We start from the raw sequence: 57671 nt of genomic DNA, 5'->3' as shown, positions 1-57671 counted from the left end.
GGAGGGGCGGTCGCCGACGGGCTCGCTAAGGACTTTGCCGTCGTGTACTGCCGTCCCAGCTGGGTCTCCGGGAGCGCCTGCTGCAGGGTCCATGGTGAAGAACCCGCCGTTCACGGCTGCCAGCGCCCCGGCGGCAGCCGAGAGCTGGCTTGTCGTTTCGCGGTCTTCGAGGTTGGGCCCGAAGGAGGACGTGAGGTCCCCGTGGAATTCCTTCGGGTCAATGGTGAGGACCTGCAGGTTCCAGGGGCCGCGGTCGTTCTTACTGGAACCGGCGTCGCCGTCCCAACCGGTGTAGATCACCGAAGCTTTGTAGCCGGCGGCCTTGATCTGATCGATCGTGGCAGAGCCGTCAGCCTTGGAGCCGAACTGGCCCACGCGCACCCGATAGCCGAGGTCCCCGCCGGCGTCGGCCAGCTGGGGTGACTGGACGTGCTCCACCCGGGCGGTGAGGCCGGCGTCGTTGAGCTTGTCGGCGACTTTCTGGGCCTGCGCTTGGGTAGACAGCGCGGAGGCCGGGGCGTCGGGGTCCGGCGAGGTTGACGGGACCGCGGCTTCGGCAGTCCAGAAGAAGTCCTGGTTAGGGGTGCCGCGGGTGATCGTGGTCCGGGTCAGGCCCGGGGCCAGGGTAGTCACCTTCCGTGTCTCGGGGAGGTCCTGCGCTCCGAGATCCAGATGGGAGGACTGTGGCGCGGCAGCCTGCTGGTCGGGTGCGGGAGCTGTGGGCGCCGCGGTGGAAACGCCAGCGGGGGTGAGGAAGGCGAAGGGCAGGGACACGGCCAGCGCGGTGATAACCGAGCGGCGGGGACGAAAATAGGAGGTCATGGTTACCGACGCTAAGGCCCGACGAAGTAAGAGTGGGCTCCCACACGCCGCGGTTAGACCTGCTGCCAGCAACTGTTCACCAGCCGTTCGCGAGACCATGTCCAGAAGTTCCTGACTGGGTGCGTAACCCCAACGAATCGTCGGTACAGTGCCGACAGCATCCCGCGGACACCTTCAAGTAACCTTCGAGGTGTCCGCCCCCGGGGAGCGGACTGTGATTAGCCGACCCAGCTGCCGCGTCCGGTGACAAGGTCTTCGCCGGTAAGGCAGGGGTTGCCGTTGTTGCCGGTGAGGATGTCCCGGAACGTCACCGAGGAGCCGTACACGTAGGAAGCGTTGACCAGTGCGCCTGTGTCGGCAGCGCGGGCTGCCCACATCGGAGAGGACGCGCTGGTGCCGCCGACCGTGAACCAGCCCGTCTGTCCGTTGTACGAAGTCGAGTCATAGACGGAGACCCCGGAAGCGGGGTCAGCGTCCAGGGACACATCAGGTGTGGCCCGCTTGCCCGCGCAGTTCAGCTGGGCGTACTGGCTGAAGGCGGCCTGGGCCGCGGTAGCGGTTTCGAAGGCGCTGCAACCGCCGCCTGAGCTGCTCCAGCCGGTTTCGCTGGACAGTGCGCCGGTGCTGTCAAAGTTCAGCCTGGTTCCGCCGACTGAAATCACGTTCGGCGATGAGGACGGGTAAGTTGCCGGTGCGCCCTGGTCCCCAGCGGAAGCAAAGAAGCTCACACCCGAGCGGTTGAAGTGGGTGTCGTAGGATGCTTCTCCGCTGAACTCGGCGCCTCCCCAGCTGTTGGAGACGTACTGGGCGTGTGCGGAGGCGTAGTCCTCGGCGGCCATCAGGTCGGTGAAGCTGCTGCTGTTGGCTTCAACGAGCAGGATCTTCGCGCCCGGTGCGACCGCGTGCGCCCATTCGACGTCCAGCGCGATCTCCAGCGCCCAGCCGGAGTCGGACTTCGGGTACTTGGTTCCGCCCTTCTGGTTGACCTTCGTGAAGCAGCCGTTGGTGCTCGTGCAGGCAGGCAGTCCGAACTGGGTGCTGAAAGCCGACAAGTCGTTGGCGATGGTCGGGTCGTTGTAGGCATCGACGATGGCGATGGTCTTGCCGGCCCCGGCGAGAGTAGAGGTCGGGAAGCTGTAGGCCTGCTTGATTGTTGCGGGCGACAGGCCGGTAGGTGTCGTGTTCGTCACCTGGGGCAGGACCCGCAGCGGGTGGTTGGCGAAGTGTGCGTGCTCAGTCCCCTGGCCCGGGTTGGCGGGGCCCGGAGACGCAGAGGCGGGCAGGGCGGCAGTGAGGAGAAGGCCGGCGGCTGCGACAGCAGTGGCGGCACGGTGAAGCCAGGACATGAGGGACCCCCGGGGTGGGTAGAAGAGACCAAAGGTTTGGCCGCCGCCACGCGCGCCCGAAAGCCCGACAGCGTTGGGCTGAAAGGCTGGGAAATACGAAAGAAGAGACCACGCACAGTCTAGGGCAGGAGCAGTCGGGCATTCTACCGCCCAAGGTGCGTCATTGCCCTCTCCCGCGCCGGCGAGGGCTGGTGAAGCGCCGCACACATGGATGGCACGAGAACCGGACAACACTCCAGATCCTGAATGGCAAACCAGACGTCAGTGGATGAACTGGGGCGGGGAACTGTGCCACCGGCGGAGACCTCGGCTTTCGGCACGCCGATAATGACGTGTCAGTAAGGCTGTAACGGGTGGTTACCGCGGTGATGTGGGCAAATCATCCGGGACAACGTACGCACGGGGTGCTATGACAGAGGGCTTCAAAGTCGAACGGGGGCCGGCCAGGCCTGTCACGAGCGGGTGTCGAGGTAATGCAGTATCGCGCGCGCCGTTTCCTCCGGCGCGCTTACGTGGGGGCAGTGGCCTGTTGCCCGAAGCTGCACCAGGGTGCTGTGTTCGAGGTTCTTGTGCAGGTAGGCGCCCACTTCGGGCGGGGCGAGCCGGTCGTCGGAGCACTGCAGAATGAGGCAGTTGGTGTGCAGCTTTCCCAGTTCAGGGCGGGTGTCGGAGAAGAAGGTTACTTCGGCGAAGTGCCGGGCGATGGCTGGATCTGTCCGGCAGAAGCTGGCCTGCAGGTCTTCCGCTAGGTCCGGCTCTTGCGGGTTGCCCATGATGATGGGTGCCAGGGCCGCGGCCCAGGCGAAATAGTCGCTGTCCAGAGATGCCAGCAGGCCCACGATGTCGTCCCGCGTAAAGCCGCCTACGTAGCCGTCGTAGGGGTCGTTCGTGTGGCGGGGTGAAGGAGCCAGCAGGATCAGGTGGGAAAAGCGGGTGGGTTGCTGGGCTGCGGCGAGCACGGCGATCATTGTGCTGACGCTGTGTCCGACCAGGATGACGTCCTCAAGTTCAAGGGCGGCGCAGATCTCCAGCAGGTCGGTCGCGTATCCATTCAGGGATTCGTATTTTTCCCAGTCGTAGGCGCTGATGTCGGAGTGTCCTGCACCAACATGATCAAAGAGCACCAGCCGGTAGTCATGAACGAAGTAGGGGAGCAGCTTCCGCCATATGTCCTGGTCACAGCCGAAGCCGTGGGCAAACATCAAGACAGGCCCGTCTTCCCGGCCCAAGAGGGTGACATTGTTCCGGGCGATAACCGCAGCAACTGCTTCGATCACATTCTCACTAACGGTCGCGTAGGGTGGCGTTCTTTTCCAGACTATCCACGGGAAATGAAGAAAACCTAGGGTTCCAGCCACTATGACCGGCAAGGTGACGTTGATCCAGCGAACGTCGTGCTTTCCTCAGCGTTTTCATCCTGTCGGTCGCCGGCGCCGCCCACTGCCTGGGGTTGGGACGCATCCACTGCGGGACCTGTCCGGGCAGGTCCGCTCACGTCGCTGACCGGGTTGGGGTTTCGCTCCCAGCTTCCCTCTGTATCGTTTTGCCGGATGGACGTACGACCACAACCCACCGCAGCCACGGATAATGTGGAAAGCTGGCGATTCACCACGAAACGAGCGAAAGCCGAGACCGTGGCCATCGTTGCCGTCTTCGTTCTCTACGCGGCCTTCCTCCTAAGGCTGCTTCTGTTCTCTCGCGCACCGGGTTCGGAGAGATCAATCAATCTCATCCCGTTCGCGACTATCGCGCATTTTGTGACCAGCCACTCTTCCGGGACCGGAAGAGTGGCCTTCGCCAACGTCGTCGGAAACGTCCTGATCTTCATCCCGCTTGGGCTGTATGTGTCGTGGCTCCGACGTAAAGCGGCCGTCTGGTTGACCCTGCTCACGGTCGCCTCGGTCAGCATCGCTGCAGAGATCGTCCAGGGCGTGTTTGCCGTTGGAGCATCAGATATCGACGACGTAATACTGAACTGCGGCGGAGGAATCATCGGGATCTTCACGTTCAGGCTGCTTTCCTCGATCTTCCGTAAGCAATCCTTGGTGCGGACCTCGATGGCCGTGTTGTCCCTGGTTTCGCTGCCTGTCTGGTGCTACTTCCTCTTCCTCGTCCGGCTACACATCTGAGCACAACCCGTGCATTGACGGACTAGCCATCGGCGATCAGCCGCGGCGCGTCACCGGCACCATTGATTAGCGCTGCGCAGTGGAGCGGGGACCGGCGGGGGGATCCACGGGACCTCAGTTCTTGGTGCAGGTAGTCGGTTGTGATTTCGCATTCCCCTGGCACCAGCCGCTCACCGCTTCACCGGCAAACCCCACGCTTGAGAGGTAGAGCTCCAGCTTCAAGCGATTCCGCACCTCCTTCGTTTCTGCTCGAAAGGTTTATCGCGTGGGTCCTAGGGGCGAAACGGTAACTCTGGGGTGTCAGTTGAATGCGGCCGCCAAGTGACCGGCGCCGGCTGGGGGTGTGCCCTGAGTCTCCAGAGACTAACCTCTACAGGACCCTCTCGACGCCGGTCACAACCAGGCCCGCCCCAGACCGGGAAGACTCTCGTGCGGCTGCAATCCCATATTAGGGCCGTCAGGACAGCGGCTGAGGGCAAGGTGCCCCCTGATTGGGGATTTGGGGGCTACGGAACGGTCTCCGTCCAGACCTCGATGAGGAATGAGGTTGGAAGACGACGATGGGCGAGTCTTGAGCTACCAAATCTTTTACGGCCCCGACTTGTCTGCACTCCGTCGCGATGTCAGTTTTCGAGGAACGATTCAGCTTGCTGAGCCTAACCGGGTTCCAAGGAATTCATCAATGTGTTCGAGGGCGGCGCGTGCCATTGACGTCGCGTGTCCGGTAAATCCGTGAGGGGACCCGGGGTAGATGCGCAGATCCACCGGGACGCCAGCGGCCGACAACCGTGTTGCCATGGCGAGGTTGTCTTCCAGAAGGATGTCATCGCTGCCTATCACGAGCAGGATCGGCGGTAGGCCGGTGAGTTCGGCGAAGAGGGGGGAGAGGTCGGGATGGGTGCGATCAGGAGTGTTCCCCGCGTAGGCGTCGAGAAAGTATTCGTCGGCGATTAGGCGTCCCGCGGGCGTCTTCGCGGCTAGGTCATAGGTGCCGAACTGCAAGACGCCGCCGCTGAATGCGGTGAGCCCGCGATCACGCAACCGCACGAGTGTGGAGACCGCCAGCGTGGCTCCGGCGGAGAAGCCACCGATAGCCAGTTTCGCTGTCCCGAAAAGATCGTCGGCGCGGTCCATCAGCCACAGGGCGGCTGTCTCGCAATCGTCGGGTGCGGAAGGCCATGGGTGCTCGGGAGCGAGGCGGTAGTCCACGCTGACGACTGCAATACCCAGCGCGTCTGCGAGTCGCCGGTTTCGAACATCGCTTCCGGCGGCCGAGCCCATGTAGAAGCCGCCACCGTGGATCTCCAGAAAGACGCCCGTTGGCGGCTCGAATACCGGCAAGTGGATCCGGACCGGAACGCTGCGGCCACCGGCACTGGCCAGTTCGACCATTGGTTGTGGATGGCACTGAGCGGGTGCAGGCGTGCCGGCTCTGAACGAGTGGAGCTCTTCCAGGCTGCCCGGACCTCGGCCGGCCTGCCGCTGGGCATAGAACACGGCGGAATCATCGACAAGAGACCATAGTTCAGGATCGATCAGCGAGGGCAAGTCGAAGAACACAAGTCAACTGTACAAAGTGCTGGTCCGGTCGAAGCTAAGGAACTCTATAGGCGCCCGCATAAGCCGGTGGACGAACGGACGCCGGTGCCTCCGATGGAGGTCCCTTTCCTGGCAATTGCCCTGCTTATGCCAGGCAATGCCCAAGCCGCGGGAACACCCATAGTTCGCCTTCCAAGGGCTGTAGTGGCCGGGGTGCTTACTGCATCCGCGCCGTGGAAACTTCCGGTGACAGACTATTTGCTGGCGCCGGCCGTGAGGCCTTCCCGCAGCGTGCGTTGCCCGAAGATGAAGACGACCAGTGCCGGCAGCATGGATAGGATCACGCCGGCGAGGACCACGGATATGCTGCCCGTGCCGAGGTTGCCTTGGAGCGTGACCAGGCCGAGAGGAAGGGTGAAGTTCTGTTCGCTGATGGTGAGGATCAGTGGCCGGAAGAACTCGTTCCAGTGGAAGTTGAAGGCAAGGATCCCGACGATGGCCATGCCGGGGACCGCCAGGGGGACGTAGACCGAACGGAAGATCCGCCACGGTCCGGCACCGTCCAGGGCGGCGGCTTCGGCGAAGTCGTTTGGCAGGCCAAGGAAGTACTGGCGCATCAGGAAGGTGCCGAACGCTGTGGGAACGGCCGGCAGGATCAGGGCCAGCAGCGTGTCGGACAGGCCCATGCCCCGGATCAGCATGAACACCGGGACGATGGTGACCTGCACCGGGACCATCATGGTGGCCAGCACCAGCGAGAAGATGGCGTTCTTGCCGCGGAAGTCCAGGCGGGCGAAGGCGTACCCGGCCAGGGTGGCCGACGCCATCTGGCCAAGCGCGATCAGCCCGGTCACCAGGGCGCTGTTCAGGACCAGGAGGCCGACGTTGATCTGCTTGAACACCTCCTGGTAGGCGGTGAAGTCAGGGTTGATGGGCAGGAACGACGGCGGCAGGTTGAATGATTCCGACGGCGTCCTGAGTGAAGTGGACAAGGTCCACAGGACGGGACCGAGGGTCAGCGCCGCGGCCAAGGCCAAGGCCGCGTACCTGCCGATGGTGCCCGCTGCGGGCAGGCGGCGCACGGGCCGGCCCTTAGGGGAGGCCGGCGTTTCGGTCGTGGAACCGGAATGCTTGTCGGTCCCGGTCTGAAGGATCTGGCTGGACATGTGGGACCTCACTGGTAGAAGACGAAGCGGCGGCTAAGCCGGAACTGCAGGGCGGTGACGGCAAGGATCAGAACGGTGAGGATCAGGCCGATGGCTGAGGCTTTGCCGAACTCCAGTTGCTGGAAGGCTGATTCGAAGATCACCATGACGGCGGTCCGGGTGGAATCGCCCGGGCCCCCGTTCGTCAGGACGTAGGGCTGGTCGAAGACCTGGAGGGCGCTGATGATGGCCATGACAGAGGCGACGAGCACGGTGGGGCTGATCAGTGGAAGCGTCACATTGCTGAACTGCTTCCAGCCGGTGGCGCCATCGAGGTTGGCTGCTTCGTGCAGTTCCTTCGGAATGTTGGTGAGCGCACCGAGGAAGAGCAGGAAGGAGAACCCGAAGTTTTGCCAGACGTAGACCAGTACCACGACGGCGGCGGACGCCACGGGACTTGTCAGCCAGGGCACAGCGGGAATCCCGACCAGCGATAGGAGCCAGTTCACGACGCCGAACTGTTCGTTGAACATGTACCTCATGAAGATGGACACCGACGCGGCGGATAAGACCAGGGGAAAGAAAAAGGTGGAGCGGAGGAACACTCTCAGCCAGGGCGCCATTCTGGCCTGCAGCATGGACGCCATGGTAAGGGCGATGCCCAGCTGCAGGATTACTGCGACCACTACGAACATGATTGTGTTCAGGAAGGACACGCGGACGGTGGGGTCCTGTGCCAGCGCTGCGAAGTTTGCGAATCCGACGAACTGCGGTGCGGAAATGATGTCCCAGCGGAAGAAGGCCAGGACCAGCGAGGCGATGATCGGCAGGAAGGTGAAAAGGGCCATCCCGAGCACTGTGGGGGCCAGGAAAATCCCGACTAACCATCGCTCTATGAACGAGCGGCGCGCGGCCGGCGGTTTCACGATCTGTCGGGGAAAGGTGGACGTGGCGCTCATGAGTTCCTCCTCAGGGCCAGTTCGAGGTCGCGCTGCAGATTGCCCATCGCCGTCCGTACGTCGGCGGAGCTGCCGCTGACAGCGGTTGAGACGTTTTTCATCAGGGCAGTTTCGACGGCGGCCTGTTGTGGTGGGGCGGGGATCGGACCGGAGGTGGGGAACCTGTCCAGGGTGTCGTAGAAAACTTTCCAGTGTCGTGGGCCGGTGGCGGCGTAGAAGGACTCATTTACCATCGAACGGCGGGTGGGGGTGGTGTTCGGTTTGGGAATGGCCAGCTGCATCGCTTCACGGGTGGAGCAGAACTTAACCCATTCCCACGCAGCGTCTTTGTCTTTCGCCGTGCGCATGATTGCGTAGCCGGCAGCGCCGAACTGATGCCGCTGCGTCCGCCAGCGCGGGAAGAACTGCACATCGAATTGGTCGGCGGTCATCCCGGCCTCGTGCAGGCCCTGCGCCCAGTAGCCACCTGCCGGGGTGGTGCCGATGCGATTGTTGCCGAACAGCCCGACCAAGGCGTTGCCGCCCCCGGATTCGGGGCGCACGCCCAGTCCTTCGGCTACCAGTTCGCGCAGATAGTCGAAGGTTTCGACAACACGGCCGTCCTCGGCGTTGGGAGTCAGCCATTGATATCCGCCGCCGCGGGTGGCCCGGGCAGGGTCGTTAGGGTAAAAGCGGTCCCACAGCCAGTCCCCGCCGGGAGCCTTCGTTTCGGACAGGAAGCTGGTGTCGTTGGCGTAAAGCCAAGGCACGACACCGCCAAAAAGACGGTTCGTCCAGTAGTACGGGGTGAAGTCAGTCGGGCGGGCTTTGCGCAGCGCCTTCAGGGTGGCGCTGAAGTCGTCCTTCGTCCAATCGTCTTTGGGTCGATCAAGCCCGGCTTGGGCAAAGGTGGTGGTGTTCAGATACATATTCGCCGCGTTCCAGTCCAATGGGAGCTGGTACAAGCTCCCCTGATACATGAAGGCTTCCAACAGGCTCGGATGAACGTCGCCAAAGTAGTCGCTCACCTCGTCCCCGTCCCGGCGGATGTAAGCATCCAGAGGCTCTGCGAGCTTGTCGGCGAATAACTGGGCGCCCTCGGTGGCGACATACACGACATCCGGCGGCGTTCCCGCGGCGACCATGGTCAGGATTTTGGAGAAGAAATCCTTCCAGTCCGCACCTTGGATAGCCTGCAGCTGCACGGGGATATCGGGGTGCGCGGCGGTGAAGGCCTGAATGAGGCCTTGGCGCCCAGCGGCATCGGCTGCCGTCCCCAGGATGGCGATGTTCAACGCCTTGCTGCCACGGCCCGGAATATCAGTTCCGGTCAATCGCGGCCAGGCCCCCACGGTGGCTCCCGCGACGGCGATTCCCGCCAGGCCCAGCATGGAACGGCGGGTGAGTTGGGAAAGTGTGCTGCTGGACCGCAGCGAATGCGAAGGGGGACGATGCCCCGGTGTCTCTTCAGACGTCATTGTCGGCTCCTCCTAACAGGGTAAACGGGGGTCGGCTGTTTTTGTTGCCCGCGGAATAGCTTTTGCTTATGCGTGATCGCACGCGAAAGCTTTCGGCGCAGACATGGGTGCTTCGACTGCGGATTGCAGTTCGGCCAGGGTGGGAGGGTTTGCTCCGGTCCGTTGAACTGTGATGGCCGCTGCTGTGGCTGCGGTGCGTCCCAGCTGCTCCAGGACGGCAGGAGCGAAGCCTTCAGTCCCCCGGGTGAGAAGACCCAGGATGAGTGCGGCCATGTAGGAGTCACCGGCGCCAATGGTGTCCGCGACCGTGGCCCTGACCGCTGGAATGGTGATGCTTCCCGCGGGAGAGGTGAATCGGGAGCCCTCGGCGCCCTCGGTTATCACAGCCAATCCCGCACCCAATCGGAGGACGTGGTCCGCGGTTTCCTCCAGTGTTTTTCCAGGGTAGAGCCAGCGGGCGTCCTCGTCGCTGAGTTTGACGACATCAGTCAGGGAGGTGAGTTCTTCAAAGATCGCTTTTGCTTCGGCCTGACTGCCAAGCAGGGATGGCCTGATGTTCGGATCGTAGGTGATGATGCAATGCTTGTGGGCTTGTTCGAGCAGGGCTTTGACAGCGCCGGCGCCAGGGTTCAGGAACGTGGCTATGGAACCGGTGTGGAGGATTCTTGGAAAGTAGGCAGGCCTTGTCGGCGGCAGCTCCCAGTGGATGTCGAAGTCGTAGGAGGCGGACCCGTCGCGCCCAAGCGTTGCCGTTGCCGTTGCCGTGCGGGTGAGGGATTTAGATCCCGGCAGGAGAGTCACTCCCGCCCTGTGGAGGTGGTTCTCTATTGATGTTCCCCGTGCATCGGGTGCGATGGCGGTGAGCAGGCCCGTGGGGACACCCAGGAGCCCGAGGCCGAAGGCGACGTTGGCGGGCGACCCGCCGGGGTGCTCCACCCTGCTGTTGGGGGTGGTGACCACATCGATCAGCGCTTCACCGACAACGACGGCGTCCAGGGGCTGTTGGGCGTCTTGTGGTGCTGCTTTGGGGTATTCCATGGTTGTCTCTCGGGCAGTGTTGGTAGGGGAGCGGCATGTCATGCCGCCGGGGGGGGCTGCGGCGGCGGAATGACTCGTCGGAACGTCTCGGGCCGGCCTAAGTCGCCGCATTGATCTCGCTGATTTCGTTGATGATGAGGTTGCCGAACGTGGCCGTTCCTTCGTTGGCGTAGAGCCGGATGTTGTTGTCTCCTTCAAGGGGGAACACCCGGTGTGAGTGCACCACCCGTCCGTCTCCCACGAACATTTCGACGCTGGTCCGGTCTACCAGGAGGCGGAGTGCGAGGCGCCCAGCCGAGGGGTCGATGGGCGTCTGGCTTTCCCCGCCGGTCGGGTTGATGGTGGGTCTCCGGTTGACATAGGCGAAGGGGCCGCGGAGGAATGCCCCGACGGCGACGTGACGGCCTCCGCCGGCTGCACGGCAGATTTCAAACCCGATGTTGGCCGGAGGGGAAGCCGGGTCCCACCTCAGCTCACACTTCAGGTCATAGGCCAGTGAAGTGATATCAAGGTCCCGGGTGCCCGTGACAGTGACGTCACCAAGGCGATGGCTTTTCTTGACGTGGTTGTCCAGGCCAGCGGTGGGGGTTGAGACGAGGTGGTAGCTTCCGCTTCCCTTCTTGAGACGGATGTCGCGCACGATCATGTCGTCGCCGTTGTACTTGTCGGTTGCCAGGGTCGGAGTGTTGTGTGGGTAGTCCCAGAAGTTCGCCCAGCCCAGTGCCCTGCGCAGGGTGGCATCCTCTGCTCCGGAGGAGTCGTGATGGGGATAGGTGACTGTTCCGTAGAAGTCATAGCCGTAGTCCAGCCACTCGGGTTCGGCATGGTCGGGAGCGAAGGTGGTGCCGTCGAAGTTCCCTGTCCAGTATGCGTAGGTGGCCGGAAGGCCCCGGCCTTTACCGTTGGCACTGGTGCCGAGGATCCAGTGGGACGATCCGTCGTCGGCGGTCATGAGGAAAAGGTCCGGGCATTCAAGCAGCCCTAGATCGGTTCGGACGAATTCGCCGACCCGCTGCCAGGACCGGAGGTTGTGGGATGTGTAGAAGCCGAGTTTTTGCCCTTCGGCGTTGACCATGAACCACTGCCCCCGGTCTGCGTCCCAGATCACTTTCGGGTCGCGGAAGTCCTTCACCCCGGGGTTTGGCAGTACCGGGGCGGTGCCACCGGCTTGGAAGGAGCGCCCGCGATCAGTCGAGTACCAGAGGTATTGTGCCTGGCGGCCTTGGGGTGCCTGTGTAACGAGGGCGATAACAGCGTTCTCGCCGTATCCTGCGGTGTTTCGTTCGTCGATGACAAGGCATCCTGACCAGCAGTCGCCGTTGTCATTGCTGAACTTTGGGATGGCGACGCCGCAATCGCGGAAGGAGACATGATCGGTGGTGGTTGCGCGGCGCCATGACGTGCCTCCACCACCCTGAAGGTAATCGGCGTTGTAGAGGTAGTAGTAGTGGTATTCGCCGTCGATGTAGATGGGCCGCTGGGGATCGTTTTTCCAGTTGTCGGGGACGCTGAAGTGATAAGTCGGGCGCATACGGGTTGGTCCTTCAAAGGGCGGCTTGGCTGGAGTGGCGCTTGGGGTGGCTGGTGGTGCTGCTCCTGCCGGCTCGGCCAGGGAAGTTGAGAGTGCGAGGGATCCGGTGAGGGCAACAGCTCCGCTTCCCGTGAGGAGGGCGCGCCGGGAGACAGGGGTTTCATTTTGCATGGGTTCACTTTCGGTAGATAGCTTCGGTGCTTCTACTGCATGGATGTTGATGCTTTTGGGCAGCACAGGGGGGTGCCGTTTTTGGGTTTGGACGTGATGTGGGTCGTGCCAGGACCGGCGGCCCGGGCTGGGCGCTCTTGAAACCGGAATTTCAGTCTGCAGGCTGAGGTTCCGGCAACGGTTCCGTCGCTAGTGCGTGGCCGCCGGCGCCGGCGCTTGGCCGGTAGAGGTGGCAGCGGACCCAGTGGCGGTTCAGGGGGTCGCCCACGTGGTGCCGAACAGGTTCCTCCGCCGAGCAGCGCTGGTCCGGGTCGTTTTCGAAAGCGCAGGTGGTGGAAGCCATGACGGCTTGCCTGAGTTTGGCGCGGTGTACGGGGTCATAGGATCCGGCCCGGGCTGGATCCGGGACGGCTGAGACCAGCAATTGCGTGTAAGGATGGGCCGGGTTGGCCAGCAGGTCCAAGGACTCACCCTCTTCCACGATTTCGCCGGCGAACATCACGGCCGTCCGGTCTGCGAGATATCGGGCGGAGGCGAGGTCGTGGGTGATATAGAGCATTGAGATGCCCTGCTTATCGCGCAGTTTCCGCATCAGGTTCAGCACGCCGATGCGGACCGAAACGTCCAGCATGGACGTCGGTTCGTCGGCGAGGATGACTTGTGGTTCGACGGCGAGTGCGCGTGCGATCGCTACCCGTTGACGTTGCCCGCCGGAGAGTTCGTGGGGGTGGGAGTCGAGCATGTCGGCCTGAAGCCCTACGGTGGTCATGAGCTCTTCGAGGCGGCCCCTGGTCTGCTCTTCGGAACCGTGGCCGCTGCCGCCCTTGCCGTGGATTGCGAGGGACCGCCGGAGGAAGTGCTCGATCCGGTGTGCGGGGTTGAGGGAGCCAAACGGGTCCTGGAAGACCATCTGCAGCTGGGAACGGAACGTGCGTGAGGCCTGGAAACGGTCGCGTTTGAGGACATCGACACCGTCGAGCAGGATAGCGCCTTCGCTGGGTTTCTCGAGCCGGGCGACACAGCGGGCCAGTGTGCTCTTGCCTGACCCGGATTCCCCGACCAGTGCGACGATCTCCCCACGGCCGATGGTCAGGTCGACGCGGTGCAGCGCCCGGACTGCCTGGCTGGAGAACAGGCCGCCGATGTGGAATGACTTACCCAACCCGCGCACCTCCAGGGCCGGGGTCTGGGCCGAAACATCTGGCCGTGTCGGGGAGTGGACGGCGTGGCTCATTGTGCTGCTCCTTCAAAAACGGCCGCTTCGGCGTCGGCATCAAACGGTGCCACGTAGTGGCCCGGCGTAACTTCGGCGAGGTCCGGGATGTTCTGGAACTTCACGCCTTCAGGCAAGCCTTCAAGCGCGATTCGCGGGCCTGTAAGCGGCGGGAACGCTCCCATGAGGGCCTGGGTGTAGGGGTGCATGGGCGTGGTGTAGATGTCGTGTGCTTTGGCGGTTTCCACAATCCGCCCGCCGTACATGACAGCCATGCGGTGGGAGAGTTCCACCATCAGCGACATGTCGTGAGTGATGAACAGGACAGAGAAGCCCAGTTCGCGCTGGAGGTCCTTGATCTGGGCCATGATCTCCTGCTGGACCACCACGTCCAGTGCGGTGGTGGGCTCGTCCAGAATCAGCAGTGACGGCTTCAGCGCTACGGCCATGGCGATGACGGCGCGCTGCCGCATTCCGCCGCTGAGTTGATGCGGATAGGACTTGAGGCGGCCCGGATCGATCCTTACCAACTCCAGCAGCCGGGCTGCACGTCGAAGGGATTCTTTACGCGAGTAGCCGGCATGGGTAGTGAAGATGTCTGCCATCTGCTCCCCGATGGTCAGCACCGGGTTCAGCGAGTTCATGGCGGACTGGAACACCATGGCAACGTCCTGCCAGCGGAAACGCCGCAGCTCGTCCTGGCTCATAGCCAGCACGTCCTTGCCTCCGAAGGAGATGCTCCCGGCGGCGATGTTCGCCGGGTTCTTGAGCAGCCGCATGATCGAATTGGCGATGGTTGATTTTCCGCAACCGGATTCACCGGCCAGCCCGAACACCTCACCGGCGCCGATGCTGAAGGAAACGTCGTCCACGGCCGTGGTCGAGCGGGTGTCGCCGATGTACTTGACGGTGAGGTTCTTGACGTCGAGGACCGGTTCGTGGGAGCCGAAAGACGTTTGGGAGACGGTCACTGTGCGGCGCTCCTTCCGGTGATGGCGGGTTTGCGGATCTTCCGCAGCCGCGGGTTGGTTACTTCGTCGACCGCGTAGTTGATGAGGGCCAGGGCGAACGCCACCAGCGCGATGGAGAGACCGGAGGGGATGAAGACCCACCAGCTTCCGGTGAGCAGGGCGCCTTCGTTTCCTGCCCAGAAGAGGTTGTTGCCCCAGGAGACGGTGCTGGCGTCGCCCAGTCCCAGGAATTCGAGGCCGGCCTGGGCTCCGATGCCGTAAATGACGCAGGCAAGCAGTGTTCCCATCACGATCGAGGCCATGTTCGGCAGAATTTCGCGGAACATAATGCGGCCGGCTCGCTCACCGGAGACAACGGCCGCAGCCACGAAGTCCTTTGAGCGGATGGACATTGCCTGTGACCGGATAACACGCGCTGATCCGGCCCATCCCGTGACGGTGAGTACCAGGATGACGGTACCGAGGCCCGGCGGGAGGAAGGCGGCCAGGATGACAAGAAGCGGCAGGCCGGGAAGGAGGAGGAAAACGTTGGTCAGCAGCGACAGTGCTTCATCGATGAATTTACCGAAATATGCGGATGCCAGGCCGACGAGGATCCCGATAAAGGTGGACGCGAATCCGACGCTAAGGCCTACGAACAGGGAACTTCGGGCGCCATAGACGGTCAGGGCGAGCACGTCCTGTCCTTTGGCGGTGGTTCCGAGCCAGTGCTCGCCGTCCGGTTCGAGTGAGGCCATCCCGGTGATCCGGGAGGGATCACCCGGGAACAGTACGGGCGCGGCCAGCGCCAGGACGATGAAGACGAACATGATGGCCATGCCTGTCATGGCCTTCTTGTTGGTGAGAAGTCCGTGGATAAAGCCTCGGTTGGTTTTGCGGGCAGCTTTTTGTTGGGTTGGCTGCTGGAGGATAACGCTGGTCATGATGGTTTCCTTGGTGACTGGGTACGCAAGGCTCAGTTGCTACGTACGCGAGGGTCGAGGCGGACGTAGAGGATGTCCACCAGGAAGTTCGCCAGCAGCACGGCGGCGGTGATGGTCAGGAAAAGGCCTTGCATCAGCGGGTAGTCAAGGCCCTGGACGGCGTTAAGGAGCTGGTACCCGACGCCGGGGTAGGCAAATACGACCTCGGTGAGAAGGGCGCCGCCCACCACGAATCCGAGTCCCATGCCGAAGCTGGTCACCGAGGGGAGCATCGCGTTCCGGGCGGCGTAGCGGAGCATGATCCGGCCGGGGCGCAGGCCTTTCGCTTCGGCCATGGTGATGTAGTCCTCGGAGTTGGTGGCGATCATGGTGTTCCGCATGCCAAGCATCCAGCCTCCGATGGAGACCAGCACGATGGTCAGCGCCGGGAGCACGAGGTGGGCGGCGACGTCTCCGAGGAACTCGGTGGTGAACGCCGGTTCCAGGCCGTCCGTGAACGCGTGGCGGATCGGGAACCAGCCCAGCACCACGCCGAAGAGATACAGCGCGCCCATCGCGAGCCAGAAGTATGGAAACGAACCGATAAAGACCAGCACGGGAGGCAGGGCCGAGTCGATGGCTCCGCCGCGGCGCCAGGCTGCCAGGATGCCCAGCAGGTTGCCCACGACGGCGGCAATCACCAGTGCTGTCCCGCCGAGCAGGAGGGTCCAACCTATCTGGGCCGAGATAACTTCGGTGACCGGTGTGGGGAAACGCGAGATGGAGACACCCATCTGGCCAGTCAGTATGTTGTGCATGTAGTCGACGTACTGCTCCCAGATGGGCCGTGTATCCACGCCGAGCATCTTGCGCAGGGCTTCGATCTGTTCGGGCTGCATCTTGCCCTGGGTACGGGCGAACATTCGGGAGACAGGGTCCCCGGGCATGAAGCGCGGGAGCAGGAAATTGAGGGTAATGGATGCCCAAAAGGCGATCAGGTAGAAGCCCAGGCGGCGCAGGATGAAGCGCACGGTTGCTCCGTTCGGGAAGGCGGGGTCCGGGGCGACAGTGGTCCCCGCTGGCAAAGATGAAAAGGTTCTCGGCCGGTGGGAACCGGAACATGGCAACGGTGGCCACCGGCCGAGAAGTAACGCCGCTTACTTGCGCGGTTCCAGGGTCGTCAGGACGAGGACCGTGGTAGGCGAACGATCAGAGAGCGTTGCGTATGGGTTGTCCTGATTGGGCCATCCCGTGAAGTGGACGTCCGTGTAGTCTCCCCATTCCGGGCCGGAGAACAGCGGAACCGTCGGGGCCACCGAATCATATTCCGCCTGAAGCTGGTTCGCGGTCTGCTTCTGCGCGGCTTCGTCACCTGCGGCACTAAATTGCTGCAGGAGACCATCGGCCTTTGGATCGCCGAAACGGTGGTAGTTTTCGGAGGCCTTGGCGCCCACCGGCTTGACGGTGGAAGTGCCCATGATGGAGTTGAAGTACTTGAATGGGCTGGGGTCGTTCGCGCTCCAGACGATGCCGGTGTCGAACGTTCCCTGCTCGTAGCTTGAGACGACGGAGGCCCAGTCCGGAGAGTCCACCTTGGCGGTTACCCCGATGGCCTGGAGGTTCTGGGAGATCACGTTGGCCACGGAGAGCCAGTCGGAGGAGCTGGCGCCCACGGAGATCTTGAACTCGAACGGCTTGCCGTCCTTGAGGGTTCGCTTGCCGTCCGGGCCTTTGGGGTAACCGGCAGCATCGAGCATCTTATTCGCTTCGTCGACGTTCAGCTTGGTCCAAGTGCAGTTGTTCGCCACGTCGGCGTTCTTCCAGCCCGCGTAGTTGCCGGAGAGGCCTGTGCAGTCTGCCGGCTGGGCGTAGCCGCTCATGCCGATCTTAGTGACTTGGTCCCGGTCAACTGCCATGCTCAGGGCCTTGCGCACTGACTCGTCGTCGAACGGGGCTTTGCTGGTGTTCAGCTGCCAGTTAATCATGGCGCCCGTGGGCGGGAACCAGAAGTGGCGGTGGTCCTTGTCCTTTGAGATGAAGGTCTTCTCGATGTTCGGGATGAACTGGGTGGACCAGTCCACATCGCCGTTGACGCTGGCCAGGTTGGCGGCATCGTTTCCGGACATTGCCAGCATCTTGATGCCGGCGATCTTCTGCTTGTCAGGCTGCCAGTAGTTGGGGTTCTTCTTTAGCACGAAGGACTGGGACTGGAAGCTGTCCACCTGGGTATAGGGGCCGGTTCCGACGGGGTTGGCGTTGGCATCCTTCGCCGGATCGGCTATGGATGACCAAATGTGCTTGGGGAGGATTGGGACCTGCCCGATTTCGTAAAGTGCAGGGGACCAGGGCTTGTTGAACGTGAATGTGACCTGGTTGGTGCCCACCGGAGTGACGGAATCAAGGTACTCGAAGCCGCCTTTGAGCTTCTTCTGCAGCTGGAAGGTATATACGACGTCATCGGCGGTGAAAGGCTGCCCGTCGGACCACTTCACGCCATCACGCAAGGTGAAGGTGACGGACTTGCCGTCTTTGGCGGCGTCCCAGGAGGTGCCCAGCCAGGGGACGGTGTTGCCTTTGGCCGGGTTAAAGACCAGCAGGGGTTCGTAGATGGCCTGCTGGACCATGGGGTTTACAGTCGGCGCGAAGGGGTTGAAGTTACGGTCGAAGGTGCTCATGTCCTCACGGGGGATGGTGAGGAGCGCGCTGGCGTTGGCAGCGGCGTCGGTGCTGCCGGACTTGTTGCCGGTGGCAGCGCAGCCGGTCAGCAGCATGGCGCCTACCGCCAGTCCGGCCGCGGCAACGCGGGCGGACTTGGAGAACCTTGTTTGTGTCATGATGGGGTTATCTCTTCCTGTCTTCATCAGCAAGGTGAAGGGTGGGTGGGGGATTTGCTCTTCGACGTTGATTTCGCGGTCAGACCGAAGAGCGTTCTAACAGCGGACAGTCGACTAACTGCTGGTTGGCAGTGATCGGCTGTCCGGCTGTAAGTGCGGCGAGCGTCTGGACTCCCAGAGCGCCCATCTTTTCGAACGGCAACGCAACAGTGGTCAGCTTGGGCCTGAGGTAGGCCGCGATGAGTTCCTGGTTGTCGAAGCCGATCACGGCGATGTCACCGGGGATGGCCAGGCCACGTTCCTTGATGGCGTCGTAAGCGCCCATGGCCATGCGGTCGTTGAGGCAAAAAAGGGCGGTTGGCCTGTCCTTGGGCGGGTACCGGTCGAGGATTTGGCAGGCAGCGTCGTAGCCGCCGTCCGCCGTCGCATACCCGGCCACCACGAGCTCCGGATCGAGCTCAAGGCCCGCGGCGGCCAGAGCATCCCGGACGCCCTGCAGTCGCCCGACGGCTGCCGGGATGCGCGGGTCCAGGTTGATCACACCGATCCTGGTATGGCCGGCGCGGAGGAGGCGTTCGACGGCGACCCGTCCGCCGGTCCTTTCGTCAGGGACGATCGAAGGCAGCTTTCCGTCCAGGTCAAAACAGTTGACGAGTACAGTAGGCACTTCGTGCGCGCTTCGGGGCACGTGTACACCACGGTGGTGCGTTGCGGCGTACAGCAAGCCTTCCACCCGCTGTTCCAGCAGCTTCTCAACGGCAGCGTCTTCCATCCCTTGGTTGGGGCCAGGCGTGTCCCCCTGGTCTGACGGGGCGATAAGGAGGAACCGGCGGTCAATCCAGGCTTGGTCCTGCGCGCCTTTGATGATGTCCACAGCGAAGGGTGCGGTGACGATCTCGGTGACAATTCCGTACCAGTCGCTGCGCTGGGATGCCAGCGCCCTCGCTCCGGCGTTTGGACGGTAGCCCAATACTTGAACCGCCTCCGCGATGCGTGCCCGCGTCTCTTCGGAGATGCTGGCGTTTTCGCGGTTGCTCAGCACGAACGAGACAGCAGTCCGGGACACCCCGGCGTGCTTTGCGACGTCACTCATGGTGACACCACGCTGCCGGGCAGCAATGGGCTTGCTTGAGGAGGCGTTTTTCGCCATTGAATGCTCCAGTAGTCTTCGTTGAGCTGGGTGATGCCGTTTTAGCTAGGGAAAGTCAGGCGCAAAGCGAGCCGAGTAACTCGCGTTACCTACAACCTGTGATCTAAGTTACCCGCGTTACTTCCGGGTGTCAACAGGTTTTTCTGCGGTATGGCTAGGGCCCGGCTCCGTCCGGGATGCTGCCGCACAGCGCCCCGGCCGGAGCCCGGCTAAGCGTGACAGCTCAGGGCCGGGTCTTGAAGGATTCGACCTTTCCCGGATCCCTCTCGACCACCGGGCCGAGAATCTCATCGATCCTCAAGAGCAGTTCCGGGTCGAGTTTGACTCCCGATGCCTGCACATTGTCGACGAGCTGCTCGGGCCGCGATGCTCCGACGATGGCTGCTGAGACGTTGGGGTTCTGCAGTACCCATGCGATGGCGAAGGCTGCCATCGACAGCCCGGTCTCCTCGGCCAGGGGCTTCAGCTGCTGGACACGGGTGAGGATGTCCCCGCTGAGAAAACGGTGGTCGTTCTTGAGGTCCCCATTGTCGGCGCCGAACCGGGAACCTTGTGGGGCCGCGGCGCCGGGAGCGTACTTTCCGGTAAGGACGCCCTGGGCCAGTGGCGACCAGCAGATCTGGCCAATGCCCAGCTCCTCGCTGAGGGGCACGATTTCCTGTTCGATGACGCGCCAGAGCAAGGAATACTGCGGCTGGTTGGAGATGAGCTGGACGCCAAGTTCGTTGGCAAGGGTGACGCCGGAGCGTATCTCGTCCGTCGTCCACTCTGACACCCCGATATAGTGCGCCTTGCCCGCCCTGACGATGTCGGCGAAAGCCTGCATGGTCTCTTCCAGCGGCGTCTCGTAGTCGTACCTGTGGGCTTGGTAGAGGTCGACGTAGTCGGTTCGGAGCCTGCGCAGCGATGAGTTGATGGACTCCATGAGATGTTTGCGGGACAGGCCGCGGTCATTACGCCCATCCCCCGTGGGGAAGTAGGCCTTGGTGAAGATCTCGACGCTTTCACGGCGTGTTCCGTTGAGCGCCTCGCCCAACGCTTCTTCGGCGCGGGTTCCGGCGTAGGCATCGGCGGTGTCGAAGGTGGTGATGCCTAGATCCAGCGCCTGCTTGACGCACTGGGTTGCGGCGGCCTGGTCGATCTGCTCACCGTGGGTGAACCAGTTTCCGTAGGCGATTTCGCTGATGTACAGGCCGGAGGATCCCAGCTTGCGGTGTTCCATCAGGCTTTTTCCTTTCCTAAGTCGGTGAGTTGGAGCGCAGCCCCGGCCGTGCCCCCAGTGGAGTACAGAGTGAGGTCTGTTTGGGCACGGTCCGGGAAGATCAGTTCGGTCATGGTGACGAGCCCATCGTTTGCGAAAATTTCCACCGAGCAGCAGTCAACGAAGATCTGCAGGGTGTAGCTGCCGTCCTGTCCGGCAGCAATCGGCGCGCGGCTTATTGACGGGAAGGCGTCATGGAAGCCGGTGTCGCCGGAGCGGGTACGGTCCACGATGAGTTCTCCGCTGCCGGGCCGGATGCCGATCCTTGTCCCGGCCCTGCCGTCTGCTGACCCCCTGACCACAAGGCCAAATTCCTCGGAACAGCCTGGTGTAAAGGCGACGTCAACGCGCTGCACAGCTGCGCCGCCCTCAATCGGGGCGTGGCCGTCTAAGGTTACCCGCTGAACGGGGCGGGGTTTCGAAGCATCACTCACTTCCGGTGCGGGTCGTTGAACGAGCCTGGGTTGACCGTTCACGGAAACGAGGGAAACATCCCGCACCAGGCTCATGGGGCTGCGCCAGGGAGAGGTGGGAATGTGGTTGGCATACTGCCAGTTGTTCATCCAGCCAATCATCAACCGCCGGCCGTCCGGAACATTGCTGAACGAGACGGCGGCGTAGTAGTCCCTGCCCCAGTCGAGCCACTGGTAGTCAGGCACGCGGTCTGGATCCTGCATACCCTCGGTGAGGCTTGTCTCGGAGCTGAACGTGACGCCGTCGAACTCTCCCACAAAATATTGGCCTGCCGACCCGCCGTTCGGGCCTCCGGGGTTCATGTTCACGGTCAGGACCCATTTCATGGCCGCCGAGTCACCGTTCAGCGGCAGCTCAAAGAGGTCCGGGCACTCCCAGATCCCGCCGGTGCCGTTGGCGGGGCCGAAGGTGCTGAGGTATTCCCAGTTTTTGAGGTCTTCTGAGCGGTAGAGCAGGACAGCGAAGTCATGTGCTTCCACCGCCACCATGACCCAGTAGCTGCCGCCCGGCCCGTTGTAGCGGAAGACCTTGGGGTCCCGGAATTCCGGTGAGTTCCGGGTCAGGACCGGGTTGTTGGCGTACTTGATCCAGGTATAGCCGCCGTCAGTGCTCCACGCGATGGACTGGGCCTGCGTGCCTTCGTGAAGCGAACCCGGCTTGTACGCGCTTGTGTAAATGGCCACCAAGGGGTCCTGCCCGTCTGCGCCGAACCCGCTGGTGTTGCCGGTGTCCACCACGATGCTGCCGGAGTAGATTTCTTCGGTTTCATCGCAGGGAATCGCTACGGGTTGTTCCTTCCAGCTGACCAGGTCCGTGGAGGTCGCATGCCCCCAGGACATGTTGCTGTGCACGTTTCCGAAGGGGTTGTTCTGGTAATACAGATGGTAGATGCCCTCATGGAAGACCAGTCCGTTGGGATCGTTGAGCCACGTGTCCTTGGCGGCGTAGTGCATGGTCGGCCTGTAGGCCTCGAGGGTGGGGGCGACGCTGTTCATTGTTCTCTTTTCATGGCCGTGCGTGAAGTCCGGGAACCTGTGGAGGTGGCGCGTGCTTTGCACGCGTTCACTGCATTGGGTGAACGCCAGGGCCAAACTGAAGAAAGAATCTGGTTTGTGTCATGATGAGTTGTCTCTTCCTGTCTTCATCAGCAAGGTGAAGGGTGGGTTGGGGATATGCTCTTCGACGTTGATTTCGCGGTCAGACCGAAGAGCGTTGTAGCAGCGGACAGCCGGTCAATGCCGGATGGCAGTGAGCGGCTGTCCTGCTGTTACAACGGAGGGACTCCCGGCGCGCTTGTTCTTCCAGCACGGCGACGAGGGACTGCCGGACGCCCCACACTGCGGCCATCAGCTGCCTGGTGAGGCGAGGCTGGATTGACTAGGTCCCGGTTTAGGGCGGCGGTTTCCGCCATTGGATACTCCAGAGGTCTTCATTGAACTGGTGTTGCCACTGCTGGGATATTGGAGTGGAACAGTCTCGGTAACTCGCGTTACTTCGACATGTGATCCAAGTTACTCGCGTTACTTGCCTGCTGTCAACGGCGCTCGTCATGTGGATCGGAGAAAGCCGCAGGACTCTTCCCAACCCTCGCTACTCCAACGGTCGCCGAGGCTCTGCCTGACGCCGGCCTTGCGTTTAGCGCCCACCGCTGGTTCCGTACCCGGCTGCTGCCAGGCCACCCGCCGACCCACGCCCCTGGTCATCTTGCGGATTTCGTCGGACTTCAGGCCGCTTGCCGCTGCAAGGTGGTAGTCATCCAGCAGCCGGGACTTTCAGGCCGTCGCAGACGGCCTGGGCAACTCGCTCGTGCAGTTCGTTGGCCAGGCCACGCATCCGGCTGGACCGGAGGGCGATCATCTTTCGCTGCAGGGCCAGCAGGGCCAGGACTTCCCGGGTCCGGGCCGCGGCAGGTTCCGGTGTTGGAGCGCCTCGGTACCGGTAAGCGCGCGGGGCCTCGCTGCCTGTCCTGCTGCGTCCTGAAAGCGGATGCATCCGCCCGCGTGCCCGGCTGCCGTCCACCTCGGCTTCTGGGATCCATAACTGTTCCGTATCCGTCCGCCGGTCCTGCAACCGTTCGCGGGCCTTCTGAAGGCGCGTGCCCGCGGCCCGGTGGATCTGCACAAACGCGCGGGCCGCCGTCGTACTGTGCGCGGCGCTGTTGTCCGCTATGCACGTTAAGCCGCATCAAAGCCGGCCGGGCAATACCGAAAGTGCGTGGTGTTACAGGGCATGTTGTGGCTGGCCGGTCATAAGGGCTGCTTATCTGTCCATGCACTTTAGGTCTTTTCCAAGCCCGTCCTTCCCTAGGCTCGAATAAGGGAGCTCAAGGCGGAAGCCCGGCGGATCCTGGACCTGACGGTCGGAGAACCGGACTTCGATACCCCGCAGCACATCAAGGACGCTGCCATCGACGCCATCGGCCGCGGCGAAACCAAGTGCACGTCCGTCACCGGGACGCCCGAGTTCCGGAAGGCAGCCCCGAAGCCATGGAAGAAGCCTGGCAAACCTACTACGAAGGCTGCGAATCACTCACCACCGATGACATCGTCAACGCCCTTGATTACGCCATCGAGACCCCGCGGCATCGTAAATGTTGGCATGCTAGAACTTATGTCCACCTTCCAAGTGCCCGGCGGCCTCACCTTCGACTGCCGCGAACCCACCACCTAACCAGCCGCCCACGCACTTCAACCACCAACCGACAGGGCCCCACCCCATGCAGCATGTGCATACCGTAAGTTTCCCGGACCCCCAGCTCCTCGCTGACCTCTCGCCTCTCCCCGAAGGACTACAGGGCGTGGTCTGGGACATGAAGGACGCGCCAGGGGAGGAGCTGGGTGGCATTGACGGTGTCATCCTTCCCTACATCGATGCCGGGGCAGTGCTGGGTTCCCTGGGCAAGGTCGCCGACCTTAAGTTCGTGCAGACGCAGTCAACGGGGTTCGACGGCGTCTGCGAGGCTGCCGGGCCGGGCGCCGCGGTAGCAAACGCCTCGGGCGTCCACGCCGCAGCCACCGCCGAACTGGCCGTGGGCCTGATCCTGGCCAAGCTGCGTGGCATCGACCAGGCGGTCAAGGACCAGCAGACCGAAAGTTGGAAGCCGCAGCGCCGCCAGTCCCTGGCGGACCGTAGAGTCCTGCTGCTGGGCATCGGCGGGATCGGCAAGGAACTCGCCCGCCGCCTGGAACCCTTCGAGGTCACCATTACGCGGGTGGGAAGCACGGCCCGCACAGACGCGGACGGACAGGTCCACGGCCCGGAAGAACTGGTGGCCCTGGCCGCCAGCCACGACATCCTGGTCTCCGTCCTGCCCCTGAATGACGACACCCACCACCTGGTGGGCGCCAAGGTCCTGGCTGCCCTACCCGACGGCGCCCTGGTGGTCAACGTGGGCCGCGGCGCCGTCGTTGACACCGAAGCGCTCACCCGGGAAGTGGTCTCCGGGCGCCTGCAGTGCGCCATTGACGTGGTCGATCCCGAGCCGCTGCCGGCCGGCCACCCGCTGTGGGCCGCGGGGAACGCCCTGATCACCCCGCACGTGGGTGGCAACGCCTCCGCTTTCGAGCCCCGCATCCTCAAACTCCTCAAACGCCAGCTGGAAGCCCTGGCCACCGGCCAAACCCCCGCCAACCTCGTCCAGAAGGGACCTTTCGCATGAGCGCGTTGTTCGACCTGACGGGCCGTGTTGCCCTGGTAACGGGTTCCAGCAGGGGCATCGGTTCGGCCCTTGCGCGGGCGCTGGCCGACGCCGGAGCAACAGTGGTGCTCAACGGCGTCAACGAGGAGCGGCTGAAGGATGCCGCCGCGGCCATGGCGGCGGATTTTCCGCCGGGCCGCATCCACAACGTTGCCTTCGACGTGACCAATGGTGACGCCGCCGCCCGGAGCGTTGCGTGGATCGAGGAGAACGTGGGTCCGCTGGAGATTCTGGTGAACAACGCCGGGATCCAGCACCGGGTCCCGATGCTGGACCTGGACGTGGCGGACTGGGAACGCGTCCTCTCCACGGACCTGACCAGTGCCTTCCTGGTGGGCCGGGAGGCCGCCCGCCACATGATAGGCCGCGGCCGGGGCAAGATCATCAACATCTGCTCCGTGCAGACAGACCTTGCCCGTCCCACCATCGCCCCCTACATCGCGGCCAAGGGCGGGCTGCGGAACCTCACCCGCGCCATGACGGCCGAGTGGGCAGGTTCCGGGCTGCAGATCAACGCCGTGGCCCCTGGCTACATCCACACCGAGATGACCCAGAACCTGGTGGACGATGAGGAGTTCAACTCCTGGATCCTCGGCCGGACACCGGCACACCGCTGGGGCACCGTGGAGGACCTCGCCGGTCCTGTGGTGTGGCTGGCCTCTGACGGCTCCAACTTCGTGAACGGACAAACCATCTTCATCGATGGCGGAATGACGGTGGTGGTCTGATGCCTGCAATCACAGAAGAACTCCCGGCAACCGGGCCTGCCCTGGTGGCCCATGCCGCCGGTGACCTGCGCATCGACGAGGTCCCGCTGCCCCTGCCGGGGCCCGACGAAGCGGTGGTGGAGGTCCGGTACGGCGGTATCTGCGGATCGGACCTGCACTACTGGCTGCACGGTGCCGCGGGGGAGTCCATCCTGAAGGCCCCGCTGGTGCTGGGCCACGAGATCTCCGGCGTCGTGGTGCGCGCCGCCGCCAACGGCCAGGGACCGCAGCCCGGAACCGCGGTCGCCGTCCACCCGGCCACGCCCGGGCCGGGCGTGGCCAGGTACCCCGCGGACCGGCCCAACCTGTCCCCGGGGTGCACCTACCTGGGCAGCGCCGCCCGCTACCCGCACACGGACGGCGCCTTCAGCCGGTACGTCACCCTGCCCGTGCGGATGCTGCGGCCCCTCCCAGTGGGCATGAGCCTGCGCACCGCCGCCCTGATCGAGCCGGCGTCCGTGGCCTGGCACGCCGTCTCCCGCGCCGGGGACGTCCGTGGAAAGAGCGCGCTCGTCATCGGCTCCGGACCCATCGGCGCCTTCGCCGTCGCCGTCCTCAAGTGTGCCGGCGCCGCCCGGATCACCGCCGTCGACCTCCATCCCAAGCCCCTGGAGATCGCCATGGCCGTCGGCGCGGACCACGTGATCAACGCCGCTGACACTGAAGCCATCGCCGCCGTGGAGGCCGACGTCGTGATCGAATCCTCCGGCAACCACCACGGCCTGGCCTCAGCCATCCAGGGGGCGGTCCGCGGCGGGACCGTGGTCCTGGTGGGGTTGCTGCCCACCGGCATGCAGCCGGTCCCCATCTCACTGGCCATCACCCGCGAACTGGACCTCAAAGGATCCTTCCGCTTCAACGACGAAATCGATCAGGTAATCGCTGCCCTCGCCGATGGCTCCCTGCACATCGAGCCCGTCATCACGCACCAGTTCCCGCTGGCCGACGCCCTGCACGCCTTCGAAGTAGCGAAGGACTCCACAGCCTCCGGCAAGGTCCTCCTCAGCTTCGGCGGTGGGGAGGTCCAATGACCAAGGTACAGGGACGTGGTGCGCTGCATAAGGCGGCTGGCCAGTTGCCATTGCGCTGCGCCGGTTGCAGAAAAGGCGCGCTCCACTCGCTGAGCCGCCCTTCCACAAGCGTCCTTGACCTTCCCGCCGGCCCGCTTCCCGCCGCCTCTGAGTAGATGAAACGCAAGTCCGGCTACACGGGAGCCGGGGTGAGAGCCTCCATGTCGGCGGCCGGAAGCGTGATCGCCGCCGTGGTCCCGTGTCCCGGGCTACTGGCGAGAACCACGTGGCCACGGTGGTTTTCCATGATGGACTTGGTGATGGCCAGACCCAGGCCGGCGCCGGGGATGGTGGAAGAGTGTGCATTGGCAGCACGGAAGAAACGCGTGAAGGCCTGGTTGAGTTCTTCTTCGGTCATGCCGACCCCTGTGTCAGTGACTTCGCACCGGAGCTCGTGGCCGGTGGCGTGGACCTTGACGGTGACTTTGCCGCCGTGGGGCGTGTATTTGATGGCGTTGGAGATCAGGTTGTCGATGGCCTGACCGAGGCGGTCGGGGTCAAAGTGGCCGGTGGCGGGGCCGTCGACGAGAAGTTCGAGGGTTATGCCTCCGGCTTTGGACCGTGGTAGGGCGGCCTGGACGCTCTGGCTGGCGACGTCGCCGAGGTCAGCGTGCCGCGGGTTGATGGCGATGGCGTCGGATGCGATTGTCAGGAGGTCGCCGACCAGGTGCAGGAGCCGTTCGGCGTTCCGCTTCGCGACGGTCAGGTATATCTCAAGGTCGGGGTCAAGGTCGTCCTCGTCCAGGGCCAGATCCATGTAACCAAGGATCGAGGTCAGCGGTGTCCGCAGTTCGTGGGAGACGCTGGAAACGAACTGATCCTTCGCGGAAAGCGCCTCGACCAACGCTGTGACATCGGTGAACGCAAGGACCGCTCCCCGGTGTACGCCCCGGGAGTCGCGGATCAACCGGCACGTCGCGGAATAGGCCCTCTGGTTGGCTCCGTTGTCGGCCCAGATCAGTTCGTCTGTGAAGGACTCTCCTCGTGCTGCCCGGAACCCGGGGCGTCGCTCCGGAGGAAGTGGCTGCTTCCGGTCAGGGCCGTAGACGACAAAGCTCGGTGGTTCATCGGATAGCTGCCGGCCGGTCAGGGTCCCTTCGAAATGGCGGCTGAAGTGTTGGTTCGTGAGGATGGGCCGCCCTTGGTCGTCGAGGGCGCAGACTCCGACGCTCACTGTGTCCATGACGCTACTGAGTAACCGCTCCCGGTCCTCGCTTGCCGCCAGCAGCTCCCGGACCTCCGCGCCGCGCGCCTCCAGTTGGCGGCGTTGCAGGTAGAGCGCAGTGGTGATCGCGTAAGCCGTGAGCGCGATCGCCCCGAGAATGATGGGCAGGAGCAGGATCCGGATAAAGTCCGGGCCCTCGAAGCCGGTGCCGAGCAATACCGGGGGCAGGACTGTACTGAGGATGGTGGCGAGGACGGCGATCAGAACGCTGCTGCGGCGCCGGTCGGTGGCCAGCCATACGACGGGAAAGACCAGGAGGAAGCCCAGAACGGTGAGGTACTGGTCGGCGGCCTCACGCGAGACCCCGACGGCGATGCAGTCCAGGACAGGGATGACGAGTACGGCCCGTCCTGGCAGGCGTCCCCACGGCACCACCGCGCAGGCGGCAAGGAGCAGCACATGTGCCCCAAGACTCCAAAGAAACGGCCCGGAAGTATCCATCTGTGGATTCAGGATCAACGTGAGGACCGTGACCAGCAGTATGGTCGTCGACAACGGAAGCTGGAACAGCACCGCCCGGCCCCTGGGACCCAACTTCCGGTAGTAGTCATACAACGGCTCAAAAAGCATGGTCTCCCCTACCTGCTCTGAACATTGTAAAGGAGACCTACCCCGCGAGGCCGCAAATCAACACCGGTAGGCGACAATGGCGACCAGCACTGCCCGCGTCCACCCCTTCCCCGTTCCGGCCGCAGCCCGGACTCCCGGGTCAGCTCCCTGAGCCGTCCCTCCCGTCAGACCGGTCAGACCGTGGCGTTGTACACGTCGAGGCCGAACCGGTTCAGTCCGGGCGTCCCGGCGTAGCCCAGGTACGGCAGGCCAAACGTATCCTCGATGCTGGCGAGCAGGCTGTAGTGGTTGTACGGCGTGGTGGACCAGGTGCCTCCCTTCGTGAAAGGGGAGAGGACAAGTGCGCCTACACGGCCGCCGCCCATCCCGGTAATGCCGGGCAGCGCGGCGTTGGGGCCGGGGCCCTCGCCGCAGCAGGCGCTGGCGTCGGACTGCGGCCCGTCGGACTCGTCGAACGTGATCACCAGGACGCCGTCCTGTTTGAAGGCGGGGGAGGAGGTGATTGCCGGGACCCACTTTTTGAGCCACTCATCGGCGCCCGCCAGGCCGCCCGGCTGCCCGTCCACGCAGGGTGAATCGTGCCCGTCATGGCACAGGTTCGGGGTGATCATCGACAGGTTTGGGGTGGTGGAAGCGGAGGCGAGGTCTGTTGTTAAGGCGGTCAGGTCGACGTCGTTCGTGGCACAGTCCGGGGATCCGGTAATTCCCGCGAAGTACACGAAAGGGTTATGCCGGGCAGCGTACTGGTCTCCCACCCTTGCCTTCTGGGTGTCATCGACGGTGCCCAGTGCCGGGTGCCGGCATGCAGTGCCCATGTCCTCCATATAGCCTTTCCACGTTTTGCCGGCATCCTTCAGCTGCCCGGCAACGGTGGGGACTGTGGCCGGGAAGACGCAGCCGTCACCGACTGCCTGTCCGGGGCTCGCGGTGCCGGTGCCCACAAAAGGTGTGTAGGTCTGGCAGTCGGCCTGCATTTGGGGGTTTGGTCCCTGGCCCGAGATCTGCGCTACGTAGTTTGGCTGGGAGTTGTGCGCTGTGCCGTAGTACTGGTTGAGCAGGACGCCCTGGCTGCGGAGGGTCTGGGACAGATACGGCGCGGCCGACGCCGGGCCCCAGGTTTCGTCGTATCCCTTGTTTTCGAGGTTGATGACAAAGACGTGGTTGGCTCCTGGCAGGTAGCCCTGGGCTGCGGTGGCGGCAGCCGCGGAAGTAGCGGCGGCAGGGTTGGAGGTGAGGGCAGCGCCGCCGATGACGGCGGCGGCAAAGAGGGCGATGACTGCACCGGCGGCGCGGAGTTTCATTTTCACGGGAGCTTCCATCCGTCGGCGAGTGCTTTGTCTTTCAACCCGGACCATTCCTCGGCCGGTGGCGGCCCGACCGGCGTGCACGCGGGGCCGGCCACGAAGGGCGGGACCAGGTAGGTGGGAGCAGCCAGGTTTGGGGGTGTTCCGAAGTCCAGGACCTCCGCGATATTGCGGGCGGCCTGGTCCCGGGGAGTCAGGGGCGGCAGGTTCCAGCGCCACTCGATGGCCTTCAAAACAGAGGTGTGGTCGTAGACGTCGTGGGCAACGTACCGGCGGCGTGCGCGGGGTGAGACCACAAGGGAGGGAACACGGAAACCGCGCAGTGCTGTTTGGGAGCTGGTGTCCGGGGCTGTCGCCGGAGGCACGTGGTCGTAGAAGCCGCCCCATTCGTCGTAGTTGACCACCAGCATGGTGCTGGCCCAGCCCGGCCCGGACGTGACCGCGTTGTAGACCTCGGCGAGGAAGGTTTCGCCGGAGCGGATGTCCGCGTGCGGGTGGTCGTCGCCGGAGGTTCCTGAGCCCTCGTCCGTGAAGCGCGGGTCAACGAAGGAAACGGAAGACAGAGTGCCTGCCGAGCAGTCTGTGAGGAACTCCGCGTAAGGGCGGGAGATGCCCTGGTACTTGGTGCCCCACAGTGCAGTGAAGGGGATGTCTCCGTAGTAGTACTTACCGGAGACCCCCGCCGAAGCCAGGCTGTCCCAGATGGTGGGAAGGGTGGAGGTGGTGGAGGAGTTGTGGATCCGGTCGGTGGCGGCGGCGTGCTGGTAGAAGCGGTTGGGGTAGGTTTCGGCCATGGTGGCGGCGAAGTAGCGGTCGCAGACGGTCCAGTCCGGGCCGGCCTGCCGCCAGAAGTCAAGATCCGGTTCGTTGTAGTAGCCCACGGCGAACTCGTCGTTCTCGCCCGCCCGCAGCCAACCGTCGTTTTTGCCGTTGTTGAACTGGATCCGGCCGCCTTCGTAGGAGTGGTCCGGGTCCGGGTGGCCGCAGCCCTGGTAGTCGGTCAAATGGTAGGTGGAGTGGGGGATACCGTAGCGGTCCGTGTAGCTGAGGCCGGACTGCGTGCCGTCAGCACCGGGCATCCAGCCCAGGAAGTGGTCGAAGGAGCGGTTTTCCATCATCACCACGATGATGTGCTCGATGCCCGAGTCAGCGGGCGCCGGAAGCGTGGACGGTGCGGCGGCGGCTGGCTGGAAGGCGCTGCCGGCGGCCAGGGTGGTGGCGGCAGCGGTTCCCGCAGCGCCAAGGAAGCGGCGTCTGGAGAGGTTCACGTCTGGTTCCTTGCAGGTGAGGAGGACAGCGACGCGGGCACGCCCCCACCATGGGCCGGTCACTGGACCTGAAGTTACTGGTCGGTAAGATTTTGCGCTCACCAGTAGATCACAGCCTCGTTGCGGTCGTGGCTGAAAACAGAGGCTGTTCACGGAGAGTTCACTGGACGTTCCCGCTCACGCCGGAACTACATGCCCAGGTCCTTTTCGGCGGTGACCCAGTTGGTGGCGATGGCCTTTTGGGCTGCTGCGAGGGTTATTTTGTGAGCGCAGACTGCCTTGTTCAAATGGGTCTCGATGGCGTCTTTGGGGTTGGTGGTGCCGGTTGCTCCGGCGCGGTTGGGTTCAGGCCAGAGGTTAGAGACAGCGTTGGTGCCCCCGAGTTGGAGCGAGATCAGGTGGTCGTATTCGGTGGTGGACGCGCGGGTCTGGCCATACTGGGCCAGGCTCAGGGCTTTGGTTTTGTCAGTGTCCGAGGCGGGGGCCCGGACCGTGACCGTGTAGCCGGACTTGCAGATGGTAGCGCCCAGATTGTCCTGGGTGACCGCCGGGTCCACCGCGCCGGGGGTGCAGGCCGGGTCCGGCAGGTACAGCCCTGCGGCGGCGTCGATAGTGCGTGCCTTGCACTGTCCTGCGGCCAGGTTCAGGTCGATGGCCACATTGCTGGGGGAGTGGACGGTCTTCACTGCCGGGGCGTTGCCGGGCAGCGGACCTGCGGGGATGGCAGAGACTGTCGGGGCGGTCCCGTCGTCGGCGTCCTGGCCCTCTGTGCTGTCCTCGTCATCACCCTGCGGGGCCGGGGAGGCGTTGGTGCCGGGTGCCGCTGCCTGGTGCTTCTGGGTGATGGCAAAGAGGAAGCCGACAATCACCAGGCCGGCGATGAGCAGGGCGGCGAGAAGGGCCAGGCGGGAGCGGGAGAACGTCATGACTCACTTGTGTACGGCGGGTCAGAAGAACATGCCCGGGCAGCCAGCAGGGAAAAGGGGCGCCGCAGCGTCCCCTTCCCTGTTCTACCCCGCGAGTAGCGTCCGCCTCGGTGCGCCGCGCCGGTCAGCCCACGTGAATGCCGGGCCGGGCCGCCCTATCCGGTTCCGTCTCCCGAAGGATTTCCCGCACCAGGGGAGGGGTGTCGCCCTGGCCAAGGAACAGATAGCGCATCAGGTGGTTGACCGGGCTGCCCTCGGACCATTCGAAGTAGCACTGGGGTTTTACCCCGGTCGAGTCCCGCAGGGCCAGCAGGACCGCGGCGATGGCGTTCGGCACTGCGGGCGATTTCACCCGGAGGACCCGGTAACCCTCGACCTCGATGCCATCGACGCGCAGCGTGTGGCTGAAGTCTGAGGGGTCAGAGATCTCGACTTCAAGGAAGACGACGTCCGCCGGGCCCGGCACGGGGTTTAGTCCGCGCTGCTCAAATTCCTTCTCGGCGTATTCGGCCTTGTCACCGTGCTGCCGTTTGTTGGCGATGATGTGCAGTTGCCCGTCGAAGGCGATGGAGTCGGTGATGAACTGGCGGGCGGCGGCATCGAATTCGATGGCGTCCACCCGCAGCTCCGTGGTCCGGGTAACCCTGGACACCAGGGAGACGGCGATAATGCCACCGATGAAGAAGGCCGAGATGAGGATGCCGTCGGGTTTTTCGATGACGTTGGCGCCCAGGGCGTAGAGCAGGATCAGCGTCAGGATGCTGAAGCCCACGGCCCCTGCCCGACTGCGTCGCCGGATGGCAGAAACGGTCACGGCGACCGCTCCGGAAACCATCATGGCCAGGATTCCGGTGGCATACGCCCCGGCCTGGGCGTTCACGTCCGCGTTGAAGGCAACCGTGATGCCGATGCTCAGCACCGTGTAGACCAGCACCACCGGACGAACGGCACGGCCCCATTCCGGGGCCATGCCGTAGGCGGGCAGGTAGCGGGGCACGATGTTGATCAGCCCGGCCATCGCCGAGGCCCCGGCGAACCAGAGGATCAGCGCGCTGGAGATGTCATAGACGGTGCCAAATCGGGCGCCAAAGAGTTCGTGGGCCAGGAACGCGAGGGCCCGCCCGTTGGCCTGCCCGCCGTCCTGGAATTCCTTGGCAGGAATCATGACGGTGGTCAGGAAGCTGGTCGACATGAGGTAGACGCTCATGATCAGCGCGGCGGTGGTGAGCAACTTGCGGGTGTTGCTGACCCGGGATGCCATGACTTCATCGGGCGTGGATCCGGTTGCCTTGATCAGCGGCATCATTGACACCCCGGTTTCGAACCCTGACAGACCCAGCACGAGCAGGGGGAAGGCAAGGATGGCCGGGCTGACCAGGCCGATCGGCCCGCCGCCGCTGGAGAGCAGCCGGTCCGTCCAGCCGCTCACCAGGGAAGGGTCCGCGGCCAGGTGAACGAAGCCGGCCACCACGACGGCGGCGTTGAGCAGGAGGTAGACCGCCACCAGCGGGATCGCCACCCCCACAGCCTCGTTGAAGCCGAGCAGGAACACCCCGCCCAGGATCAGCAGCAGGACGACCGTGATAATGACGCCCCAGCCTTTGAGTGCTTCGGGAATCAGCGGGTTCTCCAGCAGGTGCACTGTCGCATCCGCTCCAGAGAGGGTGATCGTGATGATCCATGAGGTCGCCACGAACCCGAGGAGCAGGAGGACGAAGAACTTTCCGCGCCAGAACGGCAGAAGCTTCTCCAGCATGGCCACCGACCCCTGGCCGTGCGGGCTTTCCTTGGCGACTCTGCGGTACATGGGCAGCATGCCCAGCAGCGTCAGGGCAACTATCAGCAGGGTGGCCAGGGGTGACAGCGCGCCGGCGGCCAGGGCCGCGATGCCGGGCAGGTAGGAAAGCGTGGAGAAGTAGTCGACGCCGGTCAGGCACATGACCTTCCACCAGGCGTTGGGCTTGTGGTCCTCTTCCGCCTCAGGGCCGGTAGGGGCCACTTGATTGGCGAGCAGCCAGCGGACCAGGGGGTTCCGGTCCGGGCCTGGCTCCTGTTTGAGGTCAACGTGAGCCGGGATGGCGTGGTCAGCAGGGGTGTTCATCGGGTCTTTCTGTTGGGGCGGAGCCACAGACCCGGGGCGGGGCCTGTGGAACCGGGGCAAGTCCGGTCCGGGAGTGCAGGGCCTGTACTGGTCTTACCCAGCATCGGAGCCCGGCAAGCAGGTCGGCGCCGATTTGGAGCCGGAAAGCGGTACTACGGGATGTGTCGGAAGCTCATTTTGGCCATTGTGTGCCGAGCAGTCCGTGCCGGTCCCCGGTCCCCGGACATGACAGCACCCCTCCCTGCAGGGCAGAAAGGGGTGCTGTGGTGGGGCCCGGCCTGGGCCGTCAGTAGGTAATACCGGTTCCGGCAGGTCCCCAATGGATGACGCCGTGCTGGTAGTTCTGGGCCACGTTGCCACCCGGCCCCGTGGAGTACTCGCCGCTGGTGGGGAAACCCAGCGTTCCAGTGGGTCCGCCGGCGTTGCGGTACAGACTGCCGATACCGCCAAAGACGTAGTGCCCCCCGGAGTCCGGCAGCCAAGTGATGAAACCGCCCTGGTAGGTCTGGTAGACACCGCCGTTGGCGGGGATCTCTCCGGATGACGGGTAGCCGAGGACACCGTTTTCGAACCCGGTGGACTGCCAGATGCTGCGGATGCCTCCGACGGAGACCTGCGTCCCGGTAGCCGGTGAGTACAGCAGTGCGCCGCGTTGGAAGTTCTGGTACGAGCCGCCATCGCGGATCGGGGTGATGGCGCTGGTGGCCGCCCCGAGGTAACCACTGTTCTCCAGGTACTTGGCGACCATCACGCCGGAGACAACCTGGGTCCCGGCGGCGCTGTGGGTAATGACGCCGTTCTGGTAGGTCTGGGCGGTGCCGCCGTCGACGTTGTAGATCTCCGAGACCGGGTAGCCGAGGATCCCGGACTCATACCCGGTCGCGCGCCAGGCGTCGCGGATCGGTCCCGTCGAGATGTGGGCGCCGGTGGCCGGAGACCATAGGACCGCCCCGCCCTGGTAGTTCTGGAAGACGCCGCCGTCCTTGATCCCTGCTACCTCGTCCGTGGTCGGGTAGCCCAGGATGCCGTTCTCGAACCCGTAGCCGGCCCACAGGGTCCGGATCGCGCCCCTGGAAATACGGGCACCGGTAGCCGGGGAGTAGAGCAGGGCGCCGTACTGGTAGTTGCGGTACGACCCGCCGTCCTTGAGGCCATAGACCTCAGGGGACACCGGCAGGCCCAGGGCGCCGTTGATGGCCGTGGCCTTCTGAGCCAGCGGCGTCTGGGTTGCAGGTGCAGGTGGGGAGGGGGCCTGGGTCGTGGAGTAGGCCGCCATATTGGACACCATCAGGTGCCAGCCGGCGTATGGTCCGGTCGAGGGGACGACGTAGCCCAAACCTGCGTCGGTGCCGCGCGGATCCAGCATTGCCGCCTTGTGTCCCGGAGAGTTCATCCACCAGTCCACCAGCTGGGCCGGGCTGAAGTTGAAGCCAACGTTCTCCCGGTACCAGGTCGCGCCGGCCGGGATTTCGTTCCCACCCGCGTCAGGGCGGTGGATGTTGGCAAAGCTCCAATTCGGGTCCATCGTGGCGACCCCCAGCTGGTTGGCCCAGTCCTGGGAGACGTCGGCGATCTTCTGGTTCCAGACGAACGGCCGGACACCAGCCTTGACCCGCTCGGCGTTGATCAGGTCGAAGGTCTGCCTGGTGAAGGAGTCAGCGTAGGAAGTGGCCGGGACGACGGCTGGCGCCGTAGCTGGTGACGGAGCCGCATTGGAAACGGCAGCGGTGGTGAGGGTTCCGGTCAGGGCAAGGAGCAGACCAAAGCCTGCTGCGGACATGCGTATGGGACGTGTTTTCATGAGCCTTCAGGGGAGTGCTGGGCGGAGCGCCGGGAGACAGGTCAAGTCTGCACGGGCACCCGCGGCAAAATGGCAGAGTTGGGGTGATGCCGGGAGAAGCCTTCGCAAATCCTGCGGAAACCTCTCTCGAGATGCGCCGACACTCCCCGGGCGGGGTGTAATGATCGATTCATGAGTACAACTGACATTGGCCGCGGACAGTCATCCCGCTTCAACACCTTGGCCCACCATTCCCGCTTGCGGGTTCTTGTGATGCTGGTGGTGGGCCTTGGTGTGGCACTGCTGGTCGGCGCGCTTAAGTCCTGGGCATATGCTCCGGCGATGGGTTGGGCCGCCGCGTCCCTGACCTACCTCATCTGGGTGTGGTCCGTCATCGGGGGATTGCAGGCGGAGGCCACCGCTGCACACGCCCGACGCGAAGACCCGGGCAAGGGCCCTGCCGACGTGCTGGTGCTCACCGCCACTATTGCCAGCTTTGCCGGGGTGGCGTTGATCCTGATGGACGCATCCGATGCCCAGGGAGGAACGAAAGCAGCCGTCATCGCCATGGCCCTGGGCAGCGTCGCGCTTTCCTGGTTCCTTGTCCACACGCTCTTTACTCTCCGCTACGCTTCCATCTATTACAGGGACAAAGCCGGCGTGGATTTCAACGAGGACAAGCAGCCCCGCTACATGGACTTTGCCTACCTGGCCTTCACTGTCGGCATGACCTTCCAGGTCTCAGACACCGACCTGAAAACCGATGCCATCCGCGGGACTGTACTGCGGCAGGCGCTGCTGTCATACCTCCTGGGCACCATCGTCCTTGCCACAACCATCAACCTTGTGGCCGGACTCATCCACTAGCGGAGCAGTCGCCCCCGCGAGGGCGTTCGGGGTGCAACCCAGGAGACTGTGGCCGTGGACAGGCCCGCAGCTGTCGCAGTGGGACGGGGGAGCACGTCCGAACAGTCCCGTTGAGTTTCAGGGACCGGAGCCGGGAATGATCGATGGGCCGTTGTCGGTTGCCGGGCGCCGTGAGGGCGGAGCAGGGGTGCGGGGGAGCCGGATGCAGAAGCAGGCGCCGTTTTCGGTGGGGTCGGGTGGTTCCACCGTGAGGTTGAGATTCATCCGCTGCGCGAGTCGGGCCGCGATGGACAGGCCGAGTCCGCTCCCGGTGGGGCGCTCGCCGTTGTAGCGGCGTGCCAGGGCGCCGCGGTTGAAGGCGACGGCGGCGTCCTCGGGGGTGAGGCCGGGGCCGCTGTCCCGCACCTGGATCGCGACGACGCCGCAGGTGCCGGCCGGCCAGTCACCGGGCGTGGTCGGATCTGCGGGGGAATCCTCCAGTCCGGCGCGGAGGACGAGGGGCTGTCCGGGTGGTGTGATGCGCAGTGCGTTGCCTATGAGTCCGTCGATGATTTGGCGCAGCCTTTGTGGGTCCGTGGTGACAAGCAGGGGTTCCCCGCTTTCTCCGTGCGGCAGTTGAAGCGTGAGTTCCACCCGGGCCTGCGTGGCTGCGGCCTGCCATGCCCGTTGCACCTGTTCCAGGAGTGTGACGACGTCGACAGGCTGGAGGTCAACTGCGAAATCGTCTGCTTCCAGGCGGGCCAAGGCGAGTAGATCCCGGACGAAACCGTCCAGTCGGTCTGTCTCGGCCGACAGGGTCTGCCCCACCCCGACGATATCTTCGGGCGGGATCAGTCCGTCTTCGAGCGCCTCGGCGTAACCTCGCATCGCGGTCAGCGGTGTGCGGATCTCGTGGGATATGGACAAAAGGAACTCACGTTGCCGGCTTTCACTGGCCAGCAGCGCATTTTCCAGGGTATTGATGGCGTCTCCTACGGCGCGAACTTCGGAAACTCCCGCAGGTTCAAGATGCACCGTCCGTTCTCCGGCGGCCATCCGCCGTGCTGCGGCCGCTGTCGTGACAAGCGGCCCGGAAAGCCGGCGCGCCAGCAGCGTACCAGCCAGAACTGCGATCAACAGGCCAGCCGCCAAGGCAAGGACCGTTCGCTGGAGGAGCTGGGCTGAGGCGGCGTTCACCTCATCCAGTGAGCGCGTCAGGACGATTCCGCCGCCCTTGCCCAGGGGGCGCCCCTCCACGAGGAACTGAAAGCCGCCTCGGGTAAGGGTCAGGGAAATCTTTTGCCCGGAGAGCACTTGATGGGCTTCGCCCGGACTCAGAATCTGTGCCGCTGGCCCGCTCACGGCGCCGCCAGGGCTGATGGTCGACAGGTCGTAGGTATCAGGTCCAAGGAGGTGGCGCTCACGCAGGTCCAGCGCCTCCGAGGCAGCCGGGGCTGCGGCAAAAGCATCAGCTTGACGGGCGAGTTGCTGTCTGGCCTGCTCCGCGGCGGCGGACCGGATCAGGGGAAAAGCGGTGGCCCCGGTGACGAGCACCGCCAGAATGGCGACGGCGGCTGTAACGAGAGTGATGCGACCGGCCAGTGAGCGCAACCATGCCCCGGCTGCGTTCGCGCGGTCCTGTCGCTGGCGGGCCACGGGTCTGCCGTTTCCCTGATTTCGGCCGTTCACATTCGATCCCCGGTGGCGGAGTATCCAACGCCGCGGAGGGTGCGGATGGGGTTGCCAGCACCGAGTTTGGAGCGCAGCTGGGCGATATGCACGTCCACGGTGCGCCCGGCCGTATAGCCGGCCTGCCCCCAGACGGCCGAGAGGAGCTGCTCGCGGCTGAATACCCGTCCGGGGGCGGCCATCAGATAGGCGAGCACGTCAAACTCCCTGGCGGTCAGCTCCACGGCGGTGCCGTCCACGCTGACCCTCCGCTTGTCCTGGTCCAGGGCCACGGATCCGACTTGCAGGACCTTGGTATGCGGGACCCCACCGCTGCGGCGAAGGACCGTCTTGAGCCGGGTAACCAGTTCACGCGGTGAAAACGGCTTGGTCATGTAGTCGTCGGCGCCGAGCTCCAGCCCCAGGAGCATATCCACTTCATCGTCCCGGGCCGTGACGAAGATGATCGGTGTCCAGTCATCCCGGGCGCGCATCCGCCGACAGACCTCGATCCCGTCGATGCCGGGCAGGCCGACGTCGAGTACAACCGCGACGGGCTGAAGGCCCCGGATCTGGTCCAGGCCACCTTCGCCGGTCGTCTCGACGTGGACACCGAAACCCGCGCGACTCAGATAGAGGCGCTGCACGTCAGCGATCGCACGCTCGTCTTCGACGATCAGCACCAACCCGCGGGACGGCAGGGCGCCGTCGGCTGTTGATTCTTCCATCTCTCCATTGAACGCTCCGGCGGCCTGGTAAAGAGACAGGCGGCGCGTACTTTACCTTCCTCTTACATTCACCGAACACGTGCCGGACATCGGGCCGCCACAGTAGAAGAGTAAACAAGTCCGGACCGGGACGTGATCTGTCCCGTGTCCCAGGATCAATGAGGAGAAGAAATGAAGAATCCCCATATACCCCGCAGCCGGTCCGGTCGTCTTCGGGGCGTCCGTGCAGGCGTCGCCGCAGGGGCTGTCCTCATCGGGGCAACCGTCCTGGGGGCAACAGCTGCCACAGCGGACAGCCAGAACCCGGCCCCTTCCCCCAGCCCGTCCGCCCCGGTGCAGACCGGGAAAGGGGCACCGCACGCTAAGCACCCGTTTGCCCAGATCCTCCGCACGGAGTTGAGGGTCGACATCCGTTCCGCGACCGGGTTCGGGGACAAAGCCCACGAGATCGCCTACGTCCTGATCCATCACACGGCCGCCTTCAGCAAGCTGCCCGAAAATCTGCAAACGGACCTAAAGACCCTCGAAGCAGCACCAGCCTCAGAGCGTGACAGCGATGCAACGAAGATCAAGGAAACCGCGCTGAACGGCGGCTACGGAAGCCAGATACAAAAGGAAGCAAAAACGGTTCAGGCCAAGGCAACGCAGGCACCCGCCAAGCCCTAGCACCCCCCAGCCTGCCGCCTCTGGGCCAATTTGTCCCCGGCGGCAGGCAGGGCCAGGAACGGTGCCCAGCCCTGTGGACACGGCCGCCGTCTCAATGGCCAATACACGCCCGGTTGGGAGGCACCCGGCCTGGATTCCGGGTGCCCTGTGTGCACCCGACGGTCATAAAATAGCGCGCTTCGCGCGCAGAGTGCGGATCAGGCGCGCGTTGTTCATGGAGGGCGGACCGGCCTTTGCCGGGCCAGAAGAAGTGATCAAACGTGGTGTTGTCCTCACTTCTTAGGCTGGTGGGGTGCCTGATGCCGTCGAATACGTGATGGTCGTAGTTCCAAGGATGTCGCTTATGCGGCCGCCCTGGAAGTCCTGCGCCGTTCCATTGGGCACCGAGTAGATGTCGCTGGTTGGGTAGCCAAGGGCGCCCCGCTCAAAACCCGTGGACATCCAGGCCGTACGGATGGCTCCATATGATTCGTGTGTGCCGGAGGCCGGGGCGGAGACGATCGCACCGCCCTGGTAGTTCTGGTACGAGCCGCCGTTGATCAGGCCGGTTACTACTTCGGTGGTGGGGTAGCCCAGGACGCCGCCTTCGAAGCCCGTGGACGCCCAATCCGAACGGATCGGGCCGATCGATTCGTGTGTGCCGGAGGCCGGGGCGGAGACGATCGCACCGCCCTGGTAGTTCTGGTACGAGCCGCCGGTGATCAGGCCGGTTACTACTTCGGTGGTGGGGTAGCCCAGGACGCCGCCTTCGAAGCCCGTGGACGCCCATTCCGAACGGATCGGGCCGATCGATTCGTGTGTGCCGGAGGCCGGGGCGGACACGATCGCTCCGCGTTGGTAGTTCTGGTATGAGCCGCCGTTGATCAGGCCGGTTACTACTTCGGTGGTGGGGTAGCCCAGGACGCCGCCCTCGAAGCCCAGGGCCTGCCACTCCGAGCGGATGGGGCCGATCGATTCATGTGTGCCGGACGCCGGGGCGGACACGATCGCTCCGCGTTGGTAGTTCTGGTATGAGCCGCCGTTGATCAGGCCGGTTACTACTTCGGTGGTGGGGTAGCCCAGGACGCCGCCCTCGAAGCCCAGGGCCTGCCACTCCGAGCGGATGGGGCCGATCGATTCATGTGTGCCGGACGCCGGGGCGGACACGATCGCTCCGCGTTGGTAGTTCTGGTATGAGCCGCCGTTGATCAGGCCGGTTACTACTTCGGTGGTGGGGTAGCCCAGGACGCCGCCCTCGAAGCCCAGGGCCTGCCACTCCGAGCGGATGGGGCCGATCGATTCATGTGTGCCGGACGCCGGGGCGGACACGATCGCTCCGCCTTGGTAGTTCTGGTATGAGCCGCCGTTGATCAGGCCGGTTACTACTTCGGTGGTGGGGTAGCCCAGGACGCCGCCCTCGAAGCCCAGGGCCTGCCACTCCGAGCGGATGGGGCCGATCGATTCATGTGTGCCGGACGTCGGGGCGGACACGATCGCTCCGCGTTGGTAGTTCTGGTATGAGCCGCCGTTGATCAGGCCGGTTACTACTTCGGTGGTGGGGTAGCCCAGGACGCCGCCCTCGAAGCCCAGGGCCTGCCACTCCGAGCGGATGGGGCCGATCGATTCATGTGTGCCGGACGCCGGGGCGGACACGATCGCTCCGCGTTGGTAGTTCTGGTATGAGCCGCCGTTGATCAGGCCGGTTACTACTTCGGTGGTGGGGTAGCCCAGGACGCCGCCCTCGAAGCCCAGGGCCTGCCACTCCGAACGGATGGGGCCGAAGGACTCGTGAGGGCCGGTGGCCGTGGTCCAGATGATCACCCCGCCTTCGTAGTTTTGTTTTACCCCGCCGTTCACCAGACCACCAAGCTCGTCCGTAGTCGGATATCCCATCAGGCCGTTTTCGAAGTTGAGCGCGGCCCATTCGCTGCGGATGGGGCCCTGGGAGACGAACAGGCTCTGCGTGGGCGTCGAGATTACAGCACCTGACTGGTAGTTGCGGTAGTAGCCACCGTCACGGATTCCCGTCACGTCGCCGGTGGCCGTCCCAAGATTCCATTGGGCGGCCTTGGCATCCATCGCCTGGGCCAGTGTCAGGACTGTGATGGTGGAAGTGGCGGATTGAGTTGTACCTGTCCCGTACGTGGCCGTCAAGGTGGCAGTGTAGGTTCCGGCAGCGGAATACGTGTGAGTCGGGTCTTGCAGCGTGGAGGTCGCCGTGCCGTCGCCAAAGTTCCAGGACCATGAGGTCGGTGTGCCCGTAGAGGTGTCCTGGAATGCGACCGACAGTGGTACTGTCCCGGAGCTTGGGGTGGCAGTAAACGAAGCTACCGGGGTGGGGGTGGCCGGCGTAAGGGGCTCGTCCGAGAACCAGTAGCTCTTGGCGACGTCGTCGCTTGCCAACATGACAATGCCAGTCGTCGCGTTGACGCCCTGTTTGGTGGTGGTGACGTCATTGATGTTCGAGGAGGACGCTGCCTGCATGACGGGGTTTCCACGGCCGGAGGCGAAGACCGGGTTGTCCATGGAGGCAGTCTTCTCGTAGATGCTGCCGGCAACCCCGGAGTACGTGCAGCCACTCACGGAGGTCGGGGGGGCGGTCTGGAAAGCGTGGACGAGGTTGTTTTGGGTGTCCAGCACGATCTGGGGCCGGGTAACGCAGTCACCCGTCGTGGAGATGGTCGATTGCGTGAAGGAACCGGTGCCCGGCTTGAAGACAAGCAGTAGAAGCTGGGGCAATGTGGGATCCGACGATATGTCGTTGAGGCTTGTCTTCACGGCGGCAAAAACCCGTCCGCTGGGATCAGACTGGAGAGATTTGATGTTGAGGTGGTCATCAGCCTGTCCATTGCCCCTGATGGCGGGCTGCAGAGCCCACGATGAGGACGCGGTGGGCGAGGTCCCGTCCGTTCGCGTGGCCCACCAGACACTGCCGGTAAGTTGGTCGCTCCACATCACCCCAACCTTGTTCTTTCCGTAGGAAACCACGGCGGAAATATCATCAGGAGAAGGGTGCGGGTTGGAAACCGGGATGACATAAGGGGTGCCCCAGCCGGTGCCGCCGGGTGCCGAGTTGTTGACGTAGACCGTGTTGGTGAATCCGCTGGTGCTGTTGCCCGCCACCTGCGTCCACGTTGCCCAGACGGCGCCCGTGCTGTCCTCGTCAACGGTCATCGACTCGCTGCTGTTGTTCGTGATGACCACGGGAAATCCAGCGTCCAGGGTGTAATTCCCACCGGAGTAGCTGTACCGGTAAAGGTAAGCGGGCTGCCCTGCCACCGAAGGTACAGGGTTGGCATTCGTCGAAACACCAACAACATGCGACGCGATGTAGAGATGGGCCCCGTCCCAGAGGGCGTCTGCCAGGGTGCTGCCGCGCGCATCATTCAACACTCCTGTGTCCACCCAGCTGTGCGTAGCCCTGTCGAGGCGGTAGATGTGCCAGCCACTTCCGGTGGTCCACATATCCGCCCACCAAGATCCGTCATTCCACCACAACTTGCTCTGGGGCTTATCCGATGTGGGCGGATTGGCGACGCCGGCGTATGAGACGCCCTGGGTGCCGTAGACCGGATCGGCTGAAGCCGGGGGGGAACCAACGATGCCCGCTGCCACGATGAGAGCCGCAAGCACTGTCGAGGCCAACGATGTCAGAAAACGCTTGATCTTCACGGCAGGGCTCCTAGACGCCGGTTTCTGGCTGCTTCTCCGGACTTCCAACCTGAGCTTTCATCCGCCGCCAGGAAAAGCGCAACCAAGTAGCCCCAGACGGTATGCCCCACCGACAAACCAGCGCAAGCACATCCAGGGCTTCCTTTGCAAACCTTGAGCTTCAATCAGACGCACGAAAATCTCCGGCTTCGGCTGGCGGCGTCGCTTGGTTTTTCGGGGCCATCATTCTGAGCGTCCGTCGCCCACACCGGTCGTGCCCCAAAAGAGCGGGGATTTTGTCTCTTCCCAACCAATCGGTCCACGGTATTGGGATAGATGGAACACCTATCCCTACACAGAATTGCCAGCCTGAATCCCTGTACTTACCTACGGGCAACAGGATCAAGCGGTTAAATGCGAGTACTCCCTACTGGTGCCCTACCCTCAAGCGCGACCGTAACCTCGTTCCAAGAGCCCGGGTGGCTTGCGAACGAGCCTGGTGGGGGCCAGACCTCGAAGAACACGGCATAAGTCAGGAGAGGCTTGGAGGTCGGTGGAAAGGTGAGGAACTTGCCCGCTGTCGGTCTCAAACCCGTCACACGGCTAACCTGTGCCCGGCGGCCCGTGAGGGCCGGCCGGGACTATCCCGCGCCATCCCGGAACAATATTCCACTGAACGGTCTGGGCCGGGGCAGAGAGTGATATGGACAATCTACTCAACCTGAACATTCTGCAGCAGCCATTGCTTTACGCCTTCGACGCCACCAGTATTCTGGCGATCCTTTATCTGGTGCTGCGCCCAGTGCTCTTACCCCAGGCCGTCCGGAGGGGGCGTACTGGCGCCGCCAATCTGGGCCCGGTCCTGCGCGGCAAACAACCCTCCCGCCGTACCTGGCTCCTTACTAGCCTGACTGCCCTGGTGGCTGGCGCAGGCGCGGGGATACTTACCCTGGTCATCTGTGAGGGCTGGCTGAACGTCTTTGGCCTTCCGTTGGATGGCGACACCCGGACGTGGGTCATTCTGGCCTTCACCGCCGTCGCGTTGGCCTTGGTAAATTTGTGGCGCTCACGCTGGTGGCGGAAGATCCTGGCCGTCCTTTCCATTGTGGTCTTTCTTGCCACGGCTATCCTGGGAGTGAACGCCGACTACAGGCTCAACCCCACCCTCGGTTCCCTCCTCGGGGTGAACACAGGCCGCTTTCTGGCGCTCCCCAAGCACAATCCAGCCCCTGCAGAGGCGGCCGCGGCGCCGTTATGGCAGACCTGGAAGCCACCAGCCGGGATGCCGGCCATCGGGCGGACAGGCCCGGTCGCCATCCCTGCCACAGTCTCCGGTTTCCAGGCCCGCCATGCTTATCTTTATCTTCCCCCGGCAGCATTGGTCGCCAACCCACCGCCGTTGCCTATCATCGTCATGATGATGGGCCAGCCCGGGGGGCCGGACCAGAACCAATATGCTGTCGCCCGTTTGAATGCCATGGCCGCCAAGAACCATGGTCTCGCCCCCCTCCTGCTCACTGTGGACCAGTTGGGCAGTCCTTACCAAAACCCCGTCTGCGTCGATTCCCCCAGCGGCAACGTTTACTCATACGTCACCACCGACGTCGTCAATTTCATCCGCACGAATCTGAATGTGGCAAGTGGACGGGACAGTTGGGCAGTAGCAGGCTACTCAAATGGCGGCGAGTGCGCCTTGTCCTTCGCTGCTAAGAGACCAGAGCTTTTCGGCTCACTTCTCGACATTTCCGGTGAGCTGGAACCGGTCAGCGGCAGCGTCTAGGACACCGTCAAGACCATCTTTCGCGGCAACCAGGCCAGCTTCGTTGCGGAAGAACCGGCCACCATCCTGAAATCCCACAGCTACACCGACCTGGAAGCCATCTTCACCAGTGGCTCGGCGGACACCACGTATTCGCCGCAGGTAACAGCAGCAGCAGCAGATGCCAAAGCGGCCGGCATGACCACCTACAGGTTCATCGGGGAGTCAGTTGGCCACCGTGGAGATGCCGTCGATTACGGGCTGAAGGCAGGGCTTCCACTGCTGTTCCAACGCTTCGGCCTCACCGCGCGATGAGCAGTCCGGCCAAGTCCAGCGGCCCGGACCGAACGGGGTTTCGTGCCTTACCCGGTCGTTTCGGACTAGGGGCGCGCGGGGGCCAGTTCTTCGTCACCGTCAAACTGTTGTTCCTCAAGCTCCGGGCAGCACCTGTCACGCTCGTCTACCTGGTACTGCTCTGGGCTGTTACTGCTGTGACGCACATCCTGCGCGTCCTGGGCATTCCTTTCCGGGCGGCCCCCGGGGCGCTAGCAGCAGCCCCGTCTTCACTTTTCATTCGGCCCTGGTCCCTGGCGACCTCAGCCTTCTGGCTACCCATGCCCCTCTATTACGTCGCGGCGACAGTTACGGTGCTGCTGGCGGGGCTTCCTTTGGAGCGGCGGTTGGGATCTGCACGTTTTGCCGGCGCGCTGGCTGCCAGCCAGCTCGTGGGCATCATGGGGGCAGCGGGATTGGCTTGGGCGATCCACTCCACGATGGGCTCCTGGTCGTTTGTCCTGATGTCGGACCCCTACTTCGGTCCCACAGCGGCCCTCTGCGGTGCAGCAATGGCTGCGTCCACGACCATGCCGGTACTGTGGCGGCGCCGCCTGCGCATGGCGTTGTCCACCTTGCTCTTGCTTCTGGTGCTCTATGAGGGATCCTATGCCGACCTGGTGAGGATGTTCGCCGCCGCCGCAGGAATGTTCCTGGGTCCATTCTTCTTTGGCCGCCGCCCGGCGTTGGAGTGGCCCCAAATTTCCCGTCGCGAAGTACGGGTTTTGGTCGCCTTAGGGGTTGCTGCCTTCGCGATTGGACCGGTCATTGCGGGGCTGTCGCGGCATGCTCCCGGCCCACTCGCGGTACTCCGTCTTCTGTTCACGGATATTCATCCGGTAGATCCCCAGGCTCTCAAAAATGCGTGTGCCTCGGGCCCAAGGTCCGTCGAGTGCCAAATGCTGCTCCTTCAGCTGCGGGCCGGTGCGGGGGGTATATTCATGGCCATTCTTCCTTGCTTTCTGTTGCTGCTCATCGCCGAAGGGCTCCGGCGTGGACGCCGCTTTGCGTGGGGTTCCGCCCTGGTCGTTCTCGGATGCACGGCGGTTCTGGCTGCCGTGCATGCAGCCGGAGTGATCTGGCCCCATGCCCTGGGGAGTGCGCAGAACGACAACATGGACTTCCAGAGCCTGAGCCACATACACAACAAATTCGGCCTTGTGGCCACCCTGATGCTGCCGGTTGTGATGTTCCTGCTCGTCCTCGGATTACGCAATCTCTTCCCTGGCCGCGCCCCGTTGGGCACATACGCCAGGGTCAGCCGCATGGTCCTTATGCTCGGCACAGGGCTCGCGGTGGTCTACGTTGGGGCCGGGATGGCATTGTCGCCCGGCTTCGCTCCAGTCCCATCCCTCTATCAATTCCTGGCGGACGTGCCCGACCGTTTCCTGCCGCTTGGTTACACCTTGGACGTCCCTCCTGCGTTCTTCCCCCAAAGCACCGCCGCCGTCGTGCTTTATGAAGGCACCGGGATTGTCTTTTGGGCGCTGACCGGCGCCCTGGTGCTCCAGTCCTTCCTGCAGACGGCGCCCGGTCCGCACAGCCCCGACCCTTCGAAAGTGCGGACCATACTTCGCTCCGGGACTGGAACCCCCCTCTCCTGGATGACCACCTGGCCTGGCAACCGCTACTGGTTCACGCCCGAAGGCAATGGATATGTCGCGTACAGGGTCAACGCGGGTGTTGCACTGGCGCTGGGATCACCCGTGGGCCCGGCGGCCGACTACCGGACGTGCGTGGAAGGTTTTTCGCGCTTTTGTGACGAGAACGGCTGGACGCCCTGCTTCTACTCCGCCGACCAGGCCTTCTGCGACGAAGCGGCAGCAGAAGGCTGGGGGGCAGTGGAAGTGGCTCTCCAGACAGTCCTCCCACTGGCCGCGCTCAGCTTCACTGGACGACAATTCCAGCACATCCGTACCAGCATCAACCGAGCCCGGAAAGAAGGAATCCATACCGAATGGGTCAACTACGCTGAAGCGCCTTCGGGGATCCGGCAGCAGATCGACGACATATCCAAGGAATGGGTGGCCGACAAGAAACTCCCCGAACTGGGATTCACCCTGGGCGGGATCAGTGAACTCCGGGATCCGGAGGTCCGATGCCTGGTGGCACGGGACGTGGACGGGACGCTGCATGGCGTCACCTCCTGGCTCCCGTCGTACAGTGACGGCAGGATCATCGGTTGGACACTGGATCTCATGCGCCGGCGCCCGAACGGATTCCCGAACAGTATGGAACTGCTCATCGCCACGGCCGCCCTGACACTCCGGGACGAGGGCTACAGCTACATCAGCTTGTCCGGCGCGCCCCTCGCTGGTTCCCTGCAAGACAGCAACTTCGCCCCCCACACCACGGCCGTGGCACGCGTCCTCGACTGGTTGGGAAGCCGACTGGAACCCGTCTATGGGTTCCGCTCTTTGCTCGCCTTCAAAAGTAAATTCGCCCCACACTACGAACCGCTGTACTTGGTCTACAACGACGCTGCCGCACTTCCCAGCATCGCCAACGCAATCGCAACAGCCTACCTCGGCGAGATTTCCGGACTCCGACGGCTGGGCCTGGCTGGACAACTGCTGCTCCCACGCATCCCAGGAACGAATCGCTCTTCCGAATAACCTGCATCCAGGGGTACCTGCCCCAAAGGGCTGCTTCTCCGCGATACGTGCCAAGCATTGGTCGTGGTTTTGCCAAGTTTCCTGAGTCTTTACGCAGGGTTATCCGTGATCCGGCTAAATAGCTTTTTCCGGCTGTTAAAGTCATTCCGTTGGTCCTCTGCACTACCGGCCACCCGGTGTGTGTCGCGCGGCAAGGGCCTGCCGGGGATGTCCCGCTGCCAACCGGGAGAAGGATGCCATGCCCATAGCCGTGCTGACCGCCGTCGCTGCCATGGCCGTCGGTGGCGGCTCCACGTCCACGGCCAGCAAACAGCCGGCCGCCAAGTTCACGGCCGTCCCAGGGCAGTGGGCGGCCTTTCGGTGAGCGCCTGCGCTTGATCCGGACTTTTGCAGGAGACATCATCATCCTTCCCGGCGCAGACTCTAAGGCTGACTGGGGAGTCGGGAAGCCGAGAGGAGCGCACGTGCTCAAGGGAATATTCACATTTGAAACTTGCATGAACAGGGGGGCCGCGGGTCTCCTCCTGGCAGGAGTACTTCTTGGTTCTGCCATGCCGGCAGCCAACGCAGGGGATAAGCCCGTTGCGCCGCCTGGTCCTTCAGCTGTGCAAAAGTCGCCGGCCTCGGCGCAGGCCACTGACCAGTTCATCGTGAAGTTCAAGCCTCCCGCAGCCAGCAGTGCTGTAGAGCGGGGCAAGACCTATTCGAAGGCTGGCCGCGCTGCCTCCATTGATGTCAAGGAGGTAAAGACAGCGGCCGGTGACGCCAAGGTGGTGAAGGCCAGCCACAGGCTCAATGCCGACGAGTCCAAGAGTGTGCTGCAGAGCCTCGCTGCGGACGACAACGTCTTATCCGTCGAGCCCGACATTCTCATGCAGCCAACATCCACTCCCAATGACACCTACTACTCCCGGCAGTGGGGTTTGTCCGATCCCAACGTCGGAATCCGGGTCCCGGCTGTGTGGGACAGGACCACGGGAGCAGGCCAGGTGGTGGCCGTGATCGACACCGGCATTACGGCCCACAGCGACCTCAATGCCAACGTCATTGCCGGGTACGACATGATTGCCGACCCAGCGACTTCAAATGACGGCGACGGCAGGGACCCAGACGCATCTGACCCGGGAGATTACCGGATTTCGGGTGCCTGCGGCTCCGCCTCAACCTCCAATTCTTCCTGGCACGGAACGCATGTCGCCGGAATCATTGCCGCCGTGGCCAACAACGGAGAAGGTGTCAGTGGCGCCGCTCCCGGGGTGAAAATCGAACCCGTCCGCGCACTGGGTGACTGCGGCGGCTACCTCTCCGATATTTCTGATGCCATCACCTGGGCGTCCGGTGGGACCGTGACCGGCGTACCCGCCAATGGCAACCCGGCACAAACCATCAACCTGAGCCTTGGCGGGACGGCAGCCTGCAGCACCACATTACAGGCGGCCATCGACGGCGCCGTGAGCCGTGGTTCGGCTGTTTTTGTGGCTGCCGGCAACGAGAACCAGCTCGCCTCGAACAGCACGCCGGCGAACTGCAACAACGTCATCACCGTCGGCGCCACCAACCAGTCAGGCTCCAGGGCCTCATACTCAAATTTCGGCCCCGCAGTTGACATCATGGCTCCCGGAGGCGACACGGGGGCAGGTATCCTCTCCACGCTCAACGCCGGGACAACGGCTCCAGGGGCAGAGACGTACGGCTACATGATGGGTACGTCGATGGCGACGCCGATGGCCGCGTCGGTTGGCGCGCTCATGAAGGCCGCCGATCACTCCCTGACACCGGCCCAGATCAAGGCGAAGCTTGAAGAAACCGCCCGGCCCCTTCCCGGAACCTGCTCAGGGGGCTGCGGTGCCGGCCTCATCGATGCCTCGGCCGCCGTCGTCTATCCCCCCGCACCCGTGGCACCCCTGTCCCCGATCGCAGCCAAGGCAGCATCGCTGAACGGGGCCCTTGGAGCAGCGACGACGGGAGAGGTCTACGGACTCAAGGACAATGGGGCGTACCAGTGCTTCGAGCACGGATGCATCCTTTACTCGCCCGCATCGGGAGCGCACGTCTCAGCCGGCGCCATCCGTGACCTCTGGGCGGCGACAGGTTTTGAAGGGGGCGCCCTGGGATACCCGCTTACCGACGAAGTAGGCGGACTGCGTGACGGCGGTGTTTATCAGAACTATCAGGGTGGGGCCATCATTTGGTCGCCGGCTACTGGAGCGCACGTCTCCACAGGGGCGATCCGTGCGCTTTGGGGGGCGACAGGTTTTGAAGGCGGCGCCCTGGGATATCCGACCACTGACGTAGTAGGCGGATTGCGTGACGGCGGTGTTTATCAGAACTATCAGGGTGGGGCCATCATTTGGTCGCCGGCTACTGGAGCGCACGTCTCCACAGGGGCGATCCGTGCGCTTTGGGGGGCGACAGGTTTTGAAGGCGGCGCCCTGGGATATCCGACCACTGACGTAGTAGGCGGATTGCGTGACGGCGGTGTTTATCAGAACTATCAGGGTGGGGCCAGCATTTGGTCGCCGGCTACTGGAGCGCACGTCTCCACCGGGGCGATCCGTGCGCTTTGGGGGGCGACAGGGTTTGAAGGCGGCGCCCTGGGATACCCGCTTACCGACGTAGTAGGCGGACTGCGTGACGGCGGTGTTTATCAGAACTATCAGGGTGGGGCCAGCATTTGGTCGCCGGCTACTGGAGCGCACGTCTCCACCGGGGCGATCCGTGCGCTTTGGGGGGCGACAGGGTTTGAAGGCGGCGCCCTGGGATACCCGCTTACCGACGTAGTAGGCGGACTGCGTGACGGCGGTGTTTATCAGAACTATCAGGGTGGGGCCATCATTTGGTCGCCGGCTACTGGAGCGCACGTCTCCACAGGGGCGATCCGTGCGCTTTGGGCGGCGACAGGTTTTGAAGGCGGCGCCCTGGGATACCCGCTTACCGACGTAGTAGGCGGACTGCGTGACGGCGGCGTCTACCAGAACTATCAGGGTGGGGCCATCGTCTGGTCACCGGCGACCGGAGCGCACATCTCTGTCGGGTCAATCCGGGGGGAGTGGGCGGCAACAGGATTCGAGGGCGGACGCCTGGGATACCCGACCACCGATGAAGTCTCTGGACTGCGTGACGGCGGCGTTTATCAGAACTATCAGGGTGGGGCCATTATCTGGTCGCCGGCTACCGGAGCGCACTTCTCTGTCGGGGCAATCCGATCCATCTGGGCCTCGACAGGATTTGAATCGGGCCGGCTCGGCTACCCGACAAGTGATGAGTACCCCACCGGAAACGACGGAAGCGTCGCCCAAAACTACCAGGGTGGCGTTATCCACGTTGGTCCCAACGGCGCCTACATCTCCTGATGTAACCCGCAACAGTGAACTCCCGGCGGATTGGGTCTTCGTTGCCCACGGCAGATCTTCCATGACCCGCTTGCCCTCGGCATTACGCGGGGGAGGTACAACCGGTACGGCAGCCTCGCCGGTCACTCTTGGTCTTATTGCCGGCAGCGACGGTTTTGGGGCTCACCGTTCGCTAGCTCCGGCCCCGGCACCGGCGAGGACTGGAATGCCGCTGGGGTCCCATCTTGGACGTGTGAATAAGTGGCTAAAGGGCCTTCCACCTGCTGTGGGTGGGCTTGTACGGTTCCTGGAAACTGTGGGGCCGAGGGTCAGTAGCCACTGGGGAAGCTGTAGGAACTGGGAATTGTTGCAGGCGCGGGTCCGTGGACCAGCAGGATTTCGTCGTGGGATCGAAGCGGCGTGTCTTTAGGGTCACCTGGCTGCTGGGTCCCGTTGACGTAGACCTGCCAATCGCCGGTGCTGGAGTGGGCGCTTCCCGGGGTGCTGTCTTTCCCGTCCAGGACACCCCACTCGGTAAGAACCTGACCGAGAGTGTAGGTAACACCAGCGGTAGGTGCTTCGATGTGGATAATCCCGGAGGGGTCGTGGGTGTGCAATGCGGAGATCCCGTTGGGCTGTCCGTTGGAACCGAAGCTGAAGCCGATGTCAGCGGGCACGGGTACTGCGTGACCATCGGAGATCACATCCAGGTGGGCGTGGATGTGCTCCGCGCTGCCTTCTGCAGAAAGGACGTCAAGCCCCGCGGCTTTGATGCCGGCTGCCCCGTTGGCCGGCAGAAATGCCCATCCCGAGGTGGCCGTGGGGCTCTGTTGTCCCGGGGTGGATGAGCCCGTGCTGGAACTCTCCTTCGGAGCCTCAGCGGAGCAGGCCGCCAGGCAGAGGGTCAACCCCGTGAGAGCAATCGGCACGGCGGTCTTGATATTCAAGGTTCAGGGCTCCTTCGTCGGGGTTCCAGCTTCACTTTACCGGCCCCTTCATCAACACTTTGTCCTTGTCTGGCACCGGCAATCGGGCAATCATCAAAGGAATGGGCCGCCGATGCTTCGACGGCCCTCGACGAACTCGGAACGAGGACTAAAACTGTGGTTGTTCAATCCAAGCCCCAAAATGAGCGCACTGTCCTGATCACCGGAACTTCGAGCGGGATTGGCCGGGCCACGGCATTCGCCGCTGCAAGGTCTGGTTGGCGGACCATAGCAACGATGCGTGCGCCGGAAGGGGTTGACGCGCTTCGCGCGGAAGCGGCGGATGCTGGAGTTGAGCTGGACATTCGCCTGTTGGACGTCACTGACGCGGCCACCATTGAGCGGGAATCCAATTACTGCCGCAACACCTACGGCAGGCTGGATGCGCTGATCAACAACGCGGGTAGTGCAACCGTCGGATCCCTTGAGAGCCTGGAGATGAAGGACTTCCGTGACGCGATGGAAGTGAACTACTTCGGGGTCGTCGCCACGACACGGGCGTTTATGCCACTGCTCAGGGAGAGTGGCGGCCGGGTTATCACCATCAGTTCCGTGGGGGGAGTTGTTGGGCAGCCGTTCAACGAGGCGTACTGCGCCGCCAAGTTTGCAGTGGAGGGCTTCCTGGAAAGCCTCCAGCCGGTAGCCAAGAGCGCCGGAGTTGGTGTCTACATCATCGAACCCGGCGCGGTGTCCAGTGACTTCGTTGCCAATGCCGGGATGGATACTGGGCGCATGCTCGCTGCCGCAGGCCCCTACGAATCAGCCCTCAAGGCCTACCTTGAGCGCACACGACGTCAGTTCGCCAGTGCCAACGCACAGGTGCCGGAGGACGTCGCCAACGTCGTTCTGGAGACGTTGCAGGCAACGTCTCCAGCCTTCCGGATCCAAACATCCAAATGGGCCCGCGACTTTGTCGCCACAAAGCTCAACGACGTCGACGGCGGCCGGGTCACCTCAATGACAGCAGGATGGGTGGGGCTGCCTGCACCGGCCTCTGAGGAACATGGTGCCCGCGCTCAATGAGGCGGGACGGCTACGGGCAACCTCATGGCGTTGGCACCCACGCAGCCGGGTGCAGGTGGCTCCTGGCGGTAGGTCTGCGGAAAGGGAATCCTAGGAACGGCCCTGCAGCGCTGCCCAGGCCTGGAAGCCGCCGATGAGGTCGGTCGCGCGGGTAAGGCCCAGCCGTTGGAGGGTGTGGGCAGCAAGACTGGAGCTGTAGCCCTCATTGCACACCACCACGATCCGCCGGGCGTAGTCGTCGGCAATAGGGAGCCGGTGGGCGCTGGCGGGATCGAGCCGCCATTCGAGAACGTTGCGGTCAATGACCACCGCTCCCGGGAGGTCGCCGTCGCGGTCGCGCTGGTCGATGGGGCGGGTGTCGACGACAAGGGCGCCGGCTGCCATCTCCGCGCCAAGGTCCGAGGGGTGAACACGCTCGAGTCCCAGTCGGCTCTCAAACAGCAGGTCGTCGATCGTCGGAGTCCTGGGCGAATCGCCCGGATGTGCAGCGTTCTGGTTCACCGCGCCACCGTCGTCAAAGCTGTGATCCTGCTGCAACCTTCGCCTCGCTTTGCTGTTGATTAGTTAGCCGTAACGGCGTGCGGCGTGCGATGCAGAAGGACCTGCACCTGCTCACCGTCCGTCGCTGCCCACCGTGCGCAGTCGGTGGACCAACACCATAACGCCAAGCCCGAGTCCGGACGCAACTCCGAACAGGACCAGCGTGGCCGTGGCGCCCAGCGTTTCAGCGCCCAGGCCAAGAAGCGAGGCACCCACTGGGGTGCTGCCGATCAGCAGAAGGACGAAAAGACTCATAATGCGTCCGCGGAGCCGGTCCGGCACCAGGCTCTGCAGTCGCGCGTTGACTGTGGTGGTAAATGTTGTGCCGCTCAGTCCGGCGAGGAACATCAGGGCAAGACTGAGTGGATAGGACGGAGACATCCCCAGCCCGGTAAGGAAGACCGCCAGCAATGCCCCTGAAACGACGATCCTGTGTTCCGTCGCACCGCCAAAGACCACCAGGCCTAACCCTGCAACCAATGACCCAACACCCAGGGCCGACATGAGGGCCCCAAATCCATCCGGACCGATGCCAAGCAGCCGGTCTGCGATCAGCGGTCCAGCCACGGGCCAGTTGAAACCCAGAGTCCCTACGATGGCCAGGCTTCCGAGGATGAAGAACACAGCCGGCGTCCGGAACGCGAACCCCAGGCCCTCCCGCAGCGCACCCAGACCCTTGGCGTTCTCCCCATGGACCTTGCGGAGCTCTGACCGGCGCATGAGGACAAGGGCCAGCAGGGATGCCCCGAAGCTTGCGCCATTGATGAAGAAAACCGCGTAAGCGGGCAGTTGGGCGACAGCCACTCCACCCAATCCTGAACCGATCATCCGCGTGGCGTTGAACTGGACACTGTTCACGGCCACTGCATCTGCCGTCAGGGAACCACCCACCATTTCGGCAATGAACGCCTGCTGGGCTGGATTATTGAATGCATTGGAAAGACCCAGCGCGCCAGCAAGAACGGCCAATTGCCAAATCTCAGGTGTTCCTCCCAGGAGTAAGAAACCGAGCACAAACGCCTGCAGCGCCGCCAATGACTGGGCAGCCAGAAGGATCTTCCACTTCGATATCCGGTCTGCCACCACCCCCGCCGGAAGCACAAACAGCAACATCGGCAGGAACTGAAGCGTTGTAACCAAGCCCAGAACCGCGGCTGACTTGCTGATCGTCAGCACCAGCCAAGCCATCGCGACTGTCTGCATCCATGTCCCGGTTCCGGACACGAGCTGGCCAGTCCAGAACAACGCGAAGTTCCGCTCGTGCAGGGCACGGAACATGTCGCTGACCCTGCGTCGGCTGCCGACAGCTTCCTCCACGGGCGGGGAACCGGAGACGTCATCGGACACGCCTCCAACTCTCGCATTCCGCAGTCACCCCGGCCAGAGGCCAACGACCTCCCTCCAAAGACCGGGCCAGCACACACATCCCGGGCGGTGTGACCGCACGGGCGCCAATGCTGCTGCGGCACGCACGTGCACAGTTGGCTGGCCTGGTACCCGCCGGTCCGCTGGCGGGTCCGGGAAGGGAAGGACACGCCCACGGTTGACCTGTTGCTTTGGGCAAGCTTCGGGATATGCTCCAGAAATGGCACCGCGAAGTTTTCTTCAATGGCCGGTCGTCCGTCAGCTGAGTACGGGGGATCTGCTGGGCCGTGGGCCCGCAGTCACCTCGGCCAAGACCAAGGCCATCGTCCCGCGCACAGCTACTGCTGACCGCGTCGTCCAGAGCGTGTGTCCGTACTGCGCAGTCGGTTGCGGGCAGCGTGTCTACGTCAAGGACGAAAAAGTCGTCCAGATCGAGGGCGATCCGGATTCGCCCATTTCGCGCGGCCGGCTGTGCCCCAAGGGCTCTGCCAGCGAGCAGCTGGTCAATTCACCCGGCCGCCAGACCAAAGTACTTTACCGCGCGCCGCGCTCCAAGGAGTGGGAGCACCTGGACCTGGCCACCGCCGTTGAGATGGTGGCGGACCGGTTCATCGAGTCGCGCCGCAGGACCTGGCAGCAGGAAGACGACCAGGGCCGGCTTCTTCGCCGCACCATGGGCATCGCCTCGCTTGGCGGCGCCACCCTGGACAACGAAGAAAACTACCTGATCAAGAAGCTCTTTACAGCCGCAGGGGCGGTGCAGACCGAGAACCAGGCCCGCATATGACACTCCGCCACGGTTCCCAGTTTGGGAGCCTCGTTTGGACGCGGTGGTGCAACGCAATCACTGCAGGACATGGCCAACGCCGACTGCATCGTCATCCAGGGGTCCAACATGGCCGAGTGCCATCCCGTGGGATACCAGTGGGTGGCGGAGGCTAAAGCCCGCGGAGCGAAGGTCATCCACGTGGACCCACGGTTCACGCGGACCTCAGCCGTCTCGGATAAGCACATTCCCATCCGTGCAGGCTCTGACGTGGTGCTCCTTGGCGCGCTTATCAACTATGTCCTTACGAATGACCTGTGGTTCAAGGAGTACGTCACCGCGTACACCAACGCTGCCACGCTGGTCCACGAGGACTACCGCGACGCCGAGGACCTTGGCGGGCTGTTCTCCGGGTTCGACCCGGAAAAGGGTGCCTACGACAACTCGTCCTGGGCCTACGACGAAGCCGAGGACGGCGCCATCGGCGAACCGGCCGGCCCGGAACACGGTGCCGAGGCTGGAGCCCGGGCCGCCGGCGATGCTTTCGGCAGCGGCGGGCCGGCCCTGGAACACGCCGAGGTGCTGCGGGACGACTCACTCCAAAACCCCCGGACCGTCTTCCAGATCGTGAAGCGGCACTACGCCCGCTACACCCCGGAGATGGTGCGCGACATGTGCGGCATCAGCGAAGCGGACTTCGCCTACTTGGCGAAGGCCATCACGGAGAACTCCGGCCGCGACCGGACCACCTGCTTCGCCTACGCCGTGGGATGGACGCAGCACTCCCTCGGGGCCCAGTTCATCCGGGCTGCGGCCATCCTCCAGCTACTGCTGGGGAACGTGGGCCGCCCCGGCGGCGGGATCATGGCCCTGCGCGGCCATGCCAGCATCCAGGGCTCCACTGACATTCCGACGCTGTTCAACCTGCTGCCCGGGTACCTGCCCATGCCCAGCGCCGGCCGCCACGACACCCTGGAGGAGTACCTGGCGGCCAACGCCTCGAAGAGCCAAAAGGGGTTCTGGGCCAACGCCGACGCGTACACCATCAGCCTCCTCAAGGCGTGGTGGGGTGACGCGGCGACCGCGGACAACGACTGGGCGTACGACTACCTGCCCCGGCTGACCGGGGCGCACGGGACCTACGAAACCGTGATGAGTATGCTGCGGGACGAGGTGGAAGGCTACTTCCTGCTCGGCCAGAACCCGGCGGTGGGCTCGGCCCACGGGCGGATGCAGCGCCTCGGCATGTCCCACCTGAAGTGGCTGGTGGTCCGCGACCTGAACATGATCGAGTCGGCAACCTGGTGGAAGGACGGTCCGGAGATCGAATCCGGGGAGCTCCGCACCGAGGACATCGAGACCGAGGTCTTTTTCCTGCCGGCGGCGACCCACGTGGAGAAGGCCGGGTCCTTTACCCAGACCCAGCGGCTGCTGCAGTGGCGGCACCAGGCGGTGGCCCCGCCGGGTGAGTGCCAGAGCGAACTGCAGTTCTTCTACGAACTGGGTAAACGGATTCAGGAGAAGCTGGCAGGCTCGGACGACGAACGGGACCGGCCGCTGTTGGACCTGACGTGGGACTACCCCACGGACGAGCACGGCGATCCGGACCCGGAGGCGGTGCTTGCCGAGATCAACGGCCGTCACCTGGCCGGTCCGGATGCCGGCAAGCCACTTTCCGCCTACACCGAACTCCGTGCCGACGGTTCCACGACGGCGGGTTGCTGGATCTACACCGGCGTCTACGCCGAGGGGATCAACCACGCC

The 57671-nt window shown here is 63.9% G+C and carries 42 protein-coding genes and 2 pseudogenes (2 of these 44 running past the window's edge); 14 read left to right on the top strand and 30 right to left on the bottom strand.

From position 1 onward, the window contains the following. From VXJ37_RS03450 to VXJ37_RS03440, 3 genes are all read right to left on the bottom strand, one after another. A protein-coding gene (locus VXJ37_RS03450) for a phosphodiester glycosidase family protein (RefSeq protein ID WP_331321655.1) crosses the window boundary here: on the bottom strand, window positions 1–822 show its 5' end (the start). The gene continues 840 nt to the left of window position 1, outside the view; only the first 822 of its 1662 coding nucleotides appear in the window; its start codon is at window positions 820–822; its stop codon lies beyond the left edge, outside the window. Window positions 823–1040: 218 nt separating this feature from the next. Further along, window positions 1041–2168 (bottom strand): S53 family peptidase, encoded by a 1128-nt coding sequence (locus VXJ37_RS03445; RefSeq protein ID WP_331321654.1) that lies wholly within the window; start codon window positions 2166–2168, stop codon window positions 1041–1043. 452 nt (window positions 2169–2620) lie between these two features. Continuing rightward, on the bottom strand, window positions 2621–3445 hold the full coding sequence (locus tag VXJ37_RS03440) for an alpha/beta fold hydrolase (protein ID WP_331321653.1): 825 nt from the start codon (window positions 3443–3445) through the stop codon (window positions 2621–2623). A 357-nt stretch (window positions 3446–3802) separates the two neighbouring features. Between VXJ37_RS03440 and VXJ37_RS03435 the strand changes: the two genes are divergently transcribed. After that, complete coding sequence (locus VXJ37_RS03435) at window positions 3803–4297, top strand: VanZ family protein (protein WP_331321652.1); 495 nt, start codon at window positions 3803–3805, stop codon at window positions 4295–4297. Between the two features lie 642 nt (window positions 4298–4939). On the opposite strand, the gene VXJ37_RS03430 is transcribed toward VXJ37_RS03435, so the two are convergent. The 15 genes from VXJ37_RS03430 to VXJ37_RS03360 form a co-directional block, all read right to left on the bottom strand. Then, window positions 4940–5857, bottom strand: coding sequence for an alpha/beta hydrolase (locus VXJ37_RS03430; RefSeq protein ID WP_331321651.1), 918 nt, complete (start codon window positions 5855–5857; stop codon window positions 4940–4942). 233 nt (window positions 5858–6090) lie between these two features. Further along, complete coding sequence (locus VXJ37_RS03425) at window positions 6091–7002, bottom strand: carbohydrate ABC transporter permease (protein WP_331321650.1); 912 nt, start codon at window positions 7000–7002, stop codon at window positions 6091–6093. Window positions 7003–7010: 8 nt separating this feature from the next. Then, a complete protein-coding gene (locus tag VXJ37_RS03420; protein WP_331321649.1) occupies window positions 7011–7940 on the bottom strand; it encodes a carbohydrate ABC transporter permease in 930 nt (309 codons plus the stop codon). After that, window positions 7937–9397, bottom strand: a complete 1461-nt coding sequence (locus VXJ37_RS03415; protein ID WP_331321648.1) for an extracellular solute-binding protein — start codon at window positions 9395–9397, stop codon at window positions 7937–7939. Before VXJ37_RS03415 ends, VXJ37_RS03420 begins: the two co-directional genes overlap by 4 nt. Window positions 9398–9463: 66 nt before the next feature. Then, window positions 9464–10435, bottom strand: a complete 972-nt coding sequence (locus VXJ37_RS03410; RefSeq protein ID WP_331321647.1) for a PfkB family carbohydrate kinase — start codon at window positions 10433–10435, stop codon at window positions 9464–9466. 97 nt (window positions 10436–10532) lie between these two features. Next, the gene (locus VXJ37_RS03405) at window positions 10533–11966 is read right to left on the bottom strand and encodes a glycoside hydrolase family 32 protein (RefSeq protein ID WP_331321819.1); all 1434 of its coding nucleotides are present in this window, start codon (window positions 11964–11966) and stop codon (window positions 10533–10535) included. Between the two features lie 322 nt (window positions 11967–12288). Then, a complete protein-coding gene (locus VXJ37_RS03400; protein ID WP_331321646.1) occupies window positions 12289–13371 on the bottom strand; it encodes an ABC transporter ATP-binding protein in 1083 nt (360 codons plus the stop codon). After that, the gene (locus tag VXJ37_RS03395) at window positions 13368–14321 is read right to left on the bottom strand and encodes an ABC transporter ATP-binding protein (RefSeq protein ID WP_331321645.1); all 954 of its coding nucleotides are present in this window, start codon (window positions 14319–14321) and stop codon (window positions 13368–13370) included. The genes VXJ37_RS03400 and VXJ37_RS03395 overlap by 4 nt, the downstream gene beginning before the upstream one ends. Next, window positions 14318–15244: an ABC transporter permease gene (locus tag VXJ37_RS03390; RefSeq protein ID WP_331321644.1), complete on the bottom strand. Its 927-nt coding sequence runs from the start codon at window positions 15242–15244 to the stop codon at window positions 14318–14320. Before VXJ37_RS03390 ends, VXJ37_RS03395 begins: the two co-directional genes overlap by 4 nt. Window positions 15245–15276: 32 nt before the next feature. Next, window positions 15277–16254, bottom strand: coding sequence for an ABC transporter permease (locus VXJ37_RS03385; protein WP_331321643.1), 978 nt, complete (start codon window positions 16252–16254; stop codon window positions 15277–15279). A 126-nt stretch (window positions 16255–16380) separates the two neighbouring features. After that, the gene (locus VXJ37_RS03380; RefSeq protein ID WP_331321642.1) at window positions 16381–18057 is read right to left on the bottom strand and encodes an ABC transporter substrate-binding protein; all 1677 of its coding nucleotides are present in this window, start codon (window positions 18055–18057) and stop codon (window positions 16381–16383) included. A gap of 79 nt (window positions 18058–18136) precedes the next feature. Continuing rightward, window positions 18137–19150, bottom strand: a complete 1014-nt coding sequence (locus tag VXJ37_RS03375; protein ID WP_440589770.1) for a LacI family DNA-binding transcriptional regulator — start codon at window positions 19148–19150, stop codon at window positions 18137–18139. 280 nt (window positions 19151–19430) lie between these two features. Continuing rightward, window positions 19431–20429 carry an aldo/keto reductase family protein gene (locus VXJ37_RS03370; RefSeq protein WP_331321640.1) on the bottom strand — a complete coding sequence of 333 codons (999 nt, stop codon included), beginning with the start codon at window positions 20427–20429 and terminating at the stop codon, window positions 19431–19433. Then, a complete protein-coding gene (locus tag VXJ37_RS03365) occupies window positions 20429–21937 on the bottom strand; it encodes a glycoside hydrolase family 32 protein (RefSeq protein WP_331321639.1) in 1509 nt (502 codons plus the stop codon). The genes VXJ37_RS03370 and VXJ37_RS03365 overlap by 1 nt, the downstream gene beginning before the upstream one ends. A gap of 757 nt (window positions 21938–22694) precedes the next feature. Beyond that, entirely contained in the window at window positions 22695–23063 is a 369-nt protein-coding gene (locus VXJ37_RS03360; protein WP_331321638.1) for a hypothetical protein, read from the bottom strand. Window positions 23064–23249: 186 nt separating this feature from the next. Between VXJ37_RS03360 and VXJ37_RS03355 the strand changes: the two are divergent. From VXJ37_RS03355 to VXJ37_RS03335, 5 genes and pseudogenes are all read left to right on the top strand, one after another. Then, window positions 23250–23417, top strand: a pseudogene (locus VXJ37_RS03355) (aspartate transaminase); the annotation flags it as partial. Continuing rightward, window positions 23414–23612 (top strand): annotated as a pseudogene (locus VXJ37_RS03350) (SDR family NAD(P)-dependent oxidoreductase); the annotation flags it as partial. The pseudogenes VXJ37_RS03355 and VXJ37_RS03350, both read left to right, overlap by 4 nt. A 46-nt stretch (window positions 23613–23658) precedes the next feature. Next, window positions 23659–24600 (top strand): 2-hydroxyacid dehydrogenase, encoded by a 942-nt coding sequence (locus VXJ37_RS03345; RefSeq protein WP_331321637.1) that lies wholly within the window; start codon window positions 23659–23661, stop codon window positions 24598–24600. Further along, entirely contained in the window at window positions 24597–25367 is a 771-nt protein-coding gene (locus VXJ37_RS03340; protein WP_331321636.1) for an SDR family oxidoreductase, read from the top strand. The genes VXJ37_RS03345 and VXJ37_RS03340 overlap by 4 nt, the downstream gene beginning before the upstream one ends. Beyond that, the gene (locus VXJ37_RS03335) at window positions 25367–26437 is read left to right on the top strand and encodes an L-idonate 5-dehydrogenase (protein WP_331321635.1); all 1071 of its coding nucleotides are present in this window, start codon (window positions 25367–25369) and stop codon (window positions 26435–26437) included. Before VXJ37_RS03340 ends, VXJ37_RS03335 begins: the two co-directional genes overlap by 1 nt. Window positions 26438–26609: 172 nt before the next feature. On the opposite strand, the gene VXJ37_RS03330 is transcribed toward VXJ37_RS03335, so the two are convergent. The 6 genes from VXJ37_RS03330 to VXJ37_RS03305 form a co-directional block, all read right to left on the bottom strand. Beyond that, complete coding sequence (locus tag VXJ37_RS03330; protein ID WP_331321634.1) at window positions 26610–28271, bottom strand: sensor histidine kinase; 1662 nt, start codon at window positions 28269–28271, stop codon at window positions 26610–26612. A gap of 173 nt (window positions 28272–28444) precedes the next feature. Further along, window positions 28445–29572, bottom strand: a complete 1128-nt coding sequence (locus tag VXJ37_RS03325; RefSeq protein ID WP_331321817.1) for an alkaline phosphatase family protein — start codon at window positions 29570–29572, stop codon at window positions 28445–28447. A gap of 2 nt (window positions 29573–29574) precedes the next feature. Then, window positions 29575–30843: an alkaline phosphatase family protein gene (locus VXJ37_RS03320; RefSeq protein ID WP_331321633.1), complete on the bottom strand. Its 1269-nt coding sequence runs from the start codon at window positions 30841–30843 to the stop codon at window positions 29575–29577. A gap of 188 nt (window positions 30844–31031) precedes the next feature. Further along, on the bottom strand, window positions 31032–31769 hold the full coding sequence (locus tag VXJ37_RS03315) for a hypothetical protein (RefSeq protein WP_331321632.1): 738 nt from the start codon (window positions 31767–31769) through the stop codon (window positions 31032–31034). Between the two features lie 124 nt (window positions 31770–31893). Further along, on the bottom strand, window positions 31894–33870 hold the full coding sequence (locus tag VXJ37_RS03310) for an amino acid transporter (RefSeq protein ID WP_331321631.1): 1977 nt from the start codon (window positions 33868–33870) through the stop codon (window positions 31894–31896). A 286-nt stretch (window positions 33871–34156) separates the two neighbouring features. Further along, window positions 34157–35671: a CAP domain-containing protein gene (locus VXJ37_RS03305; protein ID WP_331321630.1), complete on the bottom strand. Its 1515-nt coding sequence runs from the start codon at window positions 35669–35671 to the stop codon at window positions 34157–34159. 171 nt (window positions 35672–35842) lie between these two features. Between VXJ37_RS03305 and VXJ37_RS03300 the strand changes: the two genes are divergently transcribed. Continuing rightward, window positions 35843–36517 (top strand): DUF1345 domain-containing protein, encoded by a 675-nt coding sequence (locus tag VXJ37_RS03300; protein ID WP_331321629.1) that lies wholly within the window; start codon window positions 35843–35845, stop codon window positions 36515–36517. Between the two features lie 117 nt (window positions 36518–36634). On the opposite strand, the gene VXJ37_RS03295 is transcribed toward VXJ37_RS03300, so the two are convergent. Further along, a complete protein-coding gene (locus VXJ37_RS03295; protein ID WP_331321628.1) occupies window positions 36635–38152 on the bottom strand; it encodes a sensor histidine kinase in 1518 nt (505 codons plus the stop codon). Between the two features lie 29 nt (window positions 38153–38181). Beyond that, window positions 38182–38892, bottom strand: a complete 711-nt coding sequence (locus VXJ37_RS03290; protein WP_331321627.1) for a response regulator transcription factor — start codon at window positions 38890–38892, stop codon at window positions 38182–38184. Between the two features lie 171 nt (window positions 38893–39063). On the opposite strand from VXJ37_RS03290, the gene VXJ37_RS03285 reads away from it, so the two are divergent. Continuing rightward, window positions 39064–39558 carry a hypothetical protein gene (locus VXJ37_RS03285; protein WP_331321626.1) on the top strand — a complete coding sequence of 165 codons (495 nt, stop codon included), beginning with the start codon at window positions 39064–39066 and terminating at the stop codon, window positions 39556–39558. 279 nt (window positions 39559–39837) lie between these two features. Here VXJ37_RS03285 and VXJ37_RS03280 read toward each other — a convergent pair whose 3' ends face one another. Then, window positions 39838–43209: a PKD domain-containing protein gene (locus VXJ37_RS03280; RefSeq protein ID WP_331321625.1), complete on the bottom strand. Its 3372-nt coding sequence runs from the start codon at window positions 43207–43209 to the stop codon at window positions 39838–39840. A gap of 682 nt (window positions 43210–43891) precedes the next feature. Here VXJ37_RS03280 and VXJ37_RS03275 point away from each other — a divergent pair. The 4 genes from VXJ37_RS03275 to VXJ37_RS03260 all read left to right on the top strand — a co-directional run bounded on the left by VXJ37_RS03275 (window position 43892) and on the right by VXJ37_RS03260 (window position 51248). Further along, entirely contained in the window at window positions 43892–44968 is a 1077-nt protein-coding gene (locus VXJ37_RS03275) for an alpha/beta hydrolase (RefSeq protein ID WP_331321624.1), read from the top strand. Between the two features lie 401 nt (window positions 44969–45369). Further along, a complete protein-coding gene (locus VXJ37_RS03270; protein ID WP_331321623.1) occupies window positions 45370–47895 on the top strand; it encodes a bifunctional lysylphosphatidylglycerol flippase/synthetase MprF in 2526 nt (841 codons plus the stop codon). 238 nt (window positions 47896–48133) lie between these two features. Beyond that, window positions 48134–48259, top strand: a complete 126-nt coding sequence (locus tag VXJ37_RS03265; protein ID WP_331321622.1) for a hypothetical protein — start codon at window positions 48134–48136, stop codon at window positions 48257–48259. Between the two features lie 187 nt (window positions 48260–48446). Then, window positions 48447–51248 (top strand): S8 family serine peptidase, encoded by a 2802-nt coding sequence (locus tag VXJ37_RS03260; RefSeq protein WP_331321621.1) that lies wholly within the window; start codon window positions 48447–48449, stop codon window positions 51246–51248. 308 nt (window positions 51249–51556) lie between these two features. On the opposite strand, the gene VXJ37_RS03255 is transcribed toward VXJ37_RS03260, so the two are convergent. Next, complete coding sequence (locus tag VXJ37_RS03255; protein WP_331321620.1) at window positions 51557–52174, bottom strand: hypothetical protein; 618 nt, start codon at window positions 52172–52174, stop codon at window positions 51557–51559. A gap of 156 nt (window positions 52175–52330) precedes the next feature. On the opposite strand from VXJ37_RS03255, the gene VXJ37_RS03250 reads away from it, so the two are divergent. Continuing rightward, window positions 52331–53236, top strand: a complete 906-nt coding sequence (locus VXJ37_RS03250; protein WP_331321619.1) for an SDR family oxidoreductase — start codon at window positions 52331–52333, stop codon at window positions 53234–53236. Window positions 53237–53326: 90 nt separating this feature from the next. Here the strand turns inward: VXJ37_RS03250 and VXJ37_RS03245 are convergent, their stop codons facing one another. Together VXJ37_RS03245 and VXJ37_RS03240 are read right to left on the bottom strand one after the other, a co-directional pair. Next, complete coding sequence (locus tag VXJ37_RS03245; protein WP_331321618.1) at window positions 53327–53737, bottom strand: rhodanese-like domain-containing protein; 411 nt, start codon at window positions 53735–53737, stop codon at window positions 53327–53329. Window positions 53738–53848: 111 nt separating this feature from the next. Further along, window positions 53849–55123, bottom strand: coding sequence for an MFS transporter (locus VXJ37_RS03240; protein WP_331321617.1), 1275 nt, complete (start codon window positions 55121–55123; stop codon window positions 53849–53851). Between the two features lie 238 nt (window positions 55124–55361). Here VXJ37_RS03240 and fdh point away from each other — a divergent pair, with 238 nt between their 5' ends. After that, window positions 55362–57671 carry the 5' portion of a formate dehydrogenase gene (fdh, locus tag VXJ37_RS03235; RefSeq protein ID WP_331321616.1) on the top strand. It continues 1023 nt past the right edge of the window, so only the first 2310 of its 3333 coding nucleotides appear in the window; it begins with the start codon at window positions 55362–55364; the stop codon falls past the right edge of the window.

This window comes from Pseudarthrobacter phenanthrenivorans (assembly GCF_036455295.1).
Lineage (GTDB): Bacteria > Actinomycetota > Actinomycetes > Actinomycetales > Micrococcaceae > Arthrobacter > Arthrobacter phenanthrenivorans_C.
The sequence above is the reverse complement of the archived record's forward strand: the minus strand, read 5'-3'. Positions and strand labels throughout refer to the sequence as shown.

Excerpts from the sequence above, each read along its gene's own strand:
- VXJ37_RS03445 (WP_331321654.1), bottom strand. The coding sequence starts at position 2,168 with ATGTCCTGGCTTCACCGTGCCGCCACTGCTGTCGCAGCCGCCGGCCTT.
- VXJ37_RS03425 (WP_331321650.1), bottom strand. The coding sequence starts at position 7,002 with ATGTCCAGCCAGATCCTTCAGACCGGGACCGACAAGCATTCCGGTTCC.
- VXJ37_RS03420 (WP_331321649.1), bottom strand. The coding sequence starts at position 7,940 with ATGAGCGCCACGTCCACCTTTCCCCGACAGATCGTGAAACCGCCGGCC.
- VXJ37_RS03415 (WP_331321648.1), bottom strand. The coding sequence starts at position 9,397 with ATGACGTCTGAAGAGACACCGGGGCATCGTCCCCCTTCGCATTCGCTG.
- VXJ37_RS03410 (WP_331321647.1), bottom strand. The coding sequence starts at position 10,435 with ATGGAATACCCCAAAGCAGCACCACAAGACGCCCAACAGCCCCTGGAC.
- VXJ37_RS03405 (WP_331321819.1), bottom strand. The coding sequence starts at position 11,966 with ATGCGCCCGACTTATCACTTCAGCGTCCCCGACAACTGGAAAAACGAT.
- VXJ37_RS03400 (WP_331321646.1), bottom strand. The coding sequence starts at position 13,371 with ATGAGCCACGCCGTCCACTCCCCGACACGGCCAGATGTTTCGGCCCAG.
- VXJ37_RS03390 (WP_331321644.1), bottom strand. The coding sequence starts at position 15,244 with ATGACCAGCGTTATCCTCCAGCAGCCAACCCAACAAAAAGCTGCCCGC.
- VXJ37_RS03380 (WP_331321642.1), bottom strand. The coding sequence starts at position 18,057 with ATGACACAAACAAGGTTCTCCAAGTCCGCCCGCGTTGCCGCGGCCGGA.
- VXJ37_RS03375 (WP_440589770.1), bottom strand. The coding sequence starts at position 19,150 with ATGAGTGACGTCGCAAAGCACGCCGGGGTGTCCCGGACTGCTGTCTCG.
- VXJ37_RS03370 (WP_331321640.1), bottom strand. The coding sequence starts at position 20,429 with ATGGAACACCGCAAGCTGGGATCCTCCGGCCTGTACATCAGCGAAATC.
- VXJ37_RS03365 (WP_331321639.1), bottom strand. The coding sequence starts at position 21,937 with ATGAACAGCGTCGCCCCCACCCTCGAGGCCTACAGGCCGACCATGCAC.
- VXJ37_RS03345 (WP_331321637.1), top strand. The coding sequence starts at position 23,659 with ATGCAGCATGTGCATACCGTAAGTTTCCCGGACCCCCAGCTCCTCGCT.
- VXJ37_RS03340 (WP_331321636.1), top strand. The coding sequence starts at position 24,597 with ATGAGCGCGTTGTTCGACCTGACGGGCCGTGTTGCCCTGGTAACGGGT.
- VXJ37_RS03335 (WP_331321635.1), top strand. The coding sequence starts at position 25,367 with ATGCCTGCAATCACAGAAGAACTCCCGGCAACCGGGCCTGCCCTGGTG.
- VXJ37_RS03330 (WP_331321634.1), bottom strand. The coding sequence starts at position 28,271 with ATGCTTTTTGAGCCGTTGTATGACTACTACCGGAAGTTGGGTCCCAGG.
- VXJ37_RS03325 (WP_331321817.1), bottom strand. The coding sequence starts at position 29,572 with ATGAAACTCCGCGCCGCCGGTGCAGTCATCGCCCTCTTTGCCGCCGCC.
- VXJ37_RS03315 (WP_331321632.1), bottom strand. The coding sequence starts at position 31,769 with ATGACGTTCTCCCGCTCCCGCCTGGCCCTTCTCGCCGCCCTGCTCATC.
- VXJ37_RS03310 (WP_331321631.1), bottom strand. The coding sequence starts at position 33,870 with ATGAACACCCCTGCTGACCACGCCATCCCGGCTCACGTTGACCTCAAA.
- VXJ37_RS03305 (WP_331321630.1), bottom strand. The coding sequence starts at position 35,671 with ATGAAAACACGTCCCATACGCATGTCCGCAGCAGGCTTTGGTCTGCTC.
- VXJ37_RS03300 (WP_331321629.1), top strand. The coding sequence starts at position 35,843 with ATGAGTACAACTGACATTGGCCGCGGACAGTCATCCCGCTTCAACACC.
- VXJ37_RS03290 (WP_331321627.1), bottom strand. The coding sequence starts at position 38,892 with ATGGAAGAATCAACAGCCGACGGCGCCCTGCCGTCCCGCGGGTTGGTG.
- VXJ37_RS03285 (WP_331321626.1), top strand. The coding sequence starts at position 39,064 with ATGAAGAATCCCCATATACCCCGCAGCCGGTCCGGTCGTCTTCGGGGC.
- VXJ37_RS03275 (WP_331321624.1), top strand. The coding sequence starts at position 43,892 with ATGGACAATCTACTCAACCTGAACATTCTGCAGCAGCCATTGCTTTAC.
- VXJ37_RS03265 (WP_331321622.1), top strand. The coding sequence starts at position 48,134 with ATGCCCATAGCCGTGCTGACCGCCGTCGCTGCCATGGCCGTCGGTGGC.
- VXJ37_RS03260 (WP_331321621.1), top strand. The coding sequence starts at position 48,447 with ATGCCGGCAGCCAACGCAGGGGATAAGCCCGTTGCGCCGCCTGGTCCT.